This window comes from Vibrio sp. R11-SG3-ISO3-SZ (genome assembly GCF_059834345.1).
Genome location: NZ_JCBDGX010000056.1, coordinates 1 through 44612, shown reverse-complemented (window position 1 = coordinate 44612; position 44612 = coordinate 1). Strand labels below are relative to the sequence as shown.

The 44612-nt window shown below is 50.3% G+C and carries 44 protein-coding genes; 21 read left to right on the top strand and 23 right to left on the bottom strand.

Annotation, left to right across the window (positions count from 1 at the left end):
- From AC6R1O_RS07775 to ybaK, 8 genes are all read left to right on the top strand, one after another.
- Nucleotides 1-138, top strand: a 138-nt coding sequence (locus AC6R1O_RS07775; RefSeq protein WP_500656791.1) for a glutamyl-tRNA reductase, incomplete at its 5' end; no start/stop codon positions are given.
- A gap of 67 nt (nucleotides 139-205) precedes the next feature.
- Nucleotides 206-1294, top strand: coding sequence for a peptide chain release factor 1 (prfA, locus tag AC6R1O_RS07770; protein WP_500656790.1), 1089 nt, complete (start codon nucleotides 206-208; stop codon nucleotides 1292-1294).
- 37 nt (nucleotides 1295-1331) lie between these two features.
- Nucleotides 1332-2189, top strand: coding sequence for a peptide chain release factor N(5)-glutamine methyltransferase (gene prmC / locus AC6R1O_RS07765; RefSeq protein WP_500656789.1), 858 nt, complete (start codon nucleotides 1332-1334; stop codon nucleotides 2187-2189).
- A gap of 23 nt (nucleotides 2190-2212) precedes the next feature.
- Nucleotides 2213-2596 carry a SirB2 family protein gene (locus AC6R1O_RS07760; protein WP_500625738.1) on the top strand — a complete coding sequence of 128 codons (384 nt, stop codon included), beginning with the start codon at nucleotides 2213-2215 and terminating at the stop codon, nucleotides 2594-2596.
- A 57-nt stretch (nucleotides 2597-2653) separates the two neighbouring features.
- Nucleotides 2654-3463 (top strand): SirB1 family protein, encoded by an 810-nt coding sequence (locus tag AC6R1O_RS07755; RefSeq protein ID WP_487903621.1) that lies wholly within the window; start codon nucleotides 2654-2656, stop codon nucleotides 3461-3463.
- A gap of 78 nt (nucleotides 3464-3541) precedes the next feature.
- Nucleotides 3542-4393, top strand: a complete 852-nt coding sequence (kdsA, locus tag AC6R1O_RS07750; RefSeq protein WP_334551169.1) for a 3-deoxy-8-phosphooctulonate synthase — start codon at nucleotides 3542-3544, stop codon at nucleotides 4391-4393.
- 379 nt (nucleotides 4394-4772) lie between these two features.
- Entirely contained in the window at nucleotides 4773-6434 is a 1662-nt protein-coding gene (gene ushA / locus AC6R1O_RS07745) for a bifunctional UDP-sugar hydrolase/5'-nucleotidase UshA (RefSeq protein ID WP_500656788.1), read from the top strand.
- Between the two features lie 73 nt (nucleotides 6435-6507).
- Complete coding sequence (gene ybaK / locus AC6R1O_RS07740) at nucleotides 6508-6984, top strand: Cys-tRNA(Pro) deacylase (RefSeq protein WP_334551167.1); 477 nt, start codon at nucleotides 6508-6510, stop codon at nucleotides 6982-6984.
- A 7-nt stretch (nucleotides 6985-6991) separates the two neighbouring features.
- On the opposite strand, the gene AC6R1O_RS07735 is transcribed toward ybaK, so the two are convergent.
- Complete coding sequence (locus tag AC6R1O_RS07735) at nucleotides 6992-8242, bottom strand: uracil-xanthine permease family protein (protein WP_334551166.1); 1251 nt, start codon at nucleotides 8240-8242, stop codon at nucleotides 6992-6994.
- A gap of 331 nt (nucleotides 8243-8573) precedes the next feature.
- Between AC6R1O_RS07735 and AC6R1O_RS07730 the strand changes: the two genes are divergently transcribed.
- Entirely contained in the window at nucleotides 8574-9860 is a 1287-nt protein-coding gene (locus AC6R1O_RS07730; RefSeq protein WP_500631849.1) for a DUF2066 domain-containing protein, read from the top strand.
- A 110-nt stretch (nucleotides 9861-9970) separates the two neighbouring features.
- Here AC6R1O_RS07730 and AC6R1O_RS07725 read toward each other — a convergent pair whose 3' ends face one another.
- From AC6R1O_RS07725 to bepA, 4 genes are read right to left on the bottom strand one after another with little or no spacing between them, the layout of a single operon-like run.
- Nucleotides 9971-10411: a DUF2069 domain-containing protein gene (locus AC6R1O_RS07725; RefSeq protein WP_500656787.1), complete on the bottom strand. Its 441-nt coding sequence runs from the start codon at nucleotides 10409-10411 to the stop codon at nucleotides 9971-9973.
- A 2-nt stretch (nucleotides 10412-10413) separates the two neighbouring features.
- Nucleotides 10414-10986, bottom strand: coding sequence for an NAD(P)H:quinone oxidoreductase (wrbA, locus tag AC6R1O_RS07720; RefSeq protein WP_500631851.1), 573 nt, complete (start codon nucleotides 10984-10986; stop codon nucleotides 10414-10416).
- The gene (gene arsC / locus AC6R1O_RS07715) at nucleotides 10983-11327 is read right to left on the bottom strand and encodes an arsenate reductase (glutaredoxin) (RefSeq protein WP_500631852.1); all 345 of its coding nucleotides are present in this window, start codon (nucleotides 11325-11327) and stop codon (nucleotides 10983-10985) included. Before arsC ends, wrbA begins: the two co-directional genes overlap by 4 nt.
- Before the next feature lie 36 nt (nucleotides 11328-11363).
- Nucleotides 11364-12839 carry a beta-barrel assembly-enhancing protease gene (gene bepA, locus AC6R1O_RS07710; protein ID WP_500656786.1) on the bottom strand — a complete coding sequence of 492 codons (1476 nt, stop codon included), beginning with the start codon at nucleotides 12837-12839 and terminating at the stop codon, nucleotides 11364-11366.
- Between the two features lie 253 nt (nucleotides 12840-13092).
- On the opposite strand from bepA, the gene AC6R1O_RS07705 reads away from it, so the two are divergent.
- From AC6R1O_RS07705 to AC6R1O_RS07695, 3 genes are all read left to right on the top strand, one after another.
- Nucleotides 13093-13338, top strand: coding sequence for a sulfurtransferase TusA family protein (locus tag AC6R1O_RS07705; protein WP_500632791.1), 246 nt, complete (start codon nucleotides 13093-13095; stop codon nucleotides 13336-13338).
- Nucleotides 13339-14406, top strand: coding sequence for an AI-2E family transporter (locus AC6R1O_RS07700; protein WP_334551158.1), 1068 nt, complete (start codon nucleotides 13339-13341; stop codon nucleotides 14404-14406).
- A gap of 408 nt (nucleotides 14407-14814) precedes the next feature.
- Entirely contained in the window at nucleotides 14815-16686 is a 1872-nt protein-coding gene (locus AC6R1O_RS07695; protein WP_500632790.1) for a methyl-accepting chemotaxis protein, read from the top strand.
- A 115-nt stretch (nucleotides 16687-16801) separates the two neighbouring features.
- On the opposite strand, the gene bcp is transcribed toward AC6R1O_RS07695, so the two are convergent.
- Nucleotides 16802-17272 carry a thioredoxin-dependent thiol peroxidase gene (gene bcp, locus AC6R1O_RS07690; RefSeq protein ID WP_500632789.1) on the bottom strand — a complete coding sequence of 157 codons (471 nt, stop codon included), beginning with the start codon at nucleotides 17270-17272 and terminating at the stop codon, nucleotides 16802-16804.
- A 14-nt stretch (nucleotides 17273-17286) separates the two neighbouring features.
- Complete coding sequence (locus tag AC6R1O_RS07685) at nucleotides 17287-17829, bottom strand: glycine cleavage system transcriptional repressor (RefSeq protein ID WP_500628591.1); 543 nt, start codon at nucleotides 17827-17829, stop codon at nucleotides 17287-17289.
- A gap of 313 nt (nucleotides 17830-18142) precedes the next feature.
- On the opposite strand from AC6R1O_RS07685, the gene dapA reads away from it, so the two are divergent.
- Together dapA and bamC are read left to right on the top strand one after the other, a co-directional pair.
- Nucleotides 18143-19021 (top strand): 4-hydroxy-tetrahydrodipicolinate synthase, encoded by an 879-nt coding sequence (gene dapA, locus AC6R1O_RS07680; protein WP_500628592.1) that lies wholly within the window; start codon nucleotides 18143-18145, stop codon nucleotides 19019-19021.
- A gap of 52 nt (nucleotides 19022-19073) precedes the next feature.
- The gene (bamC, locus tag AC6R1O_RS07675) at nucleotides 19074-20099 is read left to right on the top strand and encodes an outer membrane protein assembly factor BamC (protein WP_500633261.1); all 1026 of its coding nucleotides are present in this window, start codon (nucleotides 19074-19076) and stop codon (nucleotides 20097-20099) included.
- Between the two features lie 99 nt (nucleotides 20100-20198).
- On the opposite strand, the gene AC6R1O_RS07670 is transcribed toward bamC, so the two are convergent.
- Together AC6R1O_RS07670 and rnt are read right to left on the bottom strand one after the other, a co-directional pair.
- A complete protein-coding gene (locus tag AC6R1O_RS07670) occupies nucleotides 20199-21524 on the bottom strand; it encodes a Na+/H+ antiporter family protein (RefSeq protein ID WP_500628594.1) in 1326 nt (441 codons plus the stop codon).
- A 36-nt stretch (nucleotides 21525-21560) separates the two neighbouring features.
- On the bottom strand, nucleotides 21561-22208 hold the full coding sequence (rnt, locus tag AC6R1O_RS07665) for a ribonuclease T (RefSeq protein WP_334551149.1): 648 nt from the start codon (nucleotides 22206-22208) through the stop codon (nucleotides 21561-21563).
- A 195-nt stretch (nucleotides 22209-22403) separates the two neighbouring features.
- On the opposite strand from rnt, the gene motY reads away from it, so the two are divergent.
- Complete coding sequence (gene motY / locus AC6R1O_RS07660) at nucleotides 22404-23285, top strand: flagellar protein MotY (protein WP_334551147.1); 882 nt, start codon at nucleotides 22404-22406, stop codon at nucleotides 23283-23285.
- 96 nt (nucleotides 23286-23381) lie between these two features.
- Here motY and AC6R1O_RS07655 read toward each other — a convergent pair whose 3' ends face one another.
- The 12 genes from AC6R1O_RS07655 to znuC all read right to left on the bottom strand — a co-directional run bounded on the left by AC6R1O_RS07655 (nucleotide 23382) and on the right by znuC (nucleotide 33998).
- Nucleotides 23382-23819 (bottom strand): DUF2753 domain-containing protein, encoded by a 438-nt coding sequence (locus AC6R1O_RS07655; RefSeq protein WP_334551145.1) that lies wholly within the window; start codon nucleotides 23817-23819, stop codon nucleotides 23382-23384.
- Nucleotides 23820-23930: 111 nt separating this feature from the next.
- Nucleotides 23931-24347, bottom strand: a complete 417-nt coding sequence (gene gloA, locus AC6R1O_RS07650; RefSeq protein WP_334551144.1) for a lactoylglutathione lyase — start codon at nucleotides 24345-24347, stop codon at nucleotides 23931-23933.
- 11 nt (nucleotides 24348-24358) lie between these two features.
- Nucleotides 24359-25000, bottom strand: a complete 642-nt coding sequence (nth, locus tag AC6R1O_RS07645) for an endonuclease III (protein ID WP_334551142.1) — start codon at nucleotides 24998-25000, stop codon at nucleotides 24359-24361.
- Between the two features lie 25 nt (nucleotides 25001-25025).
- Nucleotides 25026-25712, bottom strand: coding sequence for an electron transport complex subunit E (locus AC6R1O_RS07640; RefSeq protein ID WP_500631859.1), 687 nt, complete (start codon nucleotides 25710-25712; stop codon nucleotides 25026-25028).
- Complete coding sequence (gene rsxG, locus AC6R1O_RS07635) at nucleotides 25705-26340, bottom strand: electron transport complex subunit RsxG (RefSeq protein ID WP_500633259.1); 636 nt, start codon at nucleotides 26338-26340, stop codon at nucleotides 25705-25707. The genes AC6R1O_RS07640 and rsxG overlap by 8 nt, the downstream gene beginning before the upstream one ends.
- Before the next feature lie 8 nt (nucleotides 26341-26348).
- Nucleotides 26349-27395 (bottom strand): electron transport complex subunit RsxD, encoded by a 1047-nt coding sequence (gene rsxD, locus AC6R1O_RS07630; protein WP_500633258.1) that lies wholly within the window; start codon nucleotides 27393-27395, stop codon nucleotides 26349-26351.
- Nucleotides 27395-29710 carry an electron transport complex subunit RsxC gene (gene rsxC / locus AC6R1O_RS07625; protein WP_500633256.1) on the bottom strand — a complete coding sequence of 772 codons (2316 nt, stop codon included), beginning with the start codon at nucleotides 29708-29710 and terminating at the stop codon, nucleotides 27395-27397. Before rsxC ends, rsxD begins: the two co-directional genes overlap by 1 nt.
- An 8-nt stretch (nucleotides 29711-29718) precedes the next feature.
- The gene (rsxB, locus tag AC6R1O_RS07620; RefSeq protein ID WP_334551134.1) at nucleotides 29719-30303 is read right to left on the bottom strand and encodes an electron transport complex subunit RsxB; all 585 of its coding nucleotides are present in this window, start codon (nucleotides 30301-30303) and stop codon (nucleotides 29719-29721) included.
- Nucleotides 30303-30884 (bottom strand): electron transport complex subunit RsxA, encoded by a 582-nt coding sequence (gene rsxA / locus AC6R1O_RS07615; RefSeq protein ID WP_334551133.1) that lies wholly within the window; start codon nucleotides 30882-30884, stop codon nucleotides 30303-30305. Before rsxA ends, rsxB begins: the two co-directional genes overlap by 1 nt.
- 134 nt (nucleotides 30885-31018) lie before the next feature.
- Complete coding sequence (locus AC6R1O_RS07610; RefSeq protein WP_500631863.1) at nucleotides 31019-32164, bottom strand: HD domain-containing phosphohydrolase; 1146 nt, start codon at nucleotides 32162-32164, stop codon at nucleotides 31019-31021.
- A 270-nt stretch (nucleotides 32165-32434) separates the two neighbouring features.
- Nucleotides 32435-33217 (bottom strand): zinc ABC transporter permease subunit ZnuB, encoded by a 783-nt coding sequence (gene znuB / locus AC6R1O_RS07605; RefSeq protein WP_500631949.1) that lies wholly within the window; start codon nucleotides 33215-33217, stop codon nucleotides 32435-32437.
- Nucleotides 33210-33998: a zinc ABC transporter ATP-binding protein ZnuC gene (gene znuC / locus AC6R1O_RS07600; protein ID WP_500633254.1), complete on the bottom strand. Its 789-nt coding sequence runs from the start codon at nucleotides 33996-33998 to the stop codon at nucleotides 33210-33212. The genes znuB and znuC overlap by 8 nt, the downstream gene beginning before the upstream one ends.
- Nucleotides 33999-34078: 80 nt before the next feature.
- On the opposite strand from znuC, the gene znuA reads away from it, so the two are divergent.
- The 5 genes from znuA (at nucleotide 34079) to AC6R1O_RS07575 (ending at nucleotide 41690) form a co-directional block, all read left to right on the top strand.
- Nucleotides 34079-34954 (top strand): zinc ABC transporter substrate-binding protein ZnuA, encoded by an 876-nt coding sequence (gene znuA / locus AC6R1O_RS07595; RefSeq protein WP_500656785.1) that lies wholly within the window; start codon nucleotides 34079-34081, stop codon nucleotides 34952-34954.
- Between the two features lie 282 nt (nucleotides 34955-35236).
- Nucleotides 35237-38518, top strand: a complete 3282-nt coding sequence (locus AC6R1O_RS07590) for a helix-turn-helix domain-containing protein (RefSeq protein WP_500633252.1) — start codon at nucleotides 35237-35239, stop codon at nucleotides 38516-38518.
- Between the two features lie 441 nt (nucleotides 38519-38959).
- Nucleotides 38960-39190: a FeoA family protein gene (locus tag AC6R1O_RS07585; RefSeq protein WP_500631867.1), complete on the top strand. Its 231-nt coding sequence runs from the start codon at nucleotides 38960-38962 to the stop codon at nucleotides 39188-39190.
- On the top strand, nucleotides 39187-41463 hold the full coding sequence (feoB, locus tag AC6R1O_RS07580; RefSeq protein ID WP_500633251.1) for a Fe(2+) transporter permease subunit FeoB: 2277 nt from the start codon (nucleotides 39187-39189) through the stop codon (nucleotides 41461-41463). Before AC6R1O_RS07585 ends, feoB begins: the two co-directional genes overlap by 4 nt.
- The gene (locus tag AC6R1O_RS07575; RefSeq protein ID WP_500631869.1) at nucleotides 41460-41690 is read left to right on the top strand and encodes a FeoC-like transcriptional regulator; all 231 of its coding nucleotides are present in this window, start codon (nucleotides 41460-41462) and stop codon (nucleotides 41688-41690) included. Before feoB ends, AC6R1O_RS07575 begins: the two co-directional genes overlap by 4 nt.
- 30 nt (nucleotides 41691-41720) lie before the next feature.
- Here the strand turns inward: AC6R1O_RS07575 and AC6R1O_RS07570 are convergent, their stop codons facing one another.
- Together AC6R1O_RS07570 and argS are read right to left on the bottom strand one after the other, a co-directional pair.
- On the bottom strand, nucleotides 41721-42149 hold the full coding sequence (locus AC6R1O_RS07570; protein ID WP_500633250.1) for an HIT family protein: 429 nt from the start codon (nucleotides 42147-42149) through the stop codon (nucleotides 41721-41723).
- Nucleotides 42150-42240: 91 nt separating this feature from the next.
- Complete coding sequence (gene argS, locus AC6R1O_RS07565; protein WP_334551121.1) at nucleotides 42241-43974, bottom strand: arginine--tRNA ligase; 1734 nt, start codon at nucleotides 43972-43974, stop codon at nucleotides 42241-42243.
- Between the two features lie 245 nt (nucleotides 43975-44219).
- Here argS and AC6R1O_RS07560 point away from each other — a divergent pair.
- Nucleotides 44220-44612, top strand: a 393-nt coding sequence (locus AC6R1O_RS07560) for a VOC family protein (protein WP_500656784.1), incomplete at its 3' end; no start/stop codon positions are given.

Genomic DNA, 44612 nt, shown 5'->3' with positions numbered 1-44612 from the left:
CTGCTCCATGAACTCAGCAACAAATTGACCAACCGATTGATTCACGCTCCGACGCGCGCCATGCAAAGGGCTGCGGAGCAGGGCGAGCCTGCAAAGCTTGCTATCATTAGACAAAGTTTAGGCCTAGACGATAACTAGCGGATTCACTTTGCCGTGCCCGTACGTTATTGATTGTGCCCACTTACCCTATCTTGAGAAATACAGTATGAAACCCTCGATTCTAACTAAGCTAGAAACACTGGTTGAACGTTACGAAGAAGTTCAACACTTACTTGGCGATCCGGATGTGATCGGTAACCAAGATAAATTCCGTGCTCTGTCGAAAGAGTACTCGCAACTTGAAGAAGTCACTCAGTGTTTCCAAGCTTACCAACAAGCTCAAGAAGACTTAGTCGCGGCGCAAGATATGGCCAATGAAGACGACGAAGAGATGCGTGAAATGGCGCAAGAAGAGATTTCAGCGGCCAAAGACGCGATTGAGCGTCTAGAAGGGGAGCTGCAGATTCTACTGCTGCCAAAAGATCCAAATGACGATCGCAACTGTTTCCTCGAGATTCGTGCGGGCGCGGGCGGTGATGAAGCGGGCATTTTTGCCGGTGATCTGTTCCGTATGTACAGTAAGTTTGCTGAAAAGAAAGGCTGGCGCATCGAAGTGATGTCTGCCAGTGAAGCCGAGCATGGTGGTTACAAAGAGATGATTGCCAAAGTGAGCGGTGAAGGCGCTTACGGCATCTTGAAATTTGAGTCAGGCGGTCATCGCGTGCAGCGCGTACCGGCAACCGAGTCGCAAGGTCGTGTGCATACCTCAGCATGTACCGTCGCGGTGATGGCGGAAATTCCAGAAGCGGAGATTCCTGAAATCAAAGCGGCAGATCTGAAAATTGATACCTTCCGAGCGTCAGGTGCCGGTGGTCAGCACGTCAACACCACGGACTCGGCGATTCGTATTACTCACTTACCAACAGGCACGGTAGTCGAGTGTCAGGACGAGCGTTCTCAACACAAAAACAAAGCGAAAGCGATGGCGGTGTTGGCGGCGCGTATCATTCAAGCGGAAGAGGCAAAACGTGCGGCTGAAGTGTCAGACACTCGTCGCAACCTGTTGGGTTCAGGGGATCGAAGCGATCGCATTCGTACCTACAACTATCCACAAGGCCGCGTTTCTGATCACCGTATTAACCTGACCATTTACCGTTTGAACGAAGTGATGGAAGGGGATTTGGTGAGCTTGGTTGACCCAGTGATCCAAGAGCACCAAGCGGATCAGTTAGCCGCATTAGCTGAAAACCATTAATGGCATTCCGTTACTACGGAATGGAGATGAGCTTGATATGACGATCACCACGGTGGAACAAGCGCTTGCGCGAGCGACTCAGCAACTTGAGCAAAGCGGCAGTGAGTCGCCAGCGCTTGATGCGGCGGTACTGCTTTGCCACGCGTTGGAGAAACCGCGTTCCTTTTTGTTCACTTGGCCAGAAAAAACACTCGACGACGCGCAGCTTGCCGCTTTCGATGCGCTATTAGTGCGCCGCTGCGCGGGAGAACCTGTGGCGTATATTTTGGGTGAAAGAGAGTTTTGGTCTCTGCCACTACTGGTCTCGCCATCGACCTTGATCCCACGGCCTGATACTGAGCGTTTAGTCGAAATTGCGCTCGATAAAGCGCCAGACATTGAAGGGCCGATTCTGGACTTGGGCACAGGAACGGGCGCCATTGCCTTGGCGCTAGCCAGTGAGTGCCCTCAGCGTAAGGTAATCGGGGTTGACCTCAAGGATGACGCACGCGACTTAGCCACTCGCAACGCAGAGCGTCTTGGTATCACCAATGTTGCGTTCTTAGCGGGCAGTTGGTTCGAACCTATTGAAGCTGGTACGCAGTTTGCTTTGATTGTGTCTAATCCTCCTTATATCGAAGAGAGTGACCCACATTTGACGCAAGGTGATGTGCGGTTTGAGCCTTTGAGTGCGCTAGTGGCTGAGGATGAAGGCCTCGCAGACATCAAATGGATCGCGAGAGCGGCACGCGACTATTTGCTGCCGAATGGCTGGTTGATGTTTGAGCATGGGTTTGAGCAAGGTAAGGCGGTGCGAGAGATTCTGCAAGCCAATGGCTATCGCCAAATCGACACCCTCAAGGATTACGGCGGTAACGATCGAGTAACCATAGGTTGCCACGTTGCTGACTCATAGAGATAAAAAATAGAGAAGAGAACATGTACGAAGGATTAAAGCATTTTCACCTATTGACCATTGCCATCAGCGCCACGCTGCTTTCGGTACGATTTGCACTGATGATGGCCAACTCAAAGCTACTCGAGAACAAGTTTCTCAAAGTGTTTCCTCACATTAATGACACCTTCTTGCTGTTGTCAGGTATTTATCTGATTGTCATCACGGGCTTCATTCCGTTCACACCAGCGGCCCCATGGTTAACAGAAAAGTTAACCTGCGTGCTGGCGTACATTGCCCTTGGTTTTTTCGCCTTGAAACTGGGCCGAAACAAACTGCTGCGCACGTTCTCCTTTTTTGGCGCGCTCGGGTGGTTGGCGATGGCGGGCAAAGTCGCCGTCACCAAAACGCCGATGTTTTTTGGTTAATCAACCAGAATGAGAAAAACACTAAGATAGACAACAAAACAGGTGGTTAGGCGAGATATGCTGGAGTTATTTGACGAAGATTTTGATGCAATGGAGCTGGTAGAAGGCGCTTTGGCATTGAATAAGGCCATCAATTCAGACACTCAAGTGGCGTGGGCAGAGGCAGAATTACTTCGTTTGGTTAAAGAAGCTGAGCTGGCGCTAAGCCACGAGTATGATGAGAAGCAACGTTTTGATGCGCTATTGCGACTTTTCTACCATGAGTGGGGATTTCGCGGCGATCAAGATGCCTACTTCGACTCCGCTAATGCTTTTGTCGATAAAGTGCTAAAGCGGCGCAAGGGGATTCCGGTGAGTTTAGGCTCGCTGCTGCTTTATCTTGGCCGTCAACTGGACTTTCCTCTTAAGGCCGTCACGTTTCCTACCCAGTTTTTGCTCAAACTGGAGTGGTTCGGTGAGCCGGCGCGTTACATCAATCCTTTTAATGGCGAGTACGTGTGTGAGCACACGTTGGGCGCTTGGTTGATAGGGCACAGCGGTCCGTTGGCGACACTCAAATCTGAACACCTTAAAGAAGCGGACAATCCAACCGTGATTGGTCGCTGGCTAGCATTGATTAAATCGGCGCTGCTGCGTGAAGAGCGCTACACTTTAGCGTTAAAATGTACCGACTTGGCGCTGACGTTTGTCCCGGATGACCCTTATGAAATCCGCGACCGTGGTTTTATCTATCAGCAGCTTGATTGTCATCAAATTGCACTCAATGATTATCAGTATTTTATTGACCAATGCCCTGATGACCCGGCGTCTGAACTGCTCAAGAGCCAAGTCAACGCGATGAGCGATACGCGCGTCACTTTACACTAGCGCTAGGCGGTGTTTGCCGCCAACGCACACAAACCACTGTGGTTGTTAAGCGCAGTGACTAAATAAAGAGAGAACAAAATGGAACAGAAAATCGTTCAGGTTGGCGATATCCCCGTTGCCAACGACAAGCCGTTTACCCTATTTGCGGGCATGAATGTGCTCGAGTCGCGCGATCTTGCGATGCAAATTTGTGAGCACTACGTGAAGGTCACTGACAAACTTGGTATTCCTTACGTATTTAAAGCCTCTTTCGATAAGGCCAACCGCAGCTCGGTACACTCCTACCGTGGGCCAGGCCTAGAAGAGGGCATGAAGATTTTCCAAGAGCTCAAAGAGACATTTGGCGTAAAAATTATCACGGATGTCCACACTGAAGCGCAAGCTCAGCCTGTTGCCGATGTGGTTGATGTTATTCAGTTGCCTGCGTTTCTTGCGCGTCAAACCGATCTCGTGCAAGCGATGGCGAAAACGGGCGCCGTCATCAATGTCAAGAAACCGCAATTTATGAGTCCAGGTCAAGTGGGCAATATCGTCGAGAAATTTGCTGAGTGTGGCAATGAGCAGGTGATTTTGTGTGAGCGCGGTTCTTGCCACGGCTACGACAACTTGGTGGTGGATATGTTGGGCTTTGGCGTTATGAAAAAAGCCTCCAATGGTAGCCCGATTATTTTCGATGTGACCCACTCATTACAGATGCGTGACCCGTCTGGCGCGGCATCTGGTGGTCGTCGTGAGCAAACGGTCGAGCTTGCGAAAGCCGGCCTTGCAACCGGTATCGCCGGTTTGTTTATCGAGGCTCACCCTGATCCAGATAAGGCGCGTTGCGACGGTCCTTCTGCGCTGCCGCTAGATAAACTGGAGCCTTTCTTGGCGCAAATGAAAGCCCTTGATGATTTGATTAAGGGTTTTGCTCCGATCGACATTAAATAGTCTGTCGCGAAAAACATCGATTAAGCCAGCATTTGCTGGCTTTTTTCGTTTATAGGCGGTGAACGTTGGACAATGGGTGCAAAACTGTTGGTTAAACGCTCTCTGTCGCAAAATCAAGCTTGGGAGACCATCAATAAGCTAAACGTTTGCCTGTGATCGCTTGATGCGGCCAATGAAAACTCTGTGGTTTGTTTCATCCTTTCAAGCGAAATAAAGTGATCGATACATCATAAATATGAAAACAGACTGTTGCGCAAGAACCCTTAATTTAAACTAGTTCAAGTTTTACTGTTCTCAGAGCCGTTTTTTGACTCCGTTTAACTCGTTGAGAGCACAGTAATTTCGGCAGTGGAAACCCCCAAGTTCAAAAGGTATGACAATGAAGCAACGCCTGATCGTAAAAAGCGCTATAAGCGCAGCAATTCTGGCAACTCTGGCTGGCTGTGCCACCGCACCGCAGCACGAGTGGGAAGCAGACACAACGTACAAGTTCACCGTCCTTCACACCAATGACCACCACGGTCGTTTTTGGCAGAACAAATACGGCGAGTATGGGATGGCCGCGCGTAAAACTCTGATCGATGAGTTGCGTGCTGATATCACTGCACAAGGCGGCAGCGTGCTGCTGTTGTCTGGTGGTGACATCAACACTGGCGTGCCAGAATCTGACTTGCAAGACGCGGAGCCCGATTTCAAAGGCATGAGCAAAATCGGCTATGATGCGATGGCGCTTGGTAACCACGAGTTTGACAACCCACTTGAGGTGTTGTTCAAGCAAAAAGAGTGGGCCAACTTCCCAATGCTGTCCGCTAACATCTACGACAAAGCTACGGGCGAGCGTATGTTCCAGGCATACCAGATGTTCAATAAGCAAGGTATTAAGATTGCCGTCATCGGTTTAACTACCGAAGATACGGCGAAAATCGGTAACCCAGAGTTTATTGGTGGCATCGATTTCCGCGACCCGAAAGAAGAAGCGAAGAAGCTGATCGCTGAGCTACAAGAAACGGAAAAGCCAGATCTGATTTTCGCTGTGACTCACATGGGCCACTACGAAGATGGTAAGCGTGGCGTGAACGCACCGGGTGATGTGGCTTTGGCTCGTTACCTAGATGAAGGTTCTCTGGATATGATTGTAGGTGGTCACTCCCAGGAACCAGTCTGTATGGAAGCGCCAAATGTCGTGAAGAAAAACTTCGCGCCATCCGATGAGTGTAAACCGGACATGCAAAATGGCACCTACATTGTCCAGGCGCACGAGTGGGGCAAATACGTCGGTCGCGCGGACTATGAGTTCCGTAACGGTGAACTGCAGATGGTGAGCTACGACCTGATTCCGGTCAACTTGAAGAAAAAAGTCAAAGTGGATGGCGAATCAAAACGCGTCTTTATCGAAGACGAGATTGCCGAAGACAGCGAACTGCTCGAGTTTTTGCGTCCTTACCAAGAGCAAGGTCAAGCTCAGTTGAATGTGAAGATCGCAGAGACCAATGGCAAGCTGGAAGGGGATCGTAATGTGGTTCGTTTCCAACAGACCAACTTAGGCCGTTTGATCGCGACCTCGCACATGCAACGTGCCAAAGCGGATTTTGCTGTGATGAACTCAGGTGGCGTGCGTGACTCGATTGAAGGCGGTGACGTGACCTACAAAGACGTACTAACGGTTCAGCCGTTTGCCAACATTTTGACCTACACCGATATGTCTGGCCAAGAAGTGTTGGATTACCTCAACGTTGTGGCGACCAAGCCAGTGGACTCTGGCGCTTACGCTCAGTTTGCCGGCATTTCAATGACAGTGGAAAACGGTGAAGTGTCAAACGTGTTTATCGGTGGTAAACAGTTGCGTCTTGACGGCACTTACCGCTTCACAGTACCAAGCTACAATGCTGCAGGGGGCGATGGCTATCCTAAGCTGACGGACCACCCAGGTCACGTCAACACGGGCTTCGTTGATGCAGAAGTGCTCAAAGACTACCTAGAGGCGAACAGCCCAGTAGATGTAAACCAATACGCACCAGCAGGTGAGATGGTTTACAAGTAATTGACCTAACAAGCTAAATCTTATTAACTGAATGCGCAGCCTAGAGCTGCGCTTTTTTATTCTCGGAGTGTGTATGACCCCAGCCATCAATCTTGCGAAAAAACACAAAATTCCTCATCAAATACACCAGTATCAGCACGACGCGCGTGCCGAGAGTTACGGGCTCGAAGCCGCACAAGCATTAGGGCAAGATCCCAATAGCGTGTTTAAAACTCTACTGTTTTCACTCAATGGTGAGGCGAAAAACCTCGCTGTCGCAGTGATACCTGTTAACCAAAAACTCAATTTGAAGCAGGCGGCAAAAGCGGCAAAGGCTAAAAAAGCAGAGATGGCCGATCCGGCTATTGCGCAAACAGTGACAGGGTATATTGTGGGCGGAATCAGCCCGCTCGGGCAAAAGAAGCGATTGGCGACGTTTATCCATCAAAGTGCGTTGGAGCGTGAAACGATCTGTGTCAGCGCAGGTAAGCGAGGGTTGGAAATCGAATTGGCGGCGCAAGATTTGGCAAAACTGACCCAAGGCCAGTTTGCCAATCTTTGTGAAGGATGAGCGTGGATTAGCGCGCTTCTTCCTCTTCCATTTGTGCGTTGTCGACGACGTGGTTTTCTCCCAGGTCTTTTGGAAGAACCAGATTTAGCACAATCGCGACGATACCACATAGGCTCACGCCTTGGAGACTGAACTCACCGATGCCAAACGCCATACCACCAATACCAAAGACTAAGGTAATGGCAACGATGACGAGGTTACGAGATTTGTGCAAATCGACGTGATTTTTGATTAAGGTGTTCAATCCCACGGTCGCAATTGAGCCAAACAACAGAATCATGATACCGCCCATCACTGGCATAGGGATGGTTTGCAGCGCAGCGCCAAGCTTGCCGACCAACGCAAGGACAATAGCCGTCACCGCAGCGTAGGTCATGATCACAGGATTGAAGGCTTTGGTCAGCATGACTGCACCTGTCACCTCTGAGTAGGTGGTGTTGGGTGGCGCACCAAACAGTGATGCCGCCATCGTCGCGACCCCGTCCCCCGCAATCGTGCGATGAAGGCCGGGCTTTTTCAGGTAATCTTTTCCGGTGACGTTTGAAATGGCCAGCATGTCCCCAACGTGCTCTACCGCTGGCGCGATGGCAACGGGAATCATAAATAGAATGGCGTTAATGTTAAATTCAGGCGCCGTGAAGTTTGGTAGCGCAAACCATGCCGCTTCTTTGACGGGCGTGAAATCGACAATGCCGTAGCCCAAGCTCAGGCAGTATCCCACCACAATGCCCCCCAAAATAGGGGTGAGCTTGAGGAAGCCTTTGGCAAAGACACTCAGGAGAATCGTTGTGAGCAGTGAAACAGAAGAGATCACTAGCGCCGCTTGTCCATCAATCAGTTGCGTGCCATCGCCCCCTTTACCCAGTGCCATATTGACGGCGACGGGCGCCAATCCAAGACCAATCACCATAATGACCGGCCCAACCACAACGGGAGGCAGCAATTTATGGATAATCTCAACCCCACGAAGTTTGATTAGACCACCCAGTGCGACATACACCAAGCCAGCGGCCATCAAACCACCCATAGTGGCTGGTACACCCCAGGTTTGTACTCCGTAAAGGATAGGGGCGATAAAAGCGAAGGAGGAGGCGAGGAAGATGGGAACAGAGCGGCGAGTCATTAATTGAAAGAGTAAGGTACCAAGGCCAGCACCGAAGAGGGCAACGCTAGGGTCGAGTCCCGTCAGCAGCGGGACGAGAACCAGGGCCCCAAACGCAACAAACAGCATTTGTGCGCCTTGAATGGCATTTTTCATGTCGTCATTCCTTTGTAAAGCGGATAGTTTCGGTCTAGTACATAGCGATAGAGCATAGGTACTAAAAATAAAATCGCGAGATTTTAACATTAAAGCAAACGATTGCAATCTGAGCTTGATCAAATATTGCTCGTTTGAATAGGCAGGTGAACTGCGTTTACTCGGTGCTTTGCTATTTTAATCCGTGCGTTGCTGTTTCACTCCGAGAGTGGCTACGAGGAGAGTGTTAGCCATATCGCGCTTGCTGCTGCCAACCGACCGGGAAAGTTGCCCCGCAGCGGATAGTTGCTTATCATCGCTGTTTGTGAATTCGATTAGATGTAGGAAATGTATGCGCCGTTTAGCTTTACTCGCGCTCGGACTGATGGGTTTGCCAGCGATGGCCTTGACCAATGTGGATCTTTACCGAGCTGAAATCGTCATCGATCAAAGCGAGAATAACGCCGATACCCGAGCTCGCGAAGCAGGGATGAAGCAAGTCATCATTCGCGCGTCTGGCGACCCGCAAGCTGCGGATAACGAAGTCGTCAAGAAGGCCCTCTCTCAGAGCGCTCAGTACGTTTCTCAACTCGGCTACGGCAAAATCGGTGAGGATACCTCACTGCGTATGTCGTTTAGCGGCCCTCATATTCGCTCTCTACTCAGTCAAGCGCAACTGCCGCTTTGGCCAGCAACACGTGCGAACGTTTTAGTCTGGATGGTGGAAGAGACGCCCTACGATCGCACCATCATCTGGGAGCATTCTCGCTCTGAGACACTGGTCAACTTGCAGCAGCAAGCGCGAGAGCGAGGCTTGCCCGTGACCGTACCGGTTGGCGATTTTGATGACGTTACCGGAGTGGCTGTCTCAGACTTGTGGGGCGGCTTTATTCAGCCAGTGGGTCAAGCGAGTCAGCGCTACCCGGTTGATGCTGTCTTAGTGGTGAAAGTGCAAGGCGAATCACTACGTTGGACGTTATACGATCAAAAGCCTGCGACCATAGGGGTGACTCGTCAAGCACCGATTAGCGGCGCCAATAATGGTGCAGATGCGGCGAATAAAATGATTAACCAAATCAGCGACTACTACGCGAAAAAGAGTGCGGTGCTGGTGGCGAGTGAGTCTTCTGAGTCCGTGAAAGCACGCTTTATTGAACTCAATGACGCGATGGGCTTTTTCCAACTTGAGAATAAGCTCAAGGCACTGAGCTCAGTCGCCTCGTTAGACATCATCAAAATTCAGGGCAATCAGGTGACGTTTGATGTCCACTTGCTTGCCAGTGTTGAAGAGTTTGAGCAGCAGGTCTCTGCACTCGAAGTGACGCAACTGGAGACCCAGTTTATTCAAACTGAACCCGAGGTAGGGGAGCTCACGCCAACGTTGCCAGTGCAAGGCAGCGATGAGCTCAATCAGCCTAGCGATACGACGACGACCGATTCAACTCTTGTGGCGACAGAGAGTTCGCTGGCGGCTTCAGCCCCGCTTATTCAGACTGAAACGGTGCTGCTGTTCCAGTGGCAAGGTAAACCGTATCAACCTGAGCCGCTACTGATCCAGCCAGACAGTGACGTCTCTGCCAACGAAGCAGTGGCAGAGACTGAAGGTGTGGAGATGGAACCTATTGAGGTAGTAGAGTAAACCACATCAAGATTTGAGATGAGAAAGGGGCTGGATGATCCGCCCCTTTTGTCGTTTTTTACCCGGAGTATAAGGGTGAGTTGGCTAGATGGGTGACCATCAGCGTGACCTTATCCCTCAGACTTATCTTCAGCGCCGAACTTAGCACGCTCTTCTTTTTCCACTTTGGACAATCTTTTTAGTTTCATGCCCAACTCTTGTCCCCGTGCTCGTGCATAAAGGATGTTGCCAGCAAACGCGAGACTGGTGAGTAGCAGTTCAACCAGTGCTAAATAACGTTCGCCGTCGTCAATCCAAAGGATGGTCAAAGCGTGTAGGAAGTAGAGCATTAAAACAAAGTTTGCCCATGCGTGTGTATACGGTTTGCCGGCCAAAATCCCGGGCATAGGCAGCAGCAGTGGGATAGCCCAAGCAATCGCGAGTGTGGTGCTGTTGAGGTGAGGGTGAGGCGATAACGATAATTGCCACAGTCCAATCCAAGCGAGCAGCGCCAGATTGCCAAGCAGCGCCATCAAACGGTATCGTTTTGTGGTCGCTTGCATCTCTTGCATGGTTAGAGTTCCTTTAATTGACGTGCGCAGCGGGCAATACGTTTGCCGACTTGCTGAGCTAATGCTATTTCGTCTTGCGACAAGGTGCGTGGTTGATGTGTCGTGACCGCACTGGCGCCATAAGGCGTGCCCCCAGAGCGTGTGGCATGCAGAGCTGGTTCAGAATAAGGAATCCCCAAAATTAACATCCCATGGTGCAGTAGCGGTAACATCATAGACTGCAAGGTGGTTTCTTGGCCGCCGTGCATGGATGAGGATGCGGTGAAGACACAAGCGGGCTTATCAATCAGATCGCCCGCTAGCCATAATGGTGTCGTCTTATCCCAAAAGTGCTTTAACGCGCCAGCCATATTGCCAAACCATACAGGGCTGCCCATCGCAAGCCCCGCGCAGTTTTTCAACTCGTCCAGAGTAATAATGGGATCGAGGGGATCATCGCCGCTCTCTATCTCGTTGACGGTGCGAAGCAACGCTTCACAACCGTCAATCGACTCAATGCCTCGCGCAATCTGCTGTGCGAGTGAGCGGGTTGCACCGTGTCGACTGTAGTAAAGGACAATCAGGCGGCAGCTCATAGTAGCTCAAGCACCTGCTCTGGTGGTCGGCCATGTTTGGCATGACCTTTGTTGACAACAATAGGTCGCTCAATCAACTTCGGATGTTCCGCCATTGCGCGAAACAGGGTTTCATCGTCGGCATCGGCCAGTTGCAGCTCTTTGTAAATCTCTTCTTTGGTGCGCATCATGTCACGAACTTCAGAGAAGCCGAGTTGGCTAAAGAGTATCTTGAGCTCATCGACACTTGGGGTTTGCTCGAGATATTTGACGATGTGAGGCTCAACACCATTTTCTTCTAATAGCGCCAGTGTTTGACGGCTTTTTGAGCAGCGAGGGTTGTGATAAATCACGACAGACATAGTCTTTCTCCATTATTGTTATCGTTCGATCTTGTGTTATTGCAGCGCCATAAAGCGATCACGCTGAATCATAAGTTGGTCAATGCGTGCATCGTATCTCGCCTGTTTTAGGCTGCCAAGGTCAGCGAGTTGGCTGGCTTGAGTGTAATACTGAATCGCTTTGTTCCAGTTGGCTTTCAACGCCAAAATCTCCGCACGCGCGGCCAAATCTTCGTCACTGTACCCTAAGTGAATGCTGGCTTCCGAGAGCAAGTGCCATCCGTTGACATCATTTGGGTTGTCGTGGGTATAGCGCTGCAAGACTTTGGACGCGTCTTGATTCTTATCCATTTGCATCAAGACGTTGGCGTAGTTGATGGTCAGGACGGGGTTATTTGGTGTTGCTTTCAGAGCTTGCTCTAACAGCGTTTTGGCTTTCTCAGGTGTTTTTTGTGCGATATAGAGATCGCTCATCGCATCGAGATAAAAATGATTATTCGGCTGCTGCTTGTACAGTTCATGCAGGGTTTTGCTCGCTTCGTCGAGTTGGTTGTTGTCCATTTGCACCAGTGCTCGACCGTATTGGAATGCGCGTTTAATCTCGGGCTCTGCTTTTGCTTCGGTGCGCTCAAACCAATCGAGTGCCGCTTTCGAACTGATACCCGCATAGCGGGCGACGATACGCGCACGCGCTAAATGATAATCGAGTGACGAATCGACCCGTCTTGCCGGATAGTTTTGCGCACGAGCTCGGCTATCGGTGATGCGATCTTCAGGTAACGGGTGAGTGAGCAGCATTGGCGGTGGCGTACTCGCGTAACGGTACTCATCCGCTAAGCGACTGAAAAAGCGTGGCATGGCGTTGACGTCAAATCCCGCTTTCGCCAGCGTGGAGATGCCAAAGCGATCCGCTTCTTTTTCGTTCGAACGCGTGTAGTTGATTTGGCCCTGCATGCTGCCTGCGGTTGTCGCCGTAATGGCCGCAATTCCCGCTTCTGGCGCCGCAATCGCAAGTAGAAGGGCTCCCGCGAGAGCCGCCATGGTGGCAGGTGAACGTCTGGCTTGATCTTCCATACTGCGCGCTAAATGACGCTGCGTGACGTGAGCTATTTCGTGCGCCACGACGGAGGCGAGTTCACTTTCACTCTGTGCATGCAAAAATAATCCGCTGTGTAACGCGACATAACCACCGAAGAAGGCAAAGGCGTTGATGTTGCGGTCGCGGATCATAAAAAAGGTGAAGGGGGTTTTCACATCGTCCGCATTCGCCACCAATCGATGGCCTAAAGCGTCGATATATTCGTTGAGGACAGGGTCATTGACGATAGGCTGGCCGTTTCTCAACATGCGCATGTAGGCGTCGCCGTATTGCATCTCTTGTGCAATCGTCAAGGTGCCGCTGGCGGCGGTACCAATGTCGGGCAAGTCTAGTGTGTTGGCATACACCGGTGTAACAGGGCCGAAGCTGGCGGTAGATGTCCCTAAAACAGTCGCTACACACAAGCAAACGATAGAACGCGTACGTTTAAGCATAAATTTCCTGAAATGCTCCGTGGATATTGTCTCGACAGCAAGCTGAGCTGCACTTACTGCTTGGACACCGAGTTTTGCGGTTGGTTTCGAGTGCAATGTCTCGGTGGTCTCCCTGTGTTACCCGTCATTCTCTTAGTTGGTTGAGGGAGAGTCAAATAGCGGTCAAAGTTTGCCTAGCCGCCTCTATTTACACTGTCTCTTTTAAAAAAACACTATACAATACTTCACGATATAATATGCATCGAGCGGAAGAATGGAACCCAATATTTTGGATCTGCGCCAGGAGCGGTGCCCGATGGCGCTGTTATTAGCCAAACGTTACCTCACATCGCTTCATGAGCAGAGTTCAGCATCACTTCTTACCTCTGACCCGCAATCGTTGAAGGATATTCAGCGTTTTGTTACGGCGAAAGGGTGGCAACATGACTGCCAACCCCAAGAAGGCCACTTCGCTTTGCATGTTACTCTTTGTCTAGATGTCACAAGGGAAAACAGTTAAATGCTTGAAATGATCAATCGCTGGTACAAGCGACGCTTCTCTGATCCTCATGCCGTGAGCCTAGTGGCCATACTGCTCTTTGGTTTTATTACTATCTACTTTTTCGGCAACTTGATTGCGCCTTTGTTGGTGGCGATCGTGTTGGCTTATTTACTTGAATGGCCGGTCAATCAGTTGACCCGAGTTGGGCTGCCCCGCACCTTATCGGTGGTGGTGGTGATTCTGGGCTTTATCAGCATTATGCTGGTGGCTGTATTTGGTCTGGTACCAACGATTTGGCAACAGGTCGGCAACCTCATCAATGATATTCCCACCATGTATGTCGGTTTACAAAAAGTCATTGCTGAGTTGCCTAAGCGCTATCCAGAACTTGAGAATTTCCAGATCGTCGAATCTCTGGTGAGCAACACGAAAAATCAAGTATTGGGAATGGGAGAAAGCGTTGTCAAAGGGTCGTTGGCGTCTTTGGTGAGCTTGGCCACATTGGCTGTGTATTTGGTTCTCGTGCCACTGTTGGTGTTTTTCCTATTGAAAGATAAGCAAGAGATGCTAGAGATGGCCAGTGGCGTACTGCCGAGAAATCGTCGTCTCGCCAACAAAGTGTGGCTTGAGATGAATGAGCAGATCTCCAACTACATTCGCGGCAAAGTGATGGAAATCCTGATTGTGGGTGGCGTGAGCTACATTACGTTTGCGATTTTGGATCTGCGTTACGCGGTGTTATTGGCGGTGTCTGTCGGGCTTTCTGTGCTCATTCCTTATATTGGCGCGGCTGCCGTTACCTTGCCAGTGGCTATGGTCGGATTGTTCCAATGGGGATTCACACCACAATTCTACTGGCTGCTGTTGGCTTACGGCATAATCCAAGCGTTAGATGGCAATGTGTTGGTTCCGGTTCTGTTTTCTGAAGCGGTCAACTTACATCCGGTGGCGATCATCGTTGCTGTTTTAGTCTTTGGCGGATTGTGGGGTTTTTGGGGGGTCTTCTTCGCAATTCCTCTGGCCACTTTGGTTAAAGCGGTATGGCGTGCTCTTCCGAGTAGTGAAGAAGAGAATATTATTTCTTAGTAAGTCGTCAGTTGTCGGTGAAATAACGCCGCTAGAGTTAAAACTCTAGCGGCGTTATTTTTTATGCACTATTCATATTAGGGCAGAATTTTATTCGATAAAACCTCGATATTGCCAAGGGAGGTGTGCCGAACAAACCCAATGTGGACGAGGCGAGGTTGCATAAGGGCTAGATGACAAAAAAGTCGACTAGTACTTTTGAATTATCTGGTTTATGCAGCTAGATTTATACAGTCAGGTAGGAGTTGCCTGATAGAGCGATGAAATATTGAAAGGTTGAGTGAAAAAATTCACTCTTTTTGTTTACAAGTTATCGTTTCTATAAGAATTTACTCAAGTCAACGTCAGCACAGTCGATAGATATAACTACAATAATACGAACGACCTATACATTTTTCGAGGGAAGTTATGAGATTTAATCAAAAGATTGTCGCCGCATCGTCCGCGCTGCTATTTGTGACGGTCGCCCTGTTGTCCGTCCAGCAACTGTCCATTGTGAAAAACGAAGTCGAGGAGCTGGTGGATGTCAGCTTGAGCGAAATCGTTAACGGCGTAAGAAACACGGTGGTGTCCGAGATGGAAGCGAAAAAATCGTTGGCCCGCTCGTCGACTGAAGTGTTGCAGTTAGACCCATTCAATAAAGCACGTGTGAGTGAAATCCTTGAGCAGCCCAATTTGAAATCGAGCTTTCTTGCTGTGGGATATGGTTATGAGTCCGATGGGTCTCTGGTAGAAAACGACGATGGTTGGGAAGCCGATTCGAGTTATGACCCTCGCGTTCGTCCTTGGTATCAAGATGCGAAAGCCAAAGGAGCGTTGATTGTCACTGCGCCATACGTGGATGTCTCATCGAAGAAAGTCATTATTTCGATCGGCACGCCAGTGAAAGAAAACGGCAAAATGGTCGCCGGTATGTTCTATGACATGGAACTGGGTGGCTTGGCGGATTTGGTCAACACAGCCAATCTTCATGATGCGGGTTACCTGTTTATTATCTCAGGTGATGGCACGACCATTGCGCACCCTAACTCGGACTTTAACGGCGAGAACTTGTCGACCTACCTGCCTGAAGTAACGCTTCAAGAGGGTGAACAGCGCATCACGCAAGACGGTAAAGATTTCCTTATTAAATTGGCGCATGTTCCCAGTGAAAACTGGTACATTGGCGCGATTGTCGATGAAAGCGTCGCGTTTAAAGCCATCAGCGATATGCGTAATAGCTCGATCATTTACGTGATTATCGGTGTGGTGTTGAGTATTCTTGGCCTGACCTTCCTCATCAAAGTGTTGATGCGCCCACTAGGTACACTCAACGCGGCGATTCAAGATGTGGCATCTGGGCAAGGGGATTTGACCAAACGTCTTGATACCAACACAGATAAAGAGTTTGCCGAGCTTGCGTATGGCTTTAACCAGTTCACGGAAACGTTGCAGCAACAGATTCAACAATCGAAAGCGATCGGTGCAGAGATCCTACGCGGCACAGAGATGACGGTTCAAGGCTCGCACGAATCTGCCGAAGCAATGCGTAGTCAGTTACAAGAGCTTGAACAGTTGGCGACTGCGATGAACGAGATGGCGGTCACCGCGACGGAAGTGGCCAACAATGCACAAGGTGCTGCAGCTGCCGCGCGTGAGGCCGATGAAGCAACGCTTGATGGTACCTCGGTGGTGAGTGACACCACAGCCTCGATCGACATGCTTTCTGCTCGCATCGATCAAGCGGTTGAAGAAGTGCAAGGGCTTGAGTCGGCGACGGCTAACATTGAGACCATTTTGAAGGTCATCAATGACATTGCCGATCAAACTAACCTATTGGCACTGAACGCCGCGATTGAGGCTGCGCGTGCGGGTGAGTCGGGACGTGGGTTTGCGGTTGTAGCTGATGAAGTTCGAACTCTGGCGCAAAGAACCCAAGAGTCAACGACCGAAATTCGCAACATGATTGAGCAGCTACAAGCAGGCGCGAGCTCAGTGTCGGCCGCCATGAACGAAAGTAAAGCGACCGCGGTCGACGCTGTGGACAAAGCGCAAGCGGCCGATGGTGCACTGCAACGTATTCGTGATGCGATTCAGCGAATCTCGGATATGAATATGCAAATTGCGTCGGCGGCTGAGCAGCAGAGCTTGGTTGCAGAAGAGATCAACAGCAACACAGTGAAAATCAAAGATCTCTCTACACAGGTGACCAACGCGTCAGAAGAGGCCAGTATTGCCATGCAGGTTCAAACTGAGAACGTGCGAGAGCAAGACGCGATTCTCAACAAGTTCATTGTGTAGTTCCTACCTTTGATAGTAAAAATGCCAGCATTTCTGCTGGCATTTTTGTCTCTGTAATTTTCTCTATCCAACTTTTTCACGGTAAGGCGCGATGAGTGGGTGGTAAACGCAATCGTTAGGCTTTCTCATTCAGGTAGTTCAGAACCACTTCGTGATGGTCTTTCGTTTTGAACTTGTCGAACACGTGTTCAATCACACCGTCTTCGTTGATAAGGAAGCTAATGCGGTGCAAACCGTCATACACTTTACCCATAAATTTCTTTTCGCCCCACACACCGAACTGCTCGGCGACAGCGTGGTCTTCATCGGAAAGTAAGGTGAAGTTGAGCTCGTCACGTTCGATGAATTTACCGAGTCGTTTTACTGGGTCGATACTTACCCCCAACACCACCACGTTGTGCTTATCTAGCTCGGTTTTCACGTCACGCAGACCTTGTGCTTGAACTGTGCAGCCTGGCGTCATCGCTTTAGGGTAGAAGTAGAACAGCACTTTCTTGCCAGCGAAATCGGACAATGACACGGTATCGCCGTTTTGGTCGAGAAGAGAAAAAGCAGGAGCAGGAGAGCCGGCTTTGAGTGTATTCATGAAGTATTCCTTTCTTACTGACTATTTTTTAGAAAATTAAGTGAGCCTCGAACTTGTAGCTCTTTACATAAAGCGTTGAAGTCTTCTTGTAACTGCATCAGGTTACAACCCGAGTCGACAGAAGCAGAAATAGCGATATGGAACTGGTCTTGCGGCGCTTGAATCTTATCTTTATTGATCGTCTGGGCGCTAAGAGAAGAAAGGCCAATCTCTTTGCTGGCAAAGAACTGGGTGAACTGTTCCGTTAAGCCCGGTTTATCGTCCGACTCAATGAAGACTTCGACCATATAGCTATTGTCTGACAGAGTGTGAGGAGAAGTACGTTTCATCATGGTGATGAGATCATGTTCCTGGCCAAGTAAAGGCAAGGTGGTCTCGACGCGAGTGATGGCTGCGTTGCTTCCCGACAGCAGCATGATAAGCGTGAATTCACTACCAAATAGCGCAATACGACTATCAACAATGTTGCAACCCGAGTGCGTCACATGGTGAACGACTTGGTTACAGATGCCTGAGCGGTCTGTCCCTACCGCGGTAATCACCAGATGTTGGTTCATAATGTCACTTCAGTCATTGTTAACTTTGTTAATGAGATAGCTTAGCACAGTTAAAAGGGAGAAAGTTGCGGGATCTGTAGGTTTTCTAATCACCTAAATTGAGTGTTTTCACATTGTAGAGTGAAAGCGCGCAGCCTAAGTCAAATCGGGTTGTGGAGTGGTCTAGGTTGGGATAGATTTTACCCAGAATTGCGCCAACGCTAACATATGATAAATATTCACAGATTTAGGTGATTTAAGCGTGACGAACCGCTTGTGTTTTTCAATCCCCATACAGTAACATGCGATAAGTATCGAAATTAGGGAGATAGACATGTTTTCAGGAAGTATCGTCGCGTTAATTACACCGTTTAATCAAGAAGACGAAGTCGATTACGCGAGTCTGAAAAAACTGGTCGAATACCACATTGCTGCGGGCAGCAGCGGTATTGTTGCGGTAGGTACGACGGGTGAATCATCGACGTTATCGATAGAAGAGCATGTCAAGGTTGTACTCAAGACGCTGGAATTCGCGGATGGCCGTATTCCTGTTATAGCAGGCACAGGCGCGAACGCAACCCACGAGTCAGTCACCTTTAGCCGCCTATTGAATAATACGGGTATCGCCGGTTGTCTGAGCGTTACACCATACTACAACAAGCCAACACAAGAAGGTTTGTACCAGCACTACAAAGCGATCGCTGACGTCAGCGAAGTGCCGCTGATCCTATACAATGTACCGGGTCGTACTGCGGTAGACCTTAAACCTGAGACGGTTGCTCGCCTTTCTGAAATCGACAACATCGTTGCATTAAAAGATGCGACCGGTGATTTGAGTCGAATTGCGATTCATCGTGAACTTTGTGGCGAAGATTTTATCTTACTAAGTGGTGATGACTCGACGGGTTTGGATTTCGTCAAAATGGGTGGTCAAGGTGTGATTTCTGTGACCAACAATATTGCGGCTGCGGATATGGCGACCATGTTCCGCTTAGCCAGCGAAGGCAAATACGATGAAGCGGAAGTCATCAACCAACGTTTGATGCCTTTGCACAAGAATCTATTTGTGGAGTCAAGCCCGATTCCGGTCAAGTGGGCGGCGCATAAGTTGGGTCTGATTGACCACGGTAGCCTAAGATTGCCGCTGACAGAGCTGTCAGACAACGCGCAGCCGATTGTATCGCAAGCCATGACGGATGCGGGCATCTACTGATTTAGGATAACTGCCGAAGCTTAGCTTCGGCTTTGATTTCTTAGGAGTTTCAATGAAATTGTCTCACCAGCTAGTCGTTAGTTCACTAGCTGTTTTTGTTTTAAGCGCCTGCTCAGGCAGCGCCACGCAGCGTCGCCAAGCCAAAGACGACTTTGAGTATCTCAATGCCCCTGATTTAACCGAGTGGACGTTACCGGCGGGCGCAGAGCCTCAGTTTTACCCCAACTACCAAATTCCTCAAGGTGAGTTTAGCGGTGGAATTGGTCGTGAAGTGGATATCCGCCCTCCCCAGCAGGTCCTAGCCTTGATTCCTGGCGCGCGAGCAGAGCGCAAAGAAGGGGAAACGACATTATGGCTGCTACGCGAAGACGAACTGGATCGCGTTTGGCAAACTGCGCAAACCATGCTGAGTGAGCGCAACATCGGTATCGTAGAGCAAACGGCAGACCATATTGAAACCGATTGGGTGACATGGAATTCTGCTGATGAAGATGTGGAACTCAGCTCTCGCTACGATATCTCTCGTCTTGTGGCAAACAACCGCTACGGCTTCAAAATTTCTCTTATCGATTGGCGCGAAGGCGGTAAATCTATGCCTGTTACTGCGACCAATAAATCTCGCTACAACGCTTTGATGACCAATCTTGTCACCGCTCGCTATGATTTGGATTTGCGTGAAGAAGCGACGCGTAAAGCGCAAGAGCTGGTTAAACAGATCCCTATTACAATGGGCCGAGATCGCAGTGGTTTCCCGGTTATCATCGCTCGTACTCCATACGATGTCCTATGGCAGCGTTTGCCAGAATTGCTACCTAAGATGGGCTTTACCATCGAAGCGCGCAACCAATCTCAAGGCACCATCAAGGCCAAGTATGCCTCACCGGATGATGCGTTTTGGGATGATATCGGAGTGAAACCGACCGAGCTGAAAGCGGGAACTTATACCTTCCTCTTTGGCGATCTTGGGAACCGTACGTCCATCAACATTACCGATTCATCGGATGCCCCTGTGAATGAAGAGTTGTTGAAAGATATGGCGCCAGTGCTGGCGGCGGTGGCAGAAAAACAGGCCAAATAGGTGTTGTCTGCATCATCCAAACGTAAAAAAGCTGACCTAGAGTCAGCTTTTTTGATCTTAATTGTCTTTAGATTTTCATTTATCCAAAGACCAACGCGTTTAGAGCGTCATCGCGGCAATCCAGCCAAAGACGATCAATGGGATGTTGTAGTGGATAAAGGTCGGGACAACCGTTTCCCATACGTGCTCATGCTGCCCATCGGCATTCAGGCCAGACGTCGGGCCTAAGGTCGAATCAGAGGCCGGAGAGCCTGCATCACCAAGCGCTGCCGCCGTACCGACAAGGGCAACGGTCGCCAGTGGTGAAAAACCAAACGCAGCAGCAAGTGGAACGTAAATGGTGGCGATAATAGGAATAGTGGAGAAAGAAGAACCGATACCCATGGTGACTAATAGGCCAACAATGAGCATCAGAAGCGCAGCGAGCGGTTTGTTGTCACCAATGCTGGTAGAGAGTGCTTCAACCAAAGATTCAACACCACCGGTTTGCTTCATGACCGCTGCAAAGCCTGCGGCTGCAATCATGATGAAGCCAATCATAGCCATCATGTGCACACCCTTAGTAAAGACATCCTGAGTTTCACGCCAGGCAATCACACCACCAAAGGTAAAGACCATAAAGCCAGCTAGGGCACCGACAATCATTGAACCGGTCGAGAGCTGAACCGTCAATGCCGCGATAATACCCAATGCGGCAGTCAGAACGTTCTTCTTGTTCACTTGGGTGGTGTTCTCTTCCACATGCGTCAGCTCCGTCTCTTTGTAGATTCGAGGCTTACGGTAGCTGACAAAAATAGCCGTGATCAGACCAAACACCATACCCGCAGCAGGGAGCAGCATCGCCATCGGCACTTGGCTTGCGGTGACAGACTCAAGACCGTTGTCGTGCAAGTTTTTCAGTAAGATGTTGTTGAGGAAAATGCCACCAAAACCGATCGGCAACACCATGTATGGCGTGACCAGGCCAAAAGTCAGCACACAGGCAATCATGCGGCGGTCAAGGTTCAGTTTTGCAAATACGCCTAGCAAAGGTGGAATAAGAATAGGGATGAAGGCGATATGGACAGGAATGACGTTTTGCGATGACATGGTCACTAGAATCAGGGCAACCAGCACGGCGTACTTAAGGCCAAGTGACGCATTGGCATTCTCTTTACCATGAATACGTTTGATCACGCTGCTTGCTAGAAGGTCGGTGATGCCGGATTTTGAAATCGCAACGGCAAACGTACCTAGCATCGCGTAGCTCAGTGCAATCGTTGCGCCGCCACCTAGACCACTTTCAAACGCGGAAACCGCCTCATTTAGACTCATGCCAGAGACGAGGCCGCCGATGATAGCACTGAATGTCAGCGCGACCACGACGTTCACGCGCATTAGGGCAAGCGCTAGCATAACGCAAACGGAAATAACAACAGGGTTCATAACTTACTCGATAATTGTGTTTACATGTTTTTAGTATTAATCGGCGTCGTCGCTCAGTGGCCAGCCGCCTAGGGCTTTCCATTTATTGACGATGCCACAGAAAAGCTCTGCGGTTTTCTCCGTGTCGTAGAGCGCAGAGTGGGCTTCTTTGTTGTCAAATTCCATCCCTGCGGTTTTACACGCTTTGGCCAGAACAGTTTGACCGTAGGCCAAACCACTTAATGCGGCAGTATCAAAGGTGGCGAAGGGGTGAAATGGGACGCGTTTGAGCTTGCTACGTTCGCTTGCTGCCATGACAAAACTGTGGTCAAAAGTGGCATTGTGCGCAACGATGATAGCTCGGCTACAGTCCGCCGCTTTTTGCTCGCGGCGAACAAGCTTATAAATCTCTTTTAATGCTTCGGCTTCTGTCACTGCGCCGCGAAGCGGGCTAAATGGGTCACGAATCCCATTGAATTCTAGGGCTTCTTTTTCTAAGTTCGCCCCTTCAAATGGTTCAACATGGAAGTGAATCGTTGACGCAGGGTGGAGGTCGCCATTTTCATCCATACGTAAGGTGACCGCGCAGATTTCCAAGAGGGCATCGGTTTGGGCGTTAAATCCTGCGGTCTCGACGTCGATCACCACTGGGAAATAGCCTCGAAAGCGTTTTTTAAGCGTCAATGCTTCGTTTTCTGAACTCATGTTGGTCTATTGTTATGTGACAGGGGCAGCATTATTGCAGATTCTGTCAACAAGAAAAACCGTTAATCTCTTTGATGGCGACGCTGGGGAATGAAAGTGTTGGCGAGCTTTTTGCATCATTCTCACCAAAGTCATGCAGACAGAGTGACAAGCGGCAACGCCAGTCACCCAGCAGTATTAGAGATGAAGCATACTATGAACAAATTCTACGTTGCCTGTTTAGGGCTAGTCATTGCCGGTTTTGAAGCGAACGCCTTTGCGCTTGAGAAGCGCTATGTGGCAACGCCGATGCAGTCAACCTGGCAAATGGTTGCCAATACGCCGCTAGAATGTAAGTTGGTTCATCCTATCCCAAACTACGGCGATGCGGTGTTTTCTTCCCAAGCCAGTAAAAAGATCAATCTGGACTTTGAGCTGAAGATGAAACGGCCAATGGGGCAGACAAGAGACGTTAGCTTAGTGTCGATGCCTCCAGCATGGCGACCTGGCGATGGCGCTAGCCGCATGTCGAGCATTCAGTTTTTTCAGCAATTTGATGGTTACGTTGGTGGACAAACCGCGTGGAGCATTTTGGGTGAGCTTGAAAAGGGGCGTTATCCCACGTTTAGCTATCAAGAGTGGCAAAGTCGTGACGAGCGGGTAGAGGTGGCGTTGTCGTCGGTGCTTTTTCAGCCCACCTACAACGTATTTAGTGACTGTATTGCCAACTTGTTGCCTTACAGCTTTGAAGATATCGCCTTCACCATTTTGCATTATGACCGTTCTAGCGTAGAGCTGAATAAAGCTTCGCAAAAACGCCTTGCACAAATTGCGGAGTACATTAAACACAACCAAGATATCGACTTGGTGTTGGTATCGACATACACCGACTCGTTAGACAGTAAAGCCGCCAGCCAAAGTTTATCTGAGCAGCGTGCTGAAGTGCTGCAACGTTACTTCCGTTCGCTTGGTTTACCGGAAGACAGGATTCAAGTTCAAGGTTATGGGCGTCGTCGTCCGGTGGCGGACAACGCATCACCGCTTGGCAAAGATAAAAACCGCCGCGTAGTGATTTCTCTCGGTCGTACCCAAGTCTAAAAAAACAGCGCCAAAATTTGGCGCTGTTTTTGTATCGACTGCATAACTTCAGTATTAAGGCAAAACATGAAGCCAAGTTGTTATCAAGATAGCCGATCAATTCAGCTTAAACTGTGCGATTAAGTTGCAATTGGTCGCTGTATCGATGTCTTGTACCATGCGAGCGATGGTCGGATTGGGGTGGCGTTTCATAAATTCCACTAACGCCTTTTTACAGCAGCCGATCGAAGAGACAAAGGCGTCACAGTCTGAATTCGGGCATTGAGGGATCAGCGTCAGCACTTTCTCTGAAGCGAGCTGTAAATACTTCAGTTCATACTTTTCATCGCCCATCGAGCGCCAGAAGGTCGCTAGGTTGTGGCACGAAATCACCGAGATCATCAGTCGGTCTTCGATATCGACATCGACCTGTTCTCCCAGTCGTTCGCTCAGTGTTAATGCCTGTTGATAATGCAGAATACTGCGTAAGTGGTCTTGGTCCTTAAACGCGACGTCTGCGAGCAGTGTGTGTTTTTCCCATTCTGCCAGTTGCATGCTTGTCTCTCCTCTCTATGAGAAGGATAAGATTAAGTGATAATCATTATCATGTAAAGCAAATAAAAATGGGCAGCCGAGGCTACCCATAGGTTGAATTGATTGGCACTGTTAGCCTTCAAGCCCAGCTGTCGCTTGCTTGTTTTGAATCAACTCAATTTTGTAACCGTCTGGATCTTCAACAAACGCGATGTGTGTCGTGCCACCTTTTACGGGGCCTGGCTCACGGGTCACATTGCCGCCTGCGGCTTTGATCGCATCACAAGTAGCGTAGATGTCATCGACACCCACTGCTACATGGCCAAATGCGTTGCCAAGATCGTAACTGTCGGTACCCCAGTTGTACGTTAGCTCAATCACCGCGCCTTGCGACTCATCGCCATAGCCAACGAAAGCCAACGTGTATTGGTATTCTGTGTTTTCGTTTTTACGTAACAGAGACATGCCCATTACGTCAGTGTAGAACTGAATAGATTTGTCGAGATCACCTACGCGTAGCATGGTGTGTAGAATGCGTCCGTTTGACATGTGCCTAGCTCCTAGTTGTCGGGGTAAACTTTCTCTTTATATTCACACAGGTCTTCAATCAAGCAACTGCCACACCTTGGCTTACGGGCCAAACAGGTGTAGCGGCCATGAAGGATCAACCAGTGATGTACGTCGAGTTTGAATTCTTTGGGGACCACCTTAAGCAGTTTCTCTTCTACTTGGTCAACGTTCTTGCCCATAGCGAATTTGGTGCGATTGGAGACGCGGAAAATGTGCGTGTCGACCGCAATCGTTGGCCAACCAAAGGCAGTGTTGAGGACGACATTCGCCGTCTTGCGACCCACTCCAGGTAGTGCCTCGAGTGCCTCACGGTTTTCAGGCACCTCACCGTTATGTTGGTCGAGCAGAATACGACAGGTTTTGATGACGTTTTCTGCTTTTGAGTTAAATAAGCCAATGGTTTTGATGTACTCTTTCACGCCGTCAACACCGAGATCAAACATCGCTTGTGGCGTGTTGGCAACAGGGTAGAGCTTGTCAGTGGCTTTGTTGACACTGACATCGGTGGCTTGAGCCGAGAGGAGAACCGCGATCAGCAGCTCGAAAGGCGTGTTCCAATTCAGCTCCGTTTGCGGGTGCGGATTGTCATCTCTTAGCCTCTGTAGAATTTGAATGCGTTTCTCTTTGTTCATTATTCGCTGACTTCCCGTGTGTTGATTAGCTGGTCACCCGCGCTCTTTCTATCGTTGGTTTGGTTTTTTCTTTGCGCGCGCTCAGTCGACTATCGATGGTGTTTTTAATCGCAATCAGCAGCCCAACGCCGATGAAGGCACCTGGCGGCAGCATTGCCAGCAGGAAATTGCTGTCAAATTGGAACACTTCAATTCGCAGCGCCGTTGCCCACTGCCCTAGCAGCAGCTCTGCACCATCAAATAAGGTACCGTTGCCAAGAATCTCACGCATTGCTCCCAAAATGACAAGAATAATCAGCATCCCCATGCCCATCCAAAAACCGTCTTGAGCGGCAAGAAGTGGTATGTTTTTCGAGGCAAACGCTTCAGCGCGTCCGATGATGATGCAGTTGGTCACGATAAGGGGGATAAAGATGCCTAGCGACAAATACAAACCGTAAGCGTATGCGTTCATCAGCAGCTGCACGCAGGTCACTAACGAGGCAATGATCATCACAAAGACCGGAATGCGTACCTCTTTTGGCACATAGTCGCGTACTAAAGAGACGGTCACGTTCGATCCAACCAGAACCAGCAGGGTCGCAATCCCCAAGCCAAGCGCATTAGTGACGGTAGAGGAGACCGCCAGTAAAGGGCATAGGCCAAGTAGTTGGACCAGTGCGGGGTTGTTGTCCCACAAACCATTCTTAATCAGTGTTTGATGTTCAGTCACGCGCACCTCCGCAATTTAGCGGTTGAGATTGAATGTCACCACGATGGTCGTTGACATACTCTAACGTATTACGTACCGCCTTGACGACCGCTCTTGGGGTGATGGTCGCCCCAGTAAATTGATCAAATTGCCCGCCGTCTTTGCGCACTTTCCAACTGGCCTGGTTATCCGCAGTCAGCACTTTGCCGGTAAAGCCGAGGATCCAATCTGTGATACGTAAATCAACTTTGTCACCGAGTCCGGGGGTCTCTTGATGGCTCAATACTCGGGTGCCGGTGACGGTACCGTCTTGTTTCACGCCAATAATGAGTTTGATGGAACCGTTATAGCCATCGGGCGCGATGGCTTCAATCGCCATGGCGCTAGGCTCGCCATTTAAGGAAGCGAGGTAGACTGGCATAGGTTCAGCCGTGCCAAGCAGCGGATCCGTCACCAAGGTACAGGCTTGGTAGAGATCATTGTCGTGCAGATCATGTGGGATGACCTGATTGAGTACCGAGAGCAACTGCGCTTGCTCCTGGCGCTGGATCTGATCGGCGGTCAAGTAGTGAGTCAGCGCAACTAAGCCTGTAGAAGCACAGGCAAAGATGGCAAGGATTGCGCCGTTGTTACGTATAGCGTTCAGCATGATACCCCTCAGTGACCGTAAGTTTTGGGTTTGGTGTAGTAATCAATCATGGGTACACACATATTGCCCAGTAGCACCGCAAAGGCAACGCCATCTGGGAAGCCGCCCCACGTTCGAATGATAAAGACCATAGCGCCAATAAAGGCCCCAAATACCAAGCGTCCCTTGACAGTGGTCGACGCCGACACCGGATCGGTTGCGATAAAAAAGGCGCAGATCATGGCTGCGCCAGACAGGAGGTGCAAGATGGGTGAGGCGGTCTCTCCTGGCATGATGAGCATAAAAATGCCGCTCATGGCAGCGAGGCTAGCGAGAAAACTCACAGGGATGTGCCAACTGATGATGCGCAGTTTTATCAGCATCAAACCACCGAACAAATACGCCAAGTTGACCCATTCCCAACCGACGCCGCCTAAACCGCTAAATTGCGCTTGTCGCATCACTTCCACACTGGTATTTCCTGCAAGCAGGCCAGTTTTAAACGCATCGAGTGGCGTGGCCATAGTGATGCCATCGATACCGGTGCGAATTTGTTGTAGCGACAGCCCCTCTTGACTGTAACCGCTAAAGATTAGCGACAAGGTATCGGCAAGGGAGGTGCTGACGGGTTGCAGTGTGCTTGGCGCCATCCAACTGGTCATCTGGACAGGGAAGGAGATGAGCAACACCACGTAGGCGACCATTGCTGGGTTAAAGAGGTTTTGTCCAATACCGCCGTAGAGGTGTTTTGCGATGACGATGGCGAACACCAATCCAATCACCATCATCCACCAAGGGGAAAGAGGCGGAATGGCCACAGCCAGCAACCAAGCGGTCACGATGGCGCTGTTATCACGCAGTGCCGACATGGGTGAGCGGCCACGAACCAGCATCACCACGCTTTCAAGTAGCAGTGCCAGTGCAATGGCAAAAATCAGTTGGATCAAAGTGCCCCAACCAAAAAAGTAGATTTGAGCGGCAAGCCCGGGCAAGGCGCAGACGGCGACCCATTTCATCAAATCCGGCGTGCTTTTACGGCTGTGAGCATGGGGGGAACTTGCGATAAAGAACGCCACTAGTTGTTCTCCTCAGAAGGTTTAGATGATTGTTGGGCGGCTTTACGAGCTTTTGCGCGAGCAATCGCTGCCGCGACTGCGGCTTTTTTCGGATCCTCAGCAGGCTCATTCTTAGCTTGAGTTTCTTCGCTGCTAGAGTCTGCGTCGCTCTCTTGCTGCGCCTTACGCGCTTTGGCGCGCGCAACCGCTGCCGCCACGGCGGCTTTTTTCGGATCCTCAGCAGGCTCATTCTTAGCTTGAGTCTCTTCGCTGCTGGAGTCTGCGTTGCTCTCTTGCTGCGCTTTACGCGCTTTAGCGCGCGCAACCGCTGCTGCGACGGCGGCTTTTTTCGGATCCTCAGCAGGCTCATTCTTAGCTTGAGCCTCTTCGCTGCTGGAGCCCGTTTCGTTCTCTTGCTGCACCTTACGAGCTTTAGCGCGAGCAATCGCTGCCGCGACTGCCGCTTTTTTTGGATCCTCTGCTGGCTTGTGCTCTTCAGGTGTCTCTTCGCTACTGTTACTTGCTAATGCGGCTTTGCGCGCTTTCGCTCTGGCCACAGCAGCGGCGACGGCGGAAGATTTGTCTGTTTCGCTTTGCTCATCACTTTGAGTGGTTTCTTGTTGCGCTTTCTGCGCTTTTTTCTCGCGGGCTTGACGTTTACGCTCTTCTCGCAACTTGGCCATTTCCGTGTTGTCCGGTTGGTCGCTGCTGCTTGTCGCTTGCTCTCTAGCCGCTTCTTGTTTCGCTTTGGCTCTGGCAATCGCGGCGGCGACCGCTGGCTTGGTTTTGCTGTCTTCGCTTGTGGATTTTTGCGCTTTCACACGCGCGATGGCGGCGGCGATGGCGTCATCTCCTCCACTAGCTTTCATCTCGCTGCGACGTTCATCCGCGGCTTTTTTGAAGCGATTCTCACGTTCGGCTTTGTCGCGTTCCATACGCGCTTTTTTCTCTTCAAAGCGGAGTTTGGCACGCTCTGCTGCTTGCGCTTCTTCTTTGCGCGTGCGTATCTCCGCTTTGGCCTGGCGATAATATTGCACCAGTGGGATCTCGCTAGGGCAGACGTACGCACAAGCGCCACATTCAATGCAGTCTTTTAGATTGAGCTCTTCACATTTTTCATACTCTTGCGATTTCGCATACCACTGCAACTGTTGAGGCAATAGTGACGCGGGGCAAACCTCAGCGCACTGAGCACAGCGAATGCACGCCATTTCCGTACCCGCAGGGGCGATCTCGCGGCGAGTTGGGGCAAGAATACAGTTGGATGTTTTTGTGATGGGCACATTGGCGTGCGGCAAGGTAAAGCCCATCATTGGCCCACCCATGATCAATCGAGGTAGGCGCTTATCTGCTTGATAGCCGAACTCGTCGAGCAGCGCTTGAACTGGGGTACCCAAAGCCGCAAGGACGTTGCGTGGTTGACGAAATGCATTGCCCGTTAACGTAACGATGCGCTCAATCAAAGGTTCACCATCCACAACGGCGCGTTTGATGGCGTACAGCGATCCGACGTTTTGTACCATCATCCCAATGTCCGCTGGGATGCCATCGGCGGGGACTTCTTTGTTAGTCAGCAGTTTGATGAGCTGCTTTTCGCCGCCCGAGGGGTACTTAGTCGGTACGACACGAATGATCAGGTTTTTGTCTTGCGCTGCCGCTTCTAAGGCTGCAATCGCCTCAGGTTTGTTGTCTTCAATGCCGATCACGGTCAGCTTTGGCTTGAGAATATGCTCGACAATCTCGATGCCCGTGATCACCTCTTGTGCAAACTCTCGCATCAAGGTGTCATCGGCGGTGATGTAGGGTTCACACTCAGCGGCATTGATGATCAAAATCTCGGTACGCGAGAGGCCTGATTGAATCTTTTTCGCGGTAGGAAAGCCAGCGCCTCCCATACCAGAAATCCCCGCTAGGCGGATCTTTTCAATCAGAGCTTCTGGAGAGTGTTGGCTGAAATCAGGCCAAGGGGCTTTGTCATACCAGGTGTCTTTGCCATCGGGTTGAATGACAATGCAGGTCTCCGCCAAACCGGAAGGGTGGGCGGTGGTACGAGGCTCAATCGCCGTAATGGTGCCTGAGGTGGGCGCGTGCACGGGCAACGTGAACGTGACGTCGTACTTGGTTAACGGCTCACCTTTTAAGACGTGCGCGCCGATATCAACCAGTAATGTCCCTTCTTTGCCGATGTGCTGTTTGAGAGGCAGCACAATTTCAGTTGGCAACGAGGCGCGAACCAATTCACTGCCCAGCGACTGCTGTTTATTCTCTGGTGGGTGAATTCCCCCAGGAAACTGCCACAGCGTACCTGATTTAATTTGTTCGATTAATGACAACATACCAGTCCTTAATTCACGCTTTTCTGCGCGGAGGCAGAATCGGTAATATCAACAACAGGAATGGCGTCCAGTTGCCACTTCCAGTTCGCTGTAGTGTTTTCTACAGGAATCATTTCAATGCAGTCCGTTGGGCACGGCGCGACACACAAATCACAGCCAGTACATTCATCTTTAATCACGGTATGCAGTGCTTTGGTGCCGCCAACAATGGCATCAACCGGGCAGGCTTGAATACACTTGGTGCAGCCAATACACATATCCTCATGAATAAAGGCGACTTTTTTGACGGCTTCATCTAGGTCATGCGCAGACTCTGTCGCTTCGACACCCATTAAATCCGCCAGCTTCTCAATGGTGGCTTGACCGCCGGGAGGACACTTGTTGATCTCGTCTCCCGTGGCGATCGCTTCCGCATAAGGGCGACAGCCAGGGTAGCCGCACTGGCCACACTGCGTTTGCGGTAAAATCGCGTCGATTTGATCGACGATCGGATCGGCTTCTACTTTGAAGCGGATGGAGGCGAAGCCCAAGATTGCGCCAAACAGCGCAGCAAGCGCGGCAATCGCGATAACGGCAATTAGGATGGCACTCATTACAGCTTCACCAACCCAGTAAAGCCCATAAAGGCGAGAGACATCAGTCCTGCGGTGATCATCGCAATGGACGCCCCTTTAAATGGGACTGGCACATCCGCAGCGTTAATACGTTCACGCATCGAAGCGAACAAAATCAGCACCATAGAGAAACCCACAGCAGCGCCAAAGCCGTAGATAATCGATTGGATAAAGTTGTGGTTCTCATTGATGTTAAGCAGGGCAACACCCAGTACCGCACAGTTGGTGGTGATCAACGGCAGGAAGATGCCGAGTAAGCGGTAGAGTGTCGGGCTGGTTTTGTGTACCACCATTTCTGTGAACTGCACGACGACGGCGATAACAAGAATGAAGCTCATGGTACGTAAGTATTGCAACCCAAGCGGCAGCAAGATGTAGTTTTCTACTAAATACGCGCACACGGAAGCGAGGGTTAACACGAACGTCGTCGCGAGCCCCATACCAATAGCGGTCTCTAATTTCTTAGACACCCCCATAAATGGACATAAACCCAGGAATTTTACCAGTACAAAGTTGTTTACCAGCACAGTGCCGACCAACAACAAAAGATATTCGGTCATAGTTATATAATTTAGATATTCCGATCCCGACATTATCCTGCTTTGGATGCCTAATAACAACCAAGGAAAGATAAGGTTTTATATTGTTGAATGAAAATTATACGGGATCGTGCGTCGTTTGGTCAGCCAAGTCACTAATTTGTCGTCGCTCGTTCACTTGGGTCGAGTTCAGGATAGCGCTCTGATATCGCTTTTAGTTCGCTTTGATGCTCGCGCAGTGCATTGACGCAATCACGATCCAATTTACCCATCTGAACCATCTTTTCCAGCTCTAGTAGTGCGTAAAGAATCGACGATGCCTGTTTATACGGGCGATGTGTGATCAAAGCGTCAAAGATATTTGCGACGCAGACAATACGAGCGGCGAGAGGGATCTCATTGCCTTTTAGATGGCGAGGATACCCCGAGCCATCGAGAAACTCATAGTGGTGCGCAATGATGTGTAAAAACAGTTCAGCACTGGGGTGACCACTTGCGCCCGCTTGCTCAATGAACTCATGAATGATGGCTTCGCCCGCTTGAACATGTTCTCTGAGTGTGGCGAGTTCTACCTCGGTCAACTTACCGGGTTTACACAGTAGCTCGGCCGGTAGCGTGACTTTGCCAATGTCGTGATACTGCGAAAATAAGCTGAGGTGTTCAATGGTTTCGTCATCGAGATCGTATTTGAGCGCAAGGCCCGTTGCTATTACATGTGTAAAACTGGCGACGCGCTGTTTGTGCGCCCGAGATTCTCGTTGATAGAGCGGAAACTGCGCAGCGTGCTTGCAAGCGCAATTGATCAAGGTATCCACCAGCTGATACTCAGAAAAAATCGACAACCTCATCATCTCCAAGTAAGGCTTAAGGGTATCGAGCGCCACCGGTGTAAACGCACTCTCTTGATAAGAGTTGAGGAAGATGAACCCAAGGAATCGATCATGGATAAAGGTTGGTATGGTCGCCGAAGAACGGTAGCCATCGCGCAGTAAAGACTCAATATGCGGCGAGCGGCGCAATGTTTTTAGATGCGTCAAAATGACCGGGCTGCGCGATTGCAGGCTTTGGCGCAGCGTCGGTAATGAACTCAGTGGCGCTTCGTAATGGGTAATATTGAGCGAAAGCGAGGTACTGTCGGCGTAACTGCGCAGCAAATGATCTCTGTCGTCATACAGGGCAAAACTTAAGTGGTCGAGAGCGGGATGGTGAACTTGCATACGCTCCAACAAGCCGGTCATTTGCTCGTTTAGGTGATGGGTTTGTGCCAGTGAAGAGTGGCGATGCAGTGTTGAGTTTTCCATGATGCCCCCCTTACAAAATCAACGCCAACGATGAATCAAGAACGAACCGATTGTTGTGCCTCACTGGGTATTGAATGTGTGCACACTCAGTTTCGGCCACATAGCTTCGGACAAGCAGTAATCTGCAATCTGCAACTTACCTACTTAAGTGTAGACAGGGATAACTCGCTTGGCGGGGAAAGGCAGAGCTAAATGCGAAAGGCTTGATCCATCGCAAACTTGGGGAGAAAAAATGTAAAGCGCCGCTGATCGCGGCGCTTGGTCTATTGGTTAATCAATACGTTTTAACTGAGCGAGGATAAAACAGGCCGTCGCGCAGATGACGACAGATGGACCAGCCGGGGTATCGTAATGCCAAGAGAGCGACAGCCCACAGATCACCGCGACACTGCCAATCAGCGATGCAAAGCACGCCATTTGCTCTGGGCTTTTGGCAAAACGTCTTGCCGCCGCAGCAGGAATGATCAGTAGTGAGGTCATGATCAAGGCCCCGACGTATTTCATACCAATCGCAATCACTAGGCCGACCAGCAACATTAAAATCAAGCGCATCAAATCGACGTTATGGCCTTCGACAGCCGCCAACTCTTCGTTGACGGTGGTAGAAATGAGCGGACGCCAGAAGACGATAAGCACCGCGCCAACGACGAGCGAGCCAAGGTAAATGTAGATCAAATCTGTGGGCGTGACGGCGAGCAAATCTCCGAACAAGTAGCTCATCAAATCAATACGTACGTGATCAAGAAAGCTGACGGCGACCAAACCGAGTGATAGGGCACTGTGAGCCAAGATCCCAAGTAAGGTATCGGTGGCGACCAACTGCTGGCGTTGCAACGTGACCAGAATCACCGCGAGCGCCAAACAGCAGACCACCAAGGCGAGATACAAGTTGATATTGAGCAAAAAGCCGAGTGCGATACCCATGAGCGACGCATGAGCCAAGGTGTCCCCAAAATAGGCCATTTTTCGCCACACGACGAATGAACCCAACGGACCGGAGATCGCCGCAATACCAAGACCGGCAAAGAGTGAGGGGAGTAGAAACTCAATCATGATGATGGTGTCCGTGAGAATGGTGAGAACAGGCCGTTGCATCGCCCGCTACGGGTTGACCGGATAAATCATGATGATGGTGGTCATGCTGGTGGTGATAAAACGCCAGTGACTCACGTTGAGCTTGGCCAAACAGCGCAATATAATTGGGGTGCTGTGTAATGTCGGCAGGTGCGCCGGAGCAGCAGATGTGATGTTGCAGACAAATCACATCATCGGTCTTGGCCATGACGAGATGTAAATCATGGGAGACCATAAACACCGCGCAGTTAAAACGGCGGCGTAGCGTATCAATCAGCTCATACAGATCGATTTGCCCTTGCACGTCGACCCCTTGCGCCGGTTCGTCAAGCACCAATAAATCTGGACGCTGTAACAGAGCCCGCGCGAGTAACACGCGTTGCGTTTCACCGCCAGATAGCGAATGCATATTGGCCATGAGCATGTGTTCTGCGCCCACCAGTTTGAGCGAGTCGATGATCTCTTGTTGGCTGTAACGCCCGGCCAGTTTAAGAAATCGCTCAACGGTCAAAGGGAGCGAATCATTCAGCTTGAGTTTCTGTGGGACGTAGCCGGTGCGCAGCCCTTTTTGGCGTGTGATCTGGCCGGTAAAGCGCTTCTGCAAGCCAAGCAGCACTTTGACTAAGGTGGATTTACCCGCGCCGTTTGGGCCAATCAAGGTGGTGATTTCGCCGCGTTTGATGGTCAAGGAGACCTTATCGAGCACTTTGCGCTCATCAAATTGGACCGAAATATTAGCTAGTTCGACGAGAGTCGACATGAATAGAACTCATTTGCAATTCAGTATTGTTATAATGTAACATTTATACTTTCTCAACGCTATAGAGCAGTCGTACATAAATGAAACGTTTCCTTCCTCTCTTGTTGCTTATCTTGAGCAGCAAGAGTGTCGTGGCCAGCGATATTATCGCGAGTATAAAACCGATCCAATTAATTTCGTATGAATTAACACTAGGCATCAACGAGCCGGATGTTTTATTGGCGGCCAACACCTCGCCGCACGATTATGCGTTGCGTCCGTCTGACGTGCGCCGAATCAACCAAGCGGATTTGATTATTTGGTTTGGCCCAGACCTAGAGCCTTTCCTTGACAAAATCTTAGAGGGGCGTGACAACGTGCTAACACTGAGCAAAATTGACGGTCTCCCTTTGCGTGAATATCAGGGCGATCATCATGATCATGACGGTCACGATCATGGCAGTCACGATCCCCACTTTTGGATGGGCGTGGACACGGCTTCTCAGGTGGCCAAAGCGATCAGTGCCAAGTTGATTGAGATAGACCCAAGTCAGCAAGCAGCATATCAAGCCAACCTTGCTCAGTTTGAAGCGCGCCTGCGCCAGCAGCACAATGAGATTGCCGCTCAACTCAGCAAGGTAAAAGATCAAGGCTACTACGTGTTCCACGACGCGTATGGTTACTTTGAAGAGGATTATGGCCTCAATCAATTGGGTTTTTTCACTGTCAGCCCAGAGCGCAAGCCAGGCGCGAAGACCTTGATTGCAATAAGGCAAGCACTGTCGAAGAAAGAGGCGAAATGCGTCTTTTCTGAGCCACAATATACGCCTGCGGTGGTCGAGTCCGTGACGCGAAACACCGACGTCAACCAAGGCGTGCTTGACCCCATCGGCGCAGACATCGTGGTAGAATCTGGCGGTTATTTCAACTTTATGCAGCAGATGGCGGACAGTTTTGAGCAGTGTTTATCGGACTAAGACGTTCAGATATAAAAATGTTCAGATATAGAGCGCAACGGACGTTTGGTGTAACGCGCTCAGCGCAGGAAGCGAGGGAAAAGGGAGACGACGTGTCTCCCTTTTTGCTTTCGGTCACAACGATTTGCCACAAAGAATGTGATAAGTGAGACGCAAACACCTTGTAATGACCAAGCGTTGTTAGATAATTATCGACTCAAAATAACTGCGCAGCGACTCTTGTCGCTGCGCGTCACTGATAGCAACAGGTGTATTTTGCGCGTCGTCCCTTTATCAAAACTGATGACTCAACTCATCGCTTTCTGGCTGTGCTTGAGCGCACACGTTGTAGTGGCCTCTCCAGAGGTCTTTTATTCTCTACCCAGTCAAAGTCAGGGTAAGGTCTTTGCCGCCAAACAGTTGTTTCTTGCTGAGGGCGGCGGTTTGTGGCTGCAAGATGTTCGAGCCCAAATCCTCTTTTTTGACGGTCAAAACGTGGCGCCGAACGTCGGCTCGGCGCTGACGCATGATGTCGATAAAGTGGCGTACGCTGACCATGCATTTTGGTCTTTCTTTCGCAATGAAATCTATCGAACGCTGCCAAATCAGGAGCGCGAACTGGTGTTGAGCCTCACTCCTGGCACTGATATTCATTCCATCGGCGCGTCGGGAGATTACATTTGGTTGGCCGATGAACGCTATTTTTACACCTACCATATCCCCAGTGGTGAACTCGATACGCTCTCTTTGATGGAGTTGTATCAGTTTACCCAATCCTCAACCATCATCATCAATGATGCGCAATTTGTCGTCTCCAAATGGGTGCTCGCCACCAATGCGGGCGCCTACGTCTCCGACCGACGTCATTTCGAACACGTGCCACTTTCGCAGCAGCATTACATTGAAAAGCTCCATTACTCCGCGAAGCGAGGCGAAATTGTGGTTGGGACCTTGTCGGGAGCGCTGGTGTTTAATATCCATCGTCCTACTCAAATGGTCGCCGACATTCCGGGTTCGCACGTGCTGAGCTTGGCAGAAACAGATGACGCGTATTGGATTGGCACTGAACACGGCTTGATTATTTACTCCCATAACGATGGTGCTGAACGCCGTCTTGGCTCCCAGCGTTTGGCTGGGCACCCGCTTTATGGAGAGCGTATCTACTCCATCGTCAACGATGAAGCGGGCGGTATTTGGTTGGCAACCGATAAGGGCGTGCGCTATTACTCCTTGTTCTCTCCCAATTTCCAGCGCTTTAATCCGCAATTGCTCAGCGAAGGAACGGAGCGAGAGCAACCCCTAATGTTGGAGCCAATGGCGCAGCGTCAAGGGTATTGGCTCTTAACGACACTCGGGCTCTATCAACTGGACCTTACAGATAGAGGGCAGAGGACATTAGTGTATCAAGGCGCTGTTAGTGATGTGATGGAGCATCAAGAGACCTTGTGGCTAGCGACCCCCAATGGCGTGATCACCTTACCACCCAGTCGCCTTGCTGAGCCACAACTGGTATCGAATGCACCGGTTGCCAAGTATCTTGAAGTTGACAGTCAGGGCCACATCTGGGGGGCCAGTGACCAGCAGTTATGGCGCTATGATCCCGAGCGCGCAGTGTTCCGTGATTTTGTCTCGGATTGGATGTTAACGCAGTACCTCCCAGCGCAACTGACGTATCTCAAATCGGCCGGTGAGCGTTTGCTGATCGGCACCGATCATGGACTCTATTTGCTCGAGCGTCGTGTGATTAAGTTTGTTGATGACAGCAGCCAATACGGCGGCGTGAGCCACATTATTGAGGTGGCAGATGATGAGCTTTGGGTGGCCGGTCAATACGGGCTCTATCGTGTTGATACGGCGACAGGGATCACCGAATCGCTAGCGTTGATTGAAGGCCATATCTCGCCAAAATGCTTGATGAGTAATGAGCAAGGTATCTGGCTAACGACATCTGCAGGGCTGTCGCAATACACATTGGCGGGGGCGCTCAAGGAGCACTACGGCGAGCCTTTAGGGCTGAGGAATAATGAGTTTGTCACTGGGCTTTGCGGCGCTAAATCTGGCCGCGAACACACCTTGCTGATGGGCTCAAGCCATCATTTGATGACAGTGGATACTGAGCGTTTAGCAAATCAAGCGCTCCCATCTGGTCGCGTCGTAGTCAGTCAAGTGAACGTTGGTCAGGAACGGGTCGCTTTGGGCCATTCACCGGATAGAAGACTAACCACAGAGTTTGGCGAGTCACTCTCCTTCCAATTTGGTGTGATGCCTCAGTTGAGTGGCGCGCAGATTGAGTATCGTTTAGATAACGAGCCTGAATGGCAAGTGTTGGAGGGGGTGACGCTGACCATCGAACACTTGCTACCCGGCTTGCATCAATTGAGCGTGAGAGTGACACACAACGGCCGACGCACCGGTCAGGAAGACCGCTTTCAATTTCTCGTTAATAAGCCTTGGTACTTAGAGCACAGCTCGATAGGGGCGGCCGTGGTGTTGCTCTGTGCGTGTATCGTCTGGATAGTGTATTGGCGATCGCGGCTAATGGCCAAAGCAAACCGAGCGCTTAAAGCGCAAGTGGAACTGAAAACCCACCAGCTTGAACACCAAAGCCGAGTGCTATTGGCGAATAATGTCCAGTTAAGGAAACAACTTCACATTCGGCGTCTTATTTACGCCCACTCTGTGGCGAGTTTACAGAGTAAGTTGACGATGCCGCCATACAACAGTGCGGAGTTTAAACCAGTGGTCGATAGGCTCAGTCAAGAGCTCGCGTTATCGATTTTTGCCCGCGAAGCGAATAAAGAGGCGGATCCGGTTTACCACTTTAATCTCATTTTTCATGCGGCGATCGATGGTTGGCAAGAAGAGATTCGTAAATCAGGGCAGAGCTTGGATATTGAGTGGCCACAAGATCAAGCGGTTTATCTCTCTCTAAATGCGTTCAACCTCGACGAAATACTTAACGTGCTGATTGATAATGTCATTAAGCGCGGCTATCGCAACCAGACGGTGATGATGCGTATTGACCACAATGTTGAGCGCCTTGCCTTGACGGTGCTAGATCAAGGGGAGTCGATCGACCATGCGGACCTCGGCCAAGATTACCTGATGAAAATGAGCCAGTTGGTTGAGGCGAGCGGTGGTAGTGTGACGATTCACTGCTCAAAAGAGCGCAATATGCAGGAGTTTACGTGGCCAGTGAGCGATCACTTCACTGAGCGCTCAGCCGTCAAGCAACTGCCGCACTCTGTGCAAGAAGAGAGGGACCCTTGGTTCGCCAAACTGAAAACCATTGTTGAAGCGCACTATGCGGAGGCGGATTTTGGCTTATCAAAGGCGGCGCAATTGCTCTATGTCTCAGAGCGCAGCCTTCAGCGCCGCTTAAAAAGCCATCAGCACACCACTTTTACCGAATATCTCAATGAAGTACGCCTCGATCATGCATGTCGACGTTTGCTAGCGGGGGAAAAAGTGTCGGATGTGGCGTTTGAATGTGGCTTTAACGATCCCTCGTATTTCAGTCAACGGTTTAAATATCGCTTTGGAGTGTCGCCGACTCAATTTGTCGAAGGGCAGGGGGAAGAGTAAAAAAATAACGTGGTATAGCCGGGGGGACTATACCACGGGTGTCAATGACACCTTCGCTTGCTGCCGGAGTGGCGCGCTGCGCCACCTCTGGAATTCAATGTCACTTCAGGCTGTGCCCTAGCGACCTGTTCACTATAAATACCCGCACTTATTTTACTTATAAAATTAACGCCATTTTACTATAAGAATTGCGCCAATCGTTTTAAGTGTATGAATTTTATTTACTTTATGTGGTTTTTTGATGATTTTATGTCATGTGGAATGTGGGGACGGTCTGAACAAGTGTCCCATTTTGACGGTATTGACGAGGCGAAAATTAACAAAAGTGACGAGGACAAAAATGCAAAGATTGATTTCAGACAATATCTGACCGGGTAGAGAGAGATATCATCTCAATAACTAATAGTAATATTTCTCATTTACACTATCGATTGGTCTGTTATGCAATTATCTCAGCTTTCTCCGGGTCAAACCGCGACCATCATTGGCTTTGGTCAGATGTCAAAAGAAGTACGCAAGAAACTCATGGTCATGGGGCTTCTGCCTAACACGGCGGTAACCTTGATTCGTGTCGCACCAATGGGAGATCCACTGCAAGTTGAAGTACGCGGTGTCTCATTGGCCGTTCGTCAATCTATGGCCAACTCGATTGATGTGGAGGTGCGCGCATGAATTACCAAATTCTCACTGTCGGCAATCCAAACAGTGGCAAAACGACCTTGTTTAACGGCTTAACGGGCGCGCGTCAGCAAGTGGGTAACTGGGCTGGCGTGACGGTAGAGAAAAAGACCGGCCGCTTTCACCATGCCGGCGATGATTTCTCTTTAACCGATCTGCCGGGTATCTACGCGCTTGATAGCGGGAACGATGGCAACAGCATAGACGAGTCTATTGCCTCCCGGGCAGTGCTTACTCATCCTGCGGATCTTATCATCAATGTCGTTGACGCGACCTGTCTTGAACGCAGCCTCTATATGACTTTGCAGCTACGCGAGCTCGGCCGACCGATGATCGTGGTGCTCAATAAGATGGACGCCCTAAAACGAGTCAGACAAACCATTGACGTCAACGCGCTAGAACGCGCTTTAGGTTGCCCCGTCTGGGCGCTCTCTGCCAACCGAAAGAGTGACGTTGAACAGTTTAAGACGCATATCCATAAACGTTTAGTGCAAGGCATTGCGCCGAAAGCATTTTGCTTGAATTACGGTGATGCGTTTGAAGCGGCGATTGATTCGCTCACATCGACCTTATCGAGTCAGGCTGAAGTGAATCCGCGTGCGTTGGCGATCCGAGCGCTGGAAAGTGACCGCTTGGTGCTCAACGGACTCACTCAAGCGTCAAGAGAAAAGGTACATCTGGCTCAGAGTCAATTGACGATGGATATTGATCTGCTGGTGGCAGATACCAAATACACCTATCTTCACCAATTGTGCCAACAGGTGCGTCGAGCCCAGGGAGTGTTAAGCCATTCATTCACACAAAATGTTGATAACGTCATTCTCAACAAGTGGGTTGGCGTGCCGTTTTTCTTTGTTGTGATGTATTTGATGTTTATGTTCTCCATCAACATCGGCAGCGCATTTATCGACTTCTTTGATATTGGTGTCGGCGCTTTGCTGGTCGATGGCGGCCACTACTTGCTCGATGATCATCTGCCCGTGTGGTTGGTGACTTTGCTTGCCGATGGCATTGGTGGCGGTATACAAACCGTCGCCACCTTTATTCCCGTGATCGCGTGTTTGTATCTGTTTCTCGCCATTTTGGAAAGTTCAGGCTACATGTCTCGCGCTGCGTTTGTGCTGGATAAGGTGATGCAAAAACTCGGTTTACCGGGTAAAGCATTTGTGCCTTTGGTGCTCGGGTTTGGCTGCAATGTACCCTCCATTATGGCCACGCGCACGCTCGATCAAGAACGAGAGCGTAAGCTGGCTGCCTCAATGGCGCCGTTTATGTCCTGCGGGGCTCGTCTACCGGTTTACGCGCTGTTTGCTGCCGCTTTCTTCCCGCAAAGTGGGCAGAACGTTGTCTTCGCCCTCTACTTACTTGGCATTGTCGCCGCAGTGTTGACGGGTTGGGTACTTAAGCACACGCTCTATCCAGGTTCGAGTGAGAGTTTAGTGATGGAAATGCCGGATTATGAGCTACCGACGATACCAAATGTGTTGATCAAAACTTGGCAAAAGCTCAAACGCTTTGTGCTTGGCGCGGGGAAAACCATTGTCATGGTTGTCGCGATCTTGAGTTTTATGAACTCGCTCGGTACTGATGGCAGTTTTGGGAATGAGGACAGCGAGCACTCGGTGCTGTCGCAAGCGGCGGTGTGGGTCACACCGGTATTTGAGCCCATCGGTATTGAAGCGGACAATTGGCCGGCAACCATCGGCATCATCACCGGCATTTTTGCTAAAGAAGCGGTGGTCGGCACCTTGAATAACCTCTACGCGCCCGCGCAAGGTGAAGAGAGTGAGTATGATTTATTAGCCAGTATGGAAGAGGCGTTTGCCTCGATCGGCGATAACTTGATTGGCCTGAGCTTTAGCGACCCGTTGGGCATTTCTGTGGGGGATTTATCCGACACCGAAGCGGTGGCAGAAGAGCAAGCGGTGGACGCATCGATTTTCGGTAACTTAAAGCAGCATTTTGCTTCTTCTCACGCAGCGTTCGCCTATCTGGTATTCATATTGCTCTATACACCGTGTGTGGCGGCGATGGGAGCGTATGTGCGTGAATTTGGCGCTCGATACGCACGCTTTATTGCCGTATGGACGATGGGGCTGGCCTACGGCAGCGCGGCCTTGTATTACCAAGTGGCGCATTTTACCGATCATCCTCTGAGTAGCAGCGTGTGGATTGCGGGGATTGTCGTTGTCAGTGCAGGCGTTTGGCGTGCTCTGAAAGTGGCGGGAAGACGAGAGCAAGCGTCGCTAGAGGTGCAAACCGCATGATCGTATCAGAGCTAAAAGCTTACATTGATCAATGTGGTACGGTGACCCAAGCGGAGCTTGCCAAGCGTTTTTCATTGTCGCTCGATGGGGTCGATGCCATGTTGGCGATATGGTTACGCAAAGGGAAACTGTCTAGGATAGATGATGTCAATGAGCACAACATTACGGTTCGGACACGATATGTGTCCGTCCGAAATGACCAGATTGCTATCATCACTAGCATGTAGACGTCTGCTGCTGTGGTGCTCGACAGAAGTTCAAACTCGTGTAAACAAGTGACTAAGCGACAGAACATTGCTCAAGCGAGTTGCTATCTCAATTTGTGCCTCGTCGCTACGATGTTCACCCGGCGTATTGCCCCAAACAGGGCCAGGCCAAGCCACATCATCCTTAAAGCGAGCGATATGGTGAATGTGCAGTTGCGGCACCATGTTGCCCAGCGCCCCAAGGTTCAGTTTATCAGGTCGAAAGGTGGCTTCCAGAGCTTGGCTCACCGCTTGTGACTCCAGCAAAAACTGTTGCTGTTCTTGCATCGGCAAATGGTGCAGCTCTTTGAGTTGCGCTCGTTTGGGCACCAAGATAACCCAAGGCACGGCACCGTCTTTGTGTAACAGCGCAACACAGAGGGGGAAGTGGCCAAGTAAGGTCGTGTCTTTAACCAGTTGGGGATGAAGTTCAAAACTCATGGTGAGGGTCCTTAGTCCATGGATAACAAAAAGGTTGATGCTTTCACACCAACCTTCGTTTCGTCGCCTGAATGGTCAAGGCTAGGCGCGATTACATGCGCTCAAGGGTATCGATACCCAACAGAGAAAGACCTTGTTTGATGGTCTTCGCGGTCAATGCCGCCAGTTTTAAGCGGCTTTGCTTGATAGACTCATCTTCGCTGCTCAAAATAGGGCATGCTTCGTAGAAGCTAGAGAATTGACCCGCTAACTCAAACAGGTAGCTACACATGATATGAGGCTGACCTTCGCGAGCCACTGACTGTACCGCTTCTTCAAATTGCAGAAGCTTAGCGATCAGCGCTTTCTCTTTCTCTTCCGTCACTTTAATCTCACCAGACAACGCGTCCATTTCGATTCCCGCTTTGGCGAAGATCGACGCAACACGCGTGTAGGCATACTGCATGTAAGGCGCAGTATTGCCTTCAAAGGCGAGCATGTTGTCCCAGTCAAACACATAATCCGTGGTACGGTGCTTAGAGAGATCCGCGTATTTCACCGCTGCCATCGCTACGGTCGTCGCGATGTTGGTTTTCTCTTGCGCATCAAGATCTGGGTTTTTCGATTCGATCAGTTTGATGGCACGCTCTTGCGCTTCGTCCAACAGATCAGCAAGGCGCACAGTGCCGCCCGCGCGAGTTTTGAATGGGCGACCATCTTTGCCAAGCATCATACCGAATGCGTGGTGCTCAAGGGTAACCTCTTCTGGTACGTAACCTGCCTTACGAACGATGGTCCACGCTTGCATTAGGTGCTGATGCTGACGTGAGTCGATAAAGTACAACACGCGATCAGCGCCTAGCGTTTCATAGCGGTATTTGGCACACGCAATGTCTGTTGTGGTGTAGAGGAAGCCGCCATCGCGTTTTTGGATGATGACGCCCATAGGCTCACCGTCTTTGTTCTTGTATTCGTCAAGGAAGACGACCTGCGCGCCATCGTCTTCTTGCGCCAAGCCTTTCTCTTTGAGATCGGCAACGATGCCTGGCAGCATGTCGTTGTACATGCTTTCGCCCATGACGTCGTCACGCGTCAAAGAAACGTTGAGGCGATCATAGTTGCGCTGGTTCTGGATCATGGTGACATCCACCAGTTTTTTCCACATTTCTGCGCAGTATTCGTCACCACCTTGCAGTTTGACCACGTAGTTACGGGCTTTCTCTGCAAATGCTTCATCTTCGTCGTAGAGCTTTTTCGATTCGCGGTAGAAGGCTTCAAGATCCGACAGTTCCATCGACACTTCGCCAGATTCTTTCTGTACGCGCTCTAGGTTGGCAATCAACATACCAAATTGCGTGCCCCAGTCACCGATGTGGTTAGCGCGAATCACTTTGTGGCCCAAAAACTCCAGTGTGCGCACCACCGCGTCACCAATGATGGTTGAGCGCAAGTGACCAACGTGCATCTCTTTGGCGACGTTTGGCGCTGAGTAGTCTGCGACGATGGTTTGCTGTGCTTCAGCCGCCACGCCAAGGCGCGCATCGGCAAGCGCTGCATCGGCTTGTTTTGCAAGGAAGGCTTCATCAAGGAAGATGTTAATGAAACCTGGGCCAGCGATTTCCGTTTTGCTGGCGATGCCATCGAGGTCTAGTACGTCCAATACTTTTTGTGCAAATTCTCGTGGGTTGGTGCCGAGTTTTTTCGCGACGCCCATAACGCCGTTCGCTTGGTAGTCACCAAACTGTGGTTTTGCAGATTGACGTACCGCTGCAGGGCTGCCTGCAGGTGCGCCAGCGGCTTCTAGAGCCTGAGAAACTTTGTCATTAATAAGTGCTTGGATATTCACTCGCGCTTCCTTCAATTCTCGGGAATTGGTTGGGTATGCATTCAATTTCGGCGAGCAGATGGGCATCTTGCTGCGCATAATATCCGTGGGGATAGGGTGAATGCATATCTCGATCTAGTTCATAAATTGGCGCACATAATAACAACTTTATCGCGGCGCTTATAGGGACTTAATTGGGAAATTTTCTACTTTTCAGCGCGAACTTGTTACTATTGCCGCAATCTCAACGTACTGGATGCAAAACCATGGCTCAATCCCTGTCAGACGCAGCGCTGTTGCCAGCGCAAATGAAAGCTAATTTGGATAACTTCATGCATAAAATTCGCGATTTAAGCGAGTTGCTGCATTTGGATTTGAGTCCTTACCAGGCGGATCACATCGCAATGCGCATCAATGACAATGCGTTGGCTGAACTTGCCCATCAGGCCTGGCGTGAAGAGGGTAAGGAAATCTCGACAGCGCGTATTAATGGCCGTCCCATCGTTGTGCTTGAGTTTCATCAACCTCTTGAAAGCTTGGGCTGGTCGATTGAGTGCTTAGAGCTCCCTTATCCGGCGCCCGGAAAAGTGTATCCAGAGCAAAGTTGGGAACATGTTGAATTTGTGGTTCCCTCACAGGCACAAGATGCCGAGGCTTAC

Coding starts and splice junctions, on each gene's coding strand:
- AC6R1O_RS07730 (WP_500631849.1), top strand. CDS start 8,574: ATGCGCCGTTTAGCTTTACTCGCGCTCGGACTGATGGGTTTGCCAGCG.
- kdsA (WP_334551169.1), top strand. CDS start 3,542: ATGGAACAGAAAATCGTTCAGGTTGGCGATATCCCCGTTGCCAACGAC.
- AC6R1O_RS07590 (WP_500633252.1), top strand. CDS start 35,237: ATGACTCAACTCATCGCTTTCTGGCTGTGCTTGAGCGCACACGTTGTA.
- gloA (WP_334551144.1), bottom strand. CDS start 24,347: ATGTCAAACGGACGCATTCTACACACCATGCTACGCGTAGGTGATCTC.
- AC6R1O_RS07700 (WP_334551158.1), top strand. CDS start 13,339: ATGCTTGAAATGATCAATCGCTGGTACAAGCGACGCTTCTCTGATCCT.
- AC6R1O_RS07755 (WP_487903621.1), top strand. CDS start 2,654: ATGCTGGAGTTATTTGACGAAGATTTTGATGCAATGGAGCTGGTAGAA.
- znuA (WP_500656785.1), top strand. CDS start 34,079: ATGAAACGTTTCCTTCCTCTCTTGTTGCTTATCTTGAGCAGCAAGAGT.
- AC6R1O_RS07685 (WP_500628591.1), bottom strand. CDS start 17,829: ATGAACCAACATCTGGTGATTACCGCGGTAGGGACAGACCGCTCAGGC.
- rsxB (WP_334551134.1), bottom strand. CDS start 30,303: ATGAGTGCCATCCTAATTGCCGTTATCGCGATTGCCGCGCTTGCTGCG.
- dapA (WP_500628592.1), top strand. CDS start 18,143: ATGTTTTCAGGAAGTATCGTCGCGTTAATTACACCGTTTAATCAAGAA.
- arsC (WP_500631852.1), bottom strand. CDS start 11,327: ATGTCTGTCGTGATTTATCACAACCCTCGCTGCTCAAAAAGCCGTCAA.
- bamC (WP_500633261.1), top strand. CDS start 19,074: ATGAAATTGTCTCACCAGCTAGTCGTTAGTTCACTAGCTGTTTTTGTT.
- AC6R1O_RS07670 (WP_500628594.1), bottom strand. CDS start 21,524: ATGAACCCTGTTGTTATTTCCGTTTGCGTTATGCTAGCGCTTGCCCTA.
- znuC (WP_500633254.1), bottom strand. CDS start 33,998: ATGTCGACTCTCGTCGAACTAGCTAATATTTCGGTCCAATTTGATGAG.
- AC6R1O_RS07735 (WP_334551166.1), bottom strand. CDS start 8,242: ATGAAAAATGCCATTCAAGGCGCACAAATGCTGTTTGTTGCGTTTGGG.
- AC6R1O_RS07695 (WP_500632790.1), top strand. CDS start 14,815: ATGAGATTTAATCAAAAGATTGTCGCCGCATCGTCCGCGCTGCTATTT.
- motY (WP_334551147.1), top strand. CDS start 22,404: ATGAACAAATTCTACGTTGCCTGTTTAGGGCTAGTCATTGCCGGTTTT.
- AC6R1O_RS07725 (WP_500656787.1), bottom strand. CDS start 10,411: ATGCAAGAGATGCAAGCGACCACAAAACGATACCGTTTGATGGCGCTG.
- AC6R1O_RS07705 (WP_500632791.1), top strand. CDS start 13,093: ATGGAACCCAATATTTTGGATCTGCGCCAGGAGCGGTGCCCGATGGCG.
- AC6R1O_RS07760 (WP_500625738.1), top strand. CDS start 2,213: ATGTACGAAGGATTAAAGCATTTTCACCTATTGACCATTGCCATCAGC.
- AC6R1O_RS07610 (WP_500631863.1), bottom strand. CDS start 32,164: ATGGAAAACTCAACACTGCATCGCCACTCTTCACTGGCACAAACCCAT.
- wrbA (WP_500631851.1), bottom strand. CDS start 10,986: ATGAGCTGCCGCCTGATTGTCCTTTACTACAGTCGACACGGTGCAACC.
- prmC (WP_500656789.1), top strand. CDS start 1,332: ATGACGATCACCACGGTGGAACAAGCGCTTGCGCGAGCGACTCAGCAA.
- bcp (WP_500632789.1), bottom strand. CDS start 17,272: ATGAATACACTCAAAGCCGGCTCTCCTGCTCCTGCTTTTTCTCTTCTC.
- rnt (WP_334551149.1), bottom strand. CDS start 22,208: ATGAGTTCAGAAAACGAAGCATTGACGCTTAAAAAACGCTTTCGAGGC.
- AC6R1O_RS07575 (WP_500631869.1), top strand. CDS start 41,460: ATGATCGTATCAGAGCTAAAAGCTTACATTGATCAATGTGGTACGGTG.
- rsxG (WP_500633259.1), bottom strand. CDS start 26,340: ATGCTGAACGCTATACGTAACAACGGCGCAATCCTTGCCATCTTTGCC.
- znuB (WP_500631949.1), bottom strand. CDS start 33,217: ATGATTGAGTTTCTACTCCCCTCACTCTTTGCCGGTCTTGGTATTGCG.
- prfA (WP_500656790.1), top strand. CDS start 206: ATGAAACCCTCGATTCTAACTAAGCTAGAAACACTGGTTGAACGTTAC.
- nth (WP_334551142.1), bottom strand. CDS start 25,000: ATGAACAAAGAGAAACGCATTCAAATTCTACAGAGGCTAAGAGATGAC.
- AC6R1O_RS07655 (WP_334551145.1), bottom strand. CDS start 23,819: ATGCAACTGGCAGAATGGGAAAAACACACACTGCTCGCAGACGTCGCG.
- ushA (WP_500656788.1), top strand. CDS start 4,773: ATGAAGCAACGCCTGATCGTAAAAAGCGCTATAAGCGCAGCAATTCTG.
- ybaK (WP_334551167.1), top strand. CDS start 6,508: ATGACCCCAGCCATCAATCTTGCGAAAAAACACAAAATTCCTCATCAA.
- rsxC (WP_500633256.1), bottom strand. CDS start 29,710: ATGTTGTCATTAATCGAACAAATTAAATCAGGTACGCTGTGGCAGTTT.
- rsxA (WP_334551133.1), bottom strand. CDS start 30,884: ATGACCGAATATCTTTTGTTGTTGGTCGGCACTGTGCTGGTAAACAAC.
- AC6R1O_RS07570 (WP_500633250.1), bottom strand. CDS start 42,149: ATGAGTTTTGAACTTCATCCCCAACTGGTTAAAGACACGACCTTACTT.
- AC6R1O_RS07585 (WP_500631867.1), top strand. CDS start 38,960: ATGCAATTATCTCAGCTTTCTCCGGGTCAAACCGCGACCATCATTGGC.
- bepA (WP_500656786.1), bottom strand. CDS start 12,839: ATGCTTAAACGTACGCGTTCTATCGTTTGCTTGTGTGTAGCGACTGTT.
- feoB (WP_500633251.1), top strand. CDS start 39,187: ATGAATTACCAAATTCTCACTGTCGGCAATCCAAACAGTGGCAAAACG.